This is a genomic window from Nocardia sp. CNY236 (assembly GCF_000482385.1).
Classification (GTDB): domain Bacteria; phylum Actinomycetota; class Actinomycetes; order Mycobacteriales; family Mycobacteriaceae; genus Nocardia.
In genome coordinates, this window is record NZ_AXVD01000021.1 from 57,672 (window position 1) to 115,342 (window position 57,671).

Below are 57,671 nucleotides of genomic sequence, written 5' to 3' on the forward strand. Positions count from 1 at the left end.
GCGATGGCCGAAAGCATGATCGATCCCGAGGACCTCGAGACCTGTCTGCGGGTCTTGGAGCAGGCCGGCACGCTGGACAAAGATCATCCCGACTCGGTCACCGTACAACGTGCGGTCGGGCACATGTTCAAGCAGCTCAAACGGCGGCGCCGATCGGCCGCCCGATCAGCAGTCGCAGCCGCCGACCGGGCAGTGGTGGCGGCCACCGCAACCGGTTCGCCGAAACGGATCGACGACGAGACCGCGGGCATCCCGATCAGTTCGACAGCGACCGGCGCGAGCGCGGGCACGTTGTTGCGTGCACGTCCCTGCTATATCTGCAAACAACGCTATACCCGAGTCGACGCCTTCTACCATCAGTTGTGCCCGGACTGCGCGGCGCGCAACCACGTCAAACGGGACGCTGGGACAGACCTGACCGGCCGCCGAGCGCTGCTCACCGGTGGCCGCGCCAAGATCGGCATGTACATCGCTGTGCGACTGCTCAGGGATGGCGCGCACACCACGATCACAACCCGTTTTCCCAATGACGCCATCCGGCGATTCACCGCGATGGACGACAGCGCCCAGTGGCTGCACCGGTTGCGCATCGTCGGCATCGACCTGCGCGATCCCGCTCGAGTAGTCGCGCTGGCCGACGACGTCGCAGCCCAGGGCCCTTTGGACATCCTGATCAACAATGCCGCCCAGACGGTGCGCCGCTCCCCGGACGCCTACAGTGCACTGGTCGAGGCCGAAGCCGGGCCGCTGCCCGCCGGCACCTTGCCTCGGGTCGTGCGCTTCGGCAAGACCACCCAGGCGCACCCCACTGCGCTGACCGCCTCGCTCTCCCCTGGGCTGTCGGCCGCCGAAGTCGCCGAACTGGCTCTCGTCGCCGGATCCGCGACGCCGGATCGTGTGTCGCGCGGCATGGCGATCGACGCCGGCGGTTTGATACCCGATCTCGCGCATACCAACAGCTGGGTCCAGACCGTGGCGGAGGTGGATCCCACCGAACTGCTCGAAGTGCAGTTGTGCAACTCGGTCGCGCCGTTCATCCTGATATCGCGGCTACGCCCGGCGCTGGCAGCTTCGGCCGCTCGCCGGACCTACATCGTGAACGTGTCCGCCATGGAAGGGCAGTTCGCTCGTGGCTACAAGGGTCCTGGCCATCCGCACACCAACATGGCCAAGGCGGCGCTGAACATGTTGACTCGCACCAGCGCCCGAGAAATGTTCGATCGCGATCACATCCTGATGACCGCAGTCGACACCGGATGGATCACCGACGAACGCCCCCATTACACCAAGGTCCGTCTCGCCGAGGAGGGCTTTCACGCGCCACTGGACCTGGTCGACGGGGCCGCGCGAGTATACGACCCGATCGTGCAAGGTGAGAGCGGTATCGATCTTTTCGGCTGCTTCCTCAAGGACTACCAGCCCGCCCCGTGGTAGGCGGCTGCCACACGTACGACGAGATATCACCCGGCGCCGCGCGCTACCCTGGTGACGTGCTCTACCGGCTGCTGGCCGACGCGGTCGCCGCCACGCATTTCGCCTTCGTGGGCTACGTCGTGGTCGGCGGGTTCGTGTCGTGGCGCCTGCCCCGCACGATCTGGCTGCACGTCCTGGCGGTCTGCTGGGGATCGGCCAGCATCGTGGTCGGGTTGGATTGCCCGCTCACACATCTGGAGAACTGGGCACACGATCGCGCGGGCGAGGCGCCGCTACCGTCGAGCGGGTTCATCGACCACTACATCACCGGTGTGCTCTACCCCGAGCACGCCCTCGGGCTGGCCCGTGCGCTGGCCGCCGCACTGGTGGTGATCTCGTGGATCGGCTGGGCCCGGCTGCGGCGGCGCGACCGGGTCTGCGGTGCCCAACTCGACGTACCGTCCTGACCGCACTCGAAGTCGCCAGCCACTGTCGAGTGCGACACCACACGGTATGCGGCAGTTCACATGTCATCACCATCATGTGTGACACAGTCGCGCAGACAGATCGGTCACACGACGCGACTTCTTCGGTGTAGCAAGTACGCTGAAGCGAGTGAACACGCATGCACGGCTCGTCCACGACTACGAGGCCGGTATCGGTGTCACCGCCTCGACTGTGGCGCCTGGGCCCGATCCTGGTGGCAATCTCGCTGCGACACTACCGGTTTGGTCGTTGGCTGCCGGGTCGGTTGCGGCGTTGTCGGCCGCGGCGAACCGGATGCGGGCGGTGCGGGGCCTGGACCCGGTGGCCCATCGTATCGACCCGAGGCGCATCACCGCGGCGTTCACCAGCGACCGCTTGATCCGCATCGACGGCCAGACGCCCAAGGCCTTCGCCGACCTGTCCGGATTCTTCCCCACGTTCGATGGATGGGTACGCACCCATGCCAACTATCCGCATCACCGCACCCGGCTGTTCGCCGCCCTCGGCATGCCGGAGTCTGCGCCCGTGGATCTCGCCGTAACGCAGATGGCCATGCTTCGCGCCGAGGATCTGGAAAGTCGCGCCGCCGCACACGGCGCTATCGCCGTGCGCGTCCGCACCGAGGCCGAATGGGCCGCCAGCCCGCAAGGACGCGCGGCCGCGGAAGGCCCCCCGGTGGCGATCACGCCGCGCTCCGATCGTTGTGAGCCCGGATTGCCCTGGGGTGCGGCGCCACTGCAACCACTGGCCGGCTACCGCGTGCTGGACCTGACGCGAGTGATCGCAGGACCTGTCGCGACGCGGACGCTGGCGCTGCTCGGCGCCGATGTGTTGCGGCTCGATCCGCCGCAGTTGCCCGAGATTTCGTGGCAGTATGCCGACACCTGTCAGGGCAAACGGTCCACGCTCGTGGATCTGCGTACCCATCGGATCGATGAATTGATCTCCACGGCCGATGTTCTGATCACTGGATACCGCCCAGGCGCGCTGGAACGGGCAGGCGTACACGGCGCGAGTCGTCCTGGCCTGGTTCACGGGCGAGTGTCTGCGTGGGGAGACACCGGTCCCTGGGGCGGGCGGCGCGGTTTCGACAGCATCGTGCAAGCCGCGTCGGGGATCGCGATCCTGGAAGGTGCACCCGCTGTCCCCGGGGCCTTGCCGGCACAAGCACTCGACCACGCGTCGGGGTATCTGCTGGCTGCCGGGGTGATCGATGCCCTCGTCGCACGCAGCGACGACGGCGTGGGGCGGGACGTGCGCGTCGCGCTGGCGCGTACCGCGTCGTGGCTGCTCGACGCGCCGCACCGTACCCCGCAGCACCCCGAGGCCACGATGCCGAGCTCGGCGGAGGTGGTCCGGCACGGACGAGTCGTCACCGCCGCGCCGGTCCTGGCGGAGTATCCGGACTACGCGTGGCCGGCGCCGGACTACGGCGCGGATCGACCTGCTTGGCCACTGTCCACACACTGACACACTCCCGCTGGCAACACCCGAGCGCAGTGGGCCTACTCCGGCTCGCTAGTCTCACGCTATGCGGCAGCGGATCATCATGGATATCGATACCGGTATCGACGATTCCTTCGCTCTGCTGTATGTACTCGCCAGCCCGGAAGCCGAACTCACGGGGATCGCCGCCACGGCGGGAAACGTGCCGGCAGCGCAAGTGGCGGCGAACAATCTCGGGTGGTTGGAAATCTGCCATGCACCGGAGATCGAGGTTGCGATCGGTGCGGCCGAGCCACTCGCGGTCCCGCTGCGTACCACCGAAGACACACACGGACCACGAGGCATCGGATACGCCGAACTGCCCACGACCACCCGCCGGCCTTCGCAGCGCTCGGCGGCGCAGATGTGGGTCGAGCGAGCGCGTGCGCACCCGGGCGAGATCATCGGTCTGTGTACCGGCCCATTGACCAACCTCGCGCTCGCTGTGCGGACCGAACCCGAACTGCCCCGCCTACTGCAGCGTTTGGTGATCATGGGTGGCGCATTCAACCACCCGGGCAATACGACGCCGACCAACGAGTGGAACATACACGTCGACCCGGAGGCCGCCAAAGAAGTCTTCGACGCGTTCAGCACGACACCTGCGCACCTCCGGCCGATCGTGTGCGCGCTGGACATCACCGAGACCGTCGAGATGCGGCCGGAGCATGTGGCGCGCCTGGCCGTGCGCGCACAGAGTTCTCCGGTGGAACTCGTCTCGTCGGCTATACCGCCCGAAACTCGCTCGACCACCAGCAACCCGATCGTGCGGTCGCTCACCGATGCCGTGCGGTTCTACTTCGACTTCCACCACAGCTGTAACCAGGGCTATCTCGCACACATGCACGATCCGTTCGCGGCCGCTGTGGCGCTGGATCCGTCGCTGGCTCGCACCCGCCCTGCCACAGTGGACGTGGAGTTGACCGGCGCGATCACCCGCGCGACCACAGTCGCCGACTGGACGGGCATGTGGGGTCGTGAACCCAACGCCGACATCGTCGTCGGCACCGACCCGGAGCTGGTCCTCGACCGGCTGGTGGCTCGAGTCGGCGATTTTGCGCGCGCAGCTCACCCGCCCGCGCTCGAGGAGGTCTTGTGAGCCGTATCGACGACACCGGCTACTTGTCGGCATTCCGCGCCCGGCTGGGGCTGCCTGGAATCATCGACGTGCATACGCATTTCATGCCCGAACGGGTACTGCGGAAAGTATGGGCCTACTTCGACGCGGCCGGGCCATTGGTCCGCCCTATGTCGATCACCTATCGCAACGATGAGCAGGTCCGCTTGGACACTGTGCGCGGCTTCGGCGTTCGTGCATTCACTGCACTCGCGTATCCGCACAAGCCGGACATGGCGGCGTGGCTCAACGAATGGACCGCCGATTTCGCTGCACGCACACCGGATTGCCTCCACACCGCGACGTTCTTCCCCGAGGGACGCGCCGCCGATGATGTCGCGACGGCCATCGAACGCGGCGCCCGTGTCTTCAAGGCGCATGTTCAGGTCGGCGACTACGACCCGGGTGACCCACTGCTGGACCCGGTCTGGGGCCTGCTCGAGGACGCGCAGATTCCTGTAGTGATCCACTGCGGTTCGGGTCCTGCACCCGGGACCTATACCGGACCGGAACCGATTGCCCGACTATTGCGGCGTTTCCCGCGACTGTCGCTGATCATCGCGCACATGGGTGTGCCCGAATACAGCGCATTCCTCGATCTGGCCGAAAAATCCGCCGAAGTGCGGCTCGATACCACGATGGTGTGGACCGACTTCACCGAGGCCTACGCCCCCTTCCCGGTGCACGAGCGCAGCAGGCTCCGAGCCCTCGCCGATCGCATCGTGTTCGGCAGCGACTTCCCCAATATTCCTTACCCGTACGAACATTCGATCCAGGTACTCGAGCACCTCGATCTCGGCGAGGATTGGCTGCGCCAGGTGTGCTATCGCAATGCGGCGACCCTGTTCGGTGTCGCTGATCCCGCAAGCTCGCTGGGTCGCAGCTCAACGACCGTCGAAGGCTCGTAGCAGTTCGTCGGCGGCGAGCGAGGCGGTCAGCGTTCCCTCGCGCACTCGCTGTTCCACGTGCGCGCGAACAGCCTTCACCTCGGGGTTGTTCGCGAGCCGCCGCAGCAATCGATCATGCACCATGGCCCACGTCCATTCGACCTGCTGCCGCCGACGCCGATCGGTGAACTCCCCGGCGTCGGTGAGCACGCGACGGTGCTCGAGCACGGTGTCCCAAAACCGTTCCAGGCCGATCCCATGCAAACCGCTCATGGTCAGCACCGGCGGACGCCACCGGGCGTCGGGCGGTGTGATCAGGCGCAAAGCGCCGGCGAGATCTCGGGCCGCGGCCTTGGCTTCGACCTCGTGCTCACCGTCGGCCTTGTTCACCGCCACCACATCGGCGAGTTCCAGCACGCCCTTCTTGATGCCCTGCAGCTGATCACCGGTGCGGGCCAAGGTGAGAAAGCAGAACACGTCGACCATGTTCGCCACCGTGACCTCGGACTGTCCCACGCCGACCGTCTCCACCAGAATGACGTCGTAGCCGGCTGCTTCGAGCAATACGATCGTCTCTCGTGTCGCCGTGGCGACGCCGCCGAGCGTGCCCGCAGTGGGTGACGGGCGAATGTAGGCGTTGCGCTCGATCGCAAGGCGCGCCATTCGGGTCTTGTCACCGAGGATGGAACCGCCGGTCCGAGTCGATGACGGATCGACGGCCAGCACCGCGACCCGGTGGCCTTTGCCGATCAAATACATACCGAGCGCATCGATGAAGGTCGACTTGCCTACGCCGGGAACACCGGTGATTCCGACCCGATTCGACGGTGGCTCGGCCGGGGAACCGCTCGGCTGCGCCGCCAACCGCAGCAACAACTGCTGCGCCAGCGCCCGATGGTCGACCCGGGTCGACTCCACCAGTGTGATCGCACGAGCCAGCGCAGCTCGATCATCGGCCCGGACCGCCGCGGCGAGCGCATCGACGTCGATGATTCGACGCGCCGACGCCTGCGCGGCGTCTCGCGCCGCCGAGTTCGCCCCGCTCATTCCGCTACGGTTCGTTCCACGGCGCCAGAACCGAGTTCGTGCCCGAGTTCGGCGCCGAGCTTGGTCAACAGGTCGATTGCGGCCTCGGCGATGACGGTTCCGGGCGGGAAGATCGCCGCCGCACCCGCACGGTAGAGCTCGTCGAAGTCGCCCGGCGGAACGACGCCACCCACGACCACCATGATGTCGGGACGCCCGACGTCGGCCAGCGCCTGACGCAGGGCCGGAACCAGCGTGAGATGACCGGCCGCCAGTGAGGACACGCCCACGACATGGACGTCGTTGTCGGCAGCTTGCCGCGCCACCTCTTCGGGTGTCTGGAACAACGGACCCACATCGACGTCGAAACCGAGGTCCGCGAACGCCGTGGCGATCACCTTTTGCCCTCGATCATGACCATCCTGCCCCATCTTCGCAACGAGGATACGTGGCCGGCGGCCTTCCAGCTCGGCGAATTCGTCGACCAGTGCACTCGCTTCGGTGATACTGGTGACTTTGCCTGCCTCGTCACGGTACACACCGGACAGAGTACGGATTTCGGCCTGATGGCGGCCGAACGCCCGCTCCAGGGCGTCGGAGATCTCACCGACGGTGGCCTTGGCCCGCGCGGCGTCGATGGCAAGCGCCAGCAGGTTGGTGGCCATGCCACCACCAGACGACTCGGCCGACGCGGTCAACGCGCGCAAGGCACGCTCCACGGCCGCGGCATCTCGACCGGCCCGCAGCCGACGCAGTTTCTCGATCTGCTCTGCGCGCACTCGAGAATTGTCCACCTTGAGGACCTCGACCTGTTGGTCCTCGTCGACTCGATACTTGTTGACACCGATCATCGGCTGCTGACCGGTGTCGATTCGCGCCTGAGCACGCGCAGCGGCCTCTTCGATGCGCAGCTTCGGAATGCCCTCGCCGATCGCCTGCGCCATACCGCCGTGTGCTTCGACTTCGGCAATGTGCGCGCGAGCGCGGTCGGCCAGCCGATGGGTCAGCCACTCGACGTAGTACGAACCGCCCCAGGGATCGATCGGGCGGGTGGTGCCCGACTCCTGCTGGATCAGCAGCTGCGTATTGCGGGCGATACGCGCGGAGAAATCGGTCGGCAACGCCAAGGCTTCGTCGAGGGCGTTGGTGTGCAACGACTGGGTGTGCCCCTGCGTAGCAGCCATGGCCTCGACGCAGGTACGCGCGACATTGTTGTAGACGTCCTGGGCGGTGAGCGACCACCCCGAGGTCTGCGAATGCGTCCGCAAGGACAATGATTTGGCACTGTTCGGGTTGAAGTTTGCGACCAACTCGCTCCACAGCAGACGCCCAGCACGCAGCTTGGCCACCTCCATGAAGAAGTTCATGCCGATTCCCCAGAAGAACGACAATCGGGGTGCGAAATCGTCCACCCCCATGCCGGCGTCGAGGCCGGCGCGGATGTATTCGACGCCGTCGGCGAGGGTGTAGGCCAACTCCAAGTCGGCTGTCGCGCCCGCCTCCTGAATGTGGTATCCGGAGATGGAGATCGAGTTGAACTTCGGCATCTTCGCACTGGTGTAGGCGAAGATATCCGAGATGATCCGCATCGACGGCTCAGGTGGGTAGATGTAGGTGTTACGGACCATGAACTCTTTCAGAATATCGTTCTGAATGGTTCCGGCCAGCTGTTCGGGCTTCACCCCCTGCTCTTCGGCGGCGACGACGTACAGGGCCAGGATGGGCAGTACCGCACCGTTCATCGTCATCGATACGCTGACCTGATCCAGTGGAATATGGTCGAACAACTGACGCATGTCCAAGATCGAGTCGATGGCTACACCGGCCATACCGACGTCGCCCCGCACGCGGGGGTGGTCGGAGTCATAGCCGCGGTGGGTCGCAAGATCGAATGCCACCGACAGGCCCTTCTGACCTGCCTGCAGATTGCGCCGGTAGAACGCGTTGGAGTCGGCGGCGGTGGAGAAGCCGGCGTATTGACGAATGGTCCAGGGCTGGTTGACATACATCGTCGGGTACGGCCCGCGCACGAACGGCGCGACACCTGGCACACTGTCGAGCGGATACCCCTCGGCCGCAATGGCATCTCGGTCGGCCTTGGTGAAAACCGGCGCAACGTCGATGCCTTCGGGCGTCGACCACACCAACTGCTCGGGGGCATACCCATTGGCAGTCGCGACCGCCCGGGTATACGTGGCGGCGTCGCCGGCAGCGGGCTCCGGAGTGGGACCCGCGAGCGGCACCTCGGCGAAACTGCCGATCACCTGGTTGCTCTGCCGCGTCGTCATCAGGCTCCCACCTTCTCCAGCAAGTCCGACAACATGGCGACCGCGTCGATGCGCGCAGCGAGGAACCCGTCGGGACGCTGCGGCTCGTCGAGGTCTGCGACGTCGTTCGCGGCGCCGACCAACAGCACCGTCGACACGCCGGCGGCGCGCAGCTGCTGCACGGCCGCGCCGGCTTCATCCTGGTAACGCGCCTGCGCCCCGCACAACACGGCGATGGGCGCGCCGGCGTCCGTGGCTGCCTCGGCAATCGCGCTCACCTCCAGCGGACCGGGATCGACCGATTCGATCCCCCCCGAGGCCAGAAGATTCGCCGCAAACGTCACCCGAGTATTGTGTTCGGCGACTGGACCCAGCGGCACCAGCAGCGCCCGTGGCCGCGCGCCGTGTTCGCCGAGATAGGCATCGGAGCGATTTCGCAGCTGCTCGAAAGCCGCGCCGTAGCGCGATCCGCGACTCGCCTGCCACGCGGCCGCCGACAGCGGCTGCTCGGCCAAGTTCGGGAATTCGGTCACCCCGGTCACAGCGGTCTTGCGGTGTGCGATGTCGGCCTGCCGCGCAGTGTGGGTGGCGGCGATGCGCTCGGCGAGCAATCCGGACTCGAGCGCCGCGAGGTAGCCGCCAGCCGCTTCGATTTCCTGCAGGAACTCCCAGGCCTTCGCCGCCAGCGCTGCGGTGAGCTGCTCGACGTGCCACGAGCCGGCGCCAGGATCCCGCACGTGGCCCACGTGCGACTCCTCGAGCAGCAGCAGTTGGACGTTGCGGGCAATCCGTTCCGAAAACGACGTCGAGACGCCGAGCTCGCCGGCGGGCAATGCGGTGTCGAACGGCAATACCGTCACCGTGTCGGCGCCGCCGACACCGGCGCCGAACGCGGCGAGCGTCGTCCGCAGCATGTTCACCCACGGATCGCGTTGGCTCATCATGGCGGCCGAGGTGACCGCGTGTTGCGGTGCACCACCGGATTCCGGAACGCCGCACACCTGCGCGACGCGCGCCCAGAGTTGCCTGGCAGCGCGAAACTTCGCGACGGTGGCGAACTGGTCGTCGGTAGCGGCGAATCGGAATTCCAATTGCTCGAACGCATCGGTGATGGTCAGGTTCTCGGTCAACGAACGGAGATAGGCCAACCCGGCCGCCACGGTCGCGCCCAACTCTTGCGCATCGGCGGCGCCCGCATTGTGGAACACGGTCCCGTCCACGGTGATCGAGCGGACCGTCTCGGACCGGCGCGCCGACCGCTCGGCGAGCGTGACCGTCTCGGCCAGACCGACGTCGGCCAGACCCGTGAATCGGCTGGTCAACGGCGCGGCACCGAGACCTATCCGAATGTCGGCGCGAGTAGGAACCGAGTAGCCGTCGAGCACATCGAACACTTGCGAGGCCGCATCGACCACGACCGTGCCCGCCTCCAGAGTCAGCGGAGCCAGCTCGAACAGCAGGCCGGTGAGCGCCGCCGGCAGATCCACGACCGATACGCCATCGGCTCCAACCGTGAGCCGGATAGCGCTGGCGCCATTCTCCAGACCATCCAGTATCTGCTGGTTGGCCACAGCAGCCTCGTGTTCAGCGATCGAGGCGCCCACGAGCCACCCTCGATGGACGTCCCGGGTGGCGTCACGCCCGCGGACGAAGGGAAATGTCCCGGGCAGCGGCTGCTCGGGCAGTTCGTCCCGCCGGGTGTAGAGCGCAGCGATCGTCAATCCGTCGTAGGTTGTCTGCTCGAGCAGTCGTTCCGGCTGTGCCGGAGGGTCGGCGGCGTCGATCCGGTGCGCCTTGGCCAGCACCCCCACAATGCCCTTACGCCATGCGGCGAGGTCGGGCACCGGATCCGTCCCGGGATCTGAAGCAATCGGCATAGCCTGCTGTACCTCTTCCTCGACCCGGGCACACCGCCTTTGTGCACCCGACAGCCCACGCGTTCACCCAGCTCGGCAATTGCCTCGGTCGGTGGGTATTCGTCCCGCTTGCACCGATGGTATCCGGCGAATTCCAGGCTGCCTGCCCCTCCCCGCCGCTACCGACGAGTAACCTGTCGCGGTGACCACGCTGATCCGCACCCTGCGAATCGTCGCGCTGCTCGCCGGCGCGGCCGCACTGGTGGGCGCCGCACTACTGCTTCCGCTGCCCGGCCCACAGCTGATCCAACAGTGGGCAACGACGGTCGGCTCGCTGTTGCCACTGCTGTTCTTCCTGGTCCACGCGCTGGCAACGGTTGCACCCGTACCCCGCACCGTGTTCACGGTCAGCGCGGGTCTACTGTTCGGGCCGTCGCTGGGCATCATGCTCGCAGTGAGCGCAACAACCGTGAGCGCGGCATTGGCGATCCTACTGGTCCGCGTGCTCGACCGCGACCGAGTCGCCGCTCGGCTCACCCATCCCATGGTGCAGGCCATCGATGCGCGCCTCGCACGCAGAGGTTGGTTGGCGGTCGGCTCGCTACGGCTGATCGCGCCGGTACCGTTCTCGGTGATCAACTACTGCGCCGGATTGTCCTCGATCCGGTTCTGGCCGTATCTGATCTCCACCCTGCTCGGCGTCCTTCCCGGCACGATCGGCACAGTCGTTCTCGGCGATGCCCTCACCGGGGCGACGCATCCTGCGATGCTGGTCCTGTCGGGTGTGTGTCTCGTGGTGGGCCTCATCGGATTGGTCGTCGATGCTCGCTGGCGGACGGCACCGTTTGCGCTCACTCGCCCCCAGCCGTTGACGTGTGCCGATGGACAGCACGGGATCGGGCATCCGCTGAGTCCCGCCGGGTGAGACCCTCGACACCCAGGTTGCCGAGGCAGACCACTCCGGTTGTGAGACATCCGACATGAGGCTCAACCGGCGCTGCCCCTCAGTCGCGCGCAGCGACGATTCGGTGCCGCCGCTTCCACTGGAGGTAGACCGCTGGGATCGCCCCCACTGCCAGGGTCATCAGAGCGGTCGCCAGGGATCGATGCTGCCACGACGATTCGGGTATCCACGCCCACGTGGCCCAGTGGCACGCAATGACCACTGTCAGCGGGAGGATGGTCGCGACGACGACGGTGACCAGCTCCACGACCCGGCTCTGCGTGGCAGCCAGCTCGGTGATCACGGATTGCTGCAGGTAGCAGATCGTGCCGTGCTCGAGAACGGCACGCTGTCGCACCTCTTCGATCTCGGCGACGAGTGTCCCGATCAGGTCGTGGAGTTCGCCTCGCGCGCCCAGCGCCGCCTGTAGGTGGCGCGCCCCGCGCGCCAGGTGGAGTTGGGTCTGTTGGGTGCGTGCGGCTATGTGTTCCAGGGCGTTCATCCGGGATACCACGGAGTGCAGGTCGGCGACGGCGATCCGGCCGCCCGGCCGATCGCGGGTACGGCTTCGCGTCTCGATCGTGTGGCGTATCGCGTCCAACTCTGTGCTGGCGTGGTGAACCACTCGGCTCGACGCCTCGTTCAGCGCCCAGAACAGTGCATACATCACGCCATGGGCCGAGCGAGCGAGTGTGGTGTTGCCACTCATCTTCTCGATCGCGCGGTCGAATGGAAGGAAGTGCTCCGACGGTTGCAGTGTCACCAAAAATTCGCTGCTCAAGGCGAAAACGATCGTTTCGCGTTCCACGGTCTCGGCGCGCTCGTAGATGGCTGCCACCGGGAGATACCGGAAGCCGTCGCTGTCGTCGACCTGGCCGCGCGCGGCGGCGAAATCGATTCCGAGCCGTTCTCGCAGCACGGCAGCGGTATCGACGTCGTCCCTGGCAACGGGAATCCAATATTGCTGCAGCACTTCGGTGTCGAAATGATCGACCGGGGCGGTGTCGAGGAAGGTGGTCATCGACTACTGCTCGGAGGAAGAACCGCGCGAGATCGACGAAAATGCCGCCGATCGCCACCTACCTGCCGGTCCGTGCACCGACCGGTGACCGACGTCGCATCGACTCGCCGAAATCGGCTCGATACAAGGCATGTGGACTGGCCCGACCTCTGTGGCCATAGCAGTGGCTCCAATACTTGCTGTTCGTTCGGACTGAGGACCTCGCCCCACCGCACACGAGCGCGGGGAACGAGCCGGTCACGACACGACCAGTACGAGTCGAGTCGCGGGCGCAAAGCGACGCACTCGAGGTGACCCGAGATCACCCGGCGACATCGATCGATGGCGGACGTGAAGATCCGTGCCCGGTCCGGGGCCCGGCCGAATACACCGAACCTCTGATCATCGGCGAACCTCAACGACGTACCGACACACACCGTTGCGTGCGAACGGCTCGGCCGGTGATACCGATACTGTCATCCGGCATCTGCCGCTCACCTCGCTTCGCTGGTCGGCCGGCGCACATATTGCGCCATCCACCATTGGTAACTCGCCGATCGGAGCGGGTCAATCGCTTGCCCAAGTGTTCGACGGCACGCCATCCAGTGGCAACCTCACGATACACAAGAATCGGATTATGCTGTATAGCAATGTTTTTCGAAAGTATCGAGCCTGCTACAGCCCCGCTCGAACCTTGTCCCTCGAAGCAGAGGTGCGCACTCCCGTTGCCAGCTACCCTCGCCTATTGTCCGTCGCCATTCGAGGAACCGGCCGTGCTGTATACCGCCGGAGGGCTATACGGCGATGGGAAAGCAGCCGGTGTCAGAACAGGAAGTAACGCTGGGCCATAGGAAGTTCCGTGGCAGGTTGTTCGCGCCAGATCTCGCCGTCGATGCGGACGGTGAAGGTATCCGGTTCGACTTCGATGCGTGGCATCGCGTCGTTGTGCGGCATATCGGCCTTTCCGATGCGCCGAACATTGCGGACCGGTATCAGGTCGCGGTGCACCCGCAACCGGTCGGCGAGCCCCGCTTCGATCGCGTGCTCGGAGACGAAGTGCACAGAAGTCGCGGCAGCGCTCGTGGGGGCGGCGCCGAACATCGGGCGTGGTAGCACTGGCTGTGGGGTCGGAATGGAGGCGTTGGCGTCACCCATCGCGGCCCACGCGATCGCACCGCCTTTGAGTACGGCATGCGGACGGACGCCGAAGAAGGCGGGCTCCCACAACACCAGGTCGGCGAGCTTGCCGACCTCGACCGAACCGATCTCGCGGTCGAGCCCGTGCGCAATGGCCGGGCAGATCGTGTATTTCGAGACGTAGCGGCGGACTCGGGCATTGTCGGCGGCACCGTCGCCCTGCAGCGCGCCGCGACGACGTTTCATGACGTGCGCGGTCTGCCATGTGCGCAAGACGACCTCCCCGATACGCCCCATCGCCTGAGAATCACTGCCGATCATCGAGATCGCGCCGAGATCGTGGAGAAGATCTTCCGCGGCGATGGTGGACGGACGAATGCGACTCTCGGCGAACGCGAGGTCTTCTGGGATGGAGGGGCTCAGATGGTGACACACCATGAGCATGTCCAGATGCTCGTCCAGGGTGTTGATCGTGTGCGGACGGGTCGGGTTGGTCGAACTGGGCAGCACATTGGGGTGCGCAGCGACGGTGATGATGTCGGGTGCGTGTCCGCCTCCGGCTCCTTCGGTGTGGTAGGCGTGGATGCTACGCCCCGCGATCGCCGCGAGAGTGTCCTCGACGAAGCCGGCCTCGTTCAAGGTGTCCGAATGCAGCGCCACCTGCACGCCCGCGGCGTCGGCGACCGTGAGGCAGGCATCGATCGCCGCCGGAGTCGAACCCCAGTCCTCGTGCAATTTGAAACCCGAGGCACCGCTGCGCAATTGCTCCCACATGGCCTCGGCGCTGACGGTATTGCCTTTGCCGAGCAAGACGATGTTCAGCGGCCAACCATCGGTGGCTTCCAACATCCGCGCCAGATGCCACGCACCGGGCGTCACCGTAGTCGCTTTGCTGCCCTCGGCCGGACCGGTTCCACCGCCGATCAATGTCGTGATACCGGAACCGAGCGCCTCGTCCATCAGCTGCGGACAGATGAAGTGGACGTGGCAATCGATCGCACCCGCGGTGAGGATTCGGCCGTTGCCCGCGATGATCTCGGTGGATGGTCCGATGACCAGATTCGCGTCCACCCCGGACATGGTGTCCGGGTTGCCCGCCTTCCCGATCGCGCTGATCCGCCCGTCGCGGATTCCGACATCCGCCTTGATGATTCCCCAGTGATCGATGATCACCACGCCGGTGATCACGGTATCGGGAGCGCCTTCGGCCCGCGTTGCGCGGGACTGGCCCATGGACTCGCGCAGCACTTTACCGCCACCGAATACGGCCTCGTCACCGGCGCGCCCCGGGCCACCACTGCGGTCCTCGGTGATCTCGATCAGCAGATCGGTGTCGGCGAGCCGGATGCGATCACCTGTGGTCGGTCCGAACAGTTCCGCGTAGCGAGTACGACTCAGGTCGGTCATGCTGCATCCTTTCCGACACGAGCGGACCTCTGCATGATCACGCTGCGCTGCCGCTCGTGTACCCGACCGCTCACGCCGGTCGGTCCAGTCGGCCGGGAGGAGGGGAGCTGATGCCGTGCACTTCTCGACGGCCCCCCAGAGGTACCAGTGAAACTCGCTGACCGAGACCGGGTTCGAACCGCACCGCGGTACCTGCCGGAATATCCAAGCGGCGTCCGTGCGCAGCCGCACGGTCGAATTCCAGCGCGGCGTTCGCCTGGGGGAAATGCACGTGGCTGCCGACTTGCACCGGCCGGTCACCGGTGTTCAGCACATCCAACTCGATCCGGTCGGCCCCGACGTTCAGTTCGATCCGGCCCTCGGCACAGAGAAATTCGCCCGGAATCACACAACGCTCCTAGCCGATCGGGTGGTGTACGGTGACCAATTTCGTACCATCCGGGAATGTTGCCTCGACCTGGATGTCGTGGAGCATTTCCGGCACACCGTCCATGACGTCGGCACGGGTGAGAATCGTTCGCCCCGAAGACATCAGCTCTGCGACAGTGCGCCCGTCGCGCGCCCCCTCGAGTACATGGTCGGTGATCATCGCGACCGCCTCCGGGTGATTCAGCTTCAATCCGCGCGCTTGCCGTCGTCGAGCAAGTTCGGCGGCGTAGCTGAGCAGCAGGCGCTCCTGCTCGTGCGGCGACAGTCGCATCCGGGCTCCTCACCGGGTCGCAGTGGCGGGGTGATGGATATTGTGGCACGCCTGTTCACTCGGGCGTCGCGCGAGCGCCCTCAGCCACGGTGGGGCAGGTTCTGTATTCGTACTTGTCCCCGAGCGACAACCCGCTGCTGCTCATCGGTGATGATTACCTGCCACAACTGCTGCAGCCGGCCCCGGTGCACGGGAGTCGCCACACCGAGCAACGTGCCGTCGCGGACAGCGCGCAGGAAGTCGGTGTTGTTGTTCACGCCGACCACCGTGCCCCGATCACCGAGCCAGACACCGGCCCCGACGCTGGCGAGCGATTCGATGACCGTGCAGTACACACCTCCGTTCTGGATACCAGCCGGCTGGTAGAGGTGGGGTTTGACTATCCACTCGCCGCACACCCGGTCAGCGGTGACCTCGGTATAGCGCAAACCGATCACATCGGTGAACACGCCTTCGCTGAAGGCGTTCATCTGCTCCGGCGTAATGTCCGCCGGCGAACCGATCTGCGGCGTTTCCTGCTGTGTCATGCAGCCACTGTCGCACAGGTCACAGAGGCCGCCATCATGGGCCGGTGGACGAGGGAAGAGCGGCGGGCTCCAGCGATGAACGGAGCCCGCCGCGGCAGGGGATCGGGGTCGCCGCAGCCCTCGGGACACACTCGATCCGAACGCCGGTACCATAGTAGGCCAGGCTTACCTAAGTAAGCAACCGATTCCGATCGACCTGAAAACTAGGTTAGGCTTACCACGCTTGTCCGTACTCGTGAACAGGAGTCGTCTGTCGCCGTGACCACCCTCGCCACCGTGCGGCGGCGTCGCCTGTCCGGACTCTTCACCGTGGCCGTCCTGCTGTCGCTCACCGTGGTAGCCGGTGTCGCGATCGGCGCCCGTTCCCTCGCTCCGGGAACCGTATTCGACGCCCTGCACCATGCGGTGACCTGCTCCGGGGGACCGTTCACCTGCGCAGCACGCTCGACCGAGGAACAGATCGTGCGCGGTCTGCGCCTCCCACGCACCGCCCTCGCGCTGGCGTGCGGTTCCGCGCTGGGCATTGCCGGGGCGCTCATTCAGGGCTACACCCGAAACTCCCTCGCCGACGCCGGAATACTCGGACTCAACGCCGGCGCGGCGTTCGTCGCTGCGCTGAGCGTGTACCTGTTCTCCTTCGGCACCCCGGTACAGTACATCTGGTTCGCACTGGCCGGAGCGCTCGTGGCCGGAGTCGCGGTGTTCGGTGCTTCGACCATCCGCGGCGGCAGGGCAAGTCCGCTGAGCCTGGTGCTCGCAGGCGTAGCGGTGACCGCATTCCTGCAAGCGCTGACCAACGCCGTGGTGCTGTCGGACTCCACGGCATCGAATACCTACCGGTTCTGGGTTGTCGGAACGGTCGCAGGTCGCGACGGCGCAGTGTTCTGGCAGGTACTGCCGTTCCTCACGGCGGGCGTCGTGCTGGCGCTGCTGGCCGCGCCGCGGCTGAACCTGCTCGACCTCGGCGACGAGGTCGCCCGTGGGCTCGGCGTGCACGTCGGGCGAAGCCGAGCACTCGGACTGGCCGCTGTGGTGCTGCTCGCCGGCGCCGCAACGACGGCGGTGGGGCCGATCGCCTTCCTCGGACTCGTCGTTCCACACCTCGCTCGAGTGATGACCGGGCCGGACTACCGTTGGCTGATTCCGTACTCCGGCCTGCTGGGCGGGTTGCTGTTGTTGGTCGCCGACATCGTGTGCCGTGTAGTGGTCCGTCCTGGCGAGTTGGAAGTCGGGGTGATGCTCGCCGTGCTCGGCGCGCCGTACTTCATCGCAGTAGTTCGGCGCCGGAAGCTGGTGAGTCCGTGACGTCGACACCACCGAAGGACGCCGTGCCCACCCGACCGGCGCTGCGCATCGGACCGCTGTCGACGGTGTGGCGACCACGGTTGGCACTGACCGTCGCCGTGCTCACGACGCTGGCCTTCGCGTTGCTGTGCCTCGATATCGCGGTCGGCGAGTCGGGCCTACCGCTCGGGCACGTGCTGGACGTGCTGACCGGCGGTGGCACCAGAGCCCAGCGCTTCATCGTGCTGGAGTCTCGGCTACCTCGCGCCCTCACCGCCCTTGTGGTCGGAGTCGCGCTCGGTATCGCCGGCGCGCTGACCCAATCCATCCTGCACAATCCCCTGGCCGCGCCGGATCTGCTGGGCATAACCTCCGGTGCGAGTCTGGGCGCGGTGGCCGCGGTGGTCACCACCGGTGGCGCGAGCGCCTCGGCGGCCGCATCGATCGGCACACCGCTGGCCGCGCTCGCGGGCGGACTGCTCACTGCGGTAGTGATCTATGGGCTCTCGTGGAGTCGTGCCACCCCCGGCGGGCACGGCACCACCGGACTGCGATTGGTGCTGATCGGCGTGGGCCTCAACGCACTGCTGATGTCGGGCGTCAGTTGGCTGCTCACCCGCGCCAGCCTGGCCGACGCGCACCGGGCACAGCTGTGGCTGAGCGGATCACTCGATGCCGCAGACGCCGCGCACCTGGCGCCGGCCGCGATCGCCACCGGCTTCGTCGCCCTGGTCGCCACCGGCTCCATGCGTACAGTCGCCGCGCTACGACTCGGCCTGGAGACCACGCGCGCACTCGGAGTGCGGATTCAGACCCAGCAGGCACTACTACTCGGCGCGGCCGTGGTCGCCGCATCGGTCGCAACCGCTGCAGCGGGGCCGATCGGCTTCGTCGCTCTCGCCGCACCGCAGGTCGCCCGGCGCCTGTTGCGCACCCCCGGCGAACCTCTTGTCGGCGCCGCGCTGATCGGAGCCGTCATGGTGATCGGCGCGGATGTGGTGTCACGCACGCTGTTCCCGGTCGAGCTCCCCGTCGGCATAGTGACCGCCATGTTCGGCGGCCCTTTCCTGCTGTATCTGCTCGTGCGCGTGAACAGAAAGGCGACGCTGTCATGACCCACACCGATACCCGACTGACCGCCGATCGCGTCACTCTCGGCTATGGCAAACACACGATCGTCGACCGACTGAGTGTGACCATCCAGGCCGGCGTGATCACCACGGTCATCGGACCGAACGGCTGCGGAAAATCCACTCTGCTGCGCTCCCTGGGCCGCCTACTGCATCCACGCGCCGGCCGAATCCTGTTGGATGGTAAAGCGATCTCGACCCTGCGAACCAAAGACGTGGCCCGGATCATCGGTATGCTCCCCCAGTCGCCGCTCGCCCCAGAAGGACTCACCGTCGGCGACCTCGTCGCACGCGGTCGCCACCCGCACCAGTCATGGTTGCGGCAGTGGTCTGCCGCGGACGAATCCGAAGTGGCGGCTGCGCTCGAGCAGACCGGAGTCGCCGATCTGGCCGATCGCCCACTGGACGAATTGTCCGGCGGGCAGCGCCAGCGCGCGTGGATCTCCATGGCCTTGGCCCAGGGCACCGACATCCTGCTACTCGACGAGCCCACCACCTACCTCGATCTGGCGCATTCGATCGAGGTCCTCGATCTGGTCGACCGATTGCATGCCGATCTGGGACGCACGGTGGTCCTGGTGCTGCACGACCTGAACCTCGCCATCCGATACAGCGACCAACTCGTCGTCATGCACCGGGGTCGCGTCGTCGCCACGGGCACCCCGACCGAGGTGGTGTCGGTGGAGTTGTTGCGGGAGGTTTTCGATCTCGATGCGACGGTGCTCGAAGACCCGATCTCCGGCAGACCGATGATCGTGCCGATCGGTGCCAGACACGTGCGGGGCGCAGCAGGCGGACCGACAGCCCCCGGTCCCATCGCGTGACACGCGGCACACGCCACGCACATCGTTACGACACCGTGTAGTACGCATCGAAAATTTTGCGTAAGATTATGGGATGACAGGTCTTGGTGAACTCGAGAAAGCGGTCATGGGCCAATTGTGGTCGGCTGACGAACCACAAACGGTCCGGCAAGTGCACGAGGCCCTCGCCGCACGCCGTGAGCTCGCGTACACCACGGTGATGACCGTGCTGCAGCGCCTTGCGAAAAAGAACCTCGTGGTCCAGCGACGCGACGACCGAGCACACCGCTACGCGCCGGTGCACACTCGGGACGAACTCGTGGCGAGTTTGATGGTGGACGCCCTACAGCAAGCAGAGGAGGCGGGGAGTCGAGCCGCCGCGCTGGTGCACTTCGTCGAGCAAGTCGGAAAGAACGAGACCGACGCACTTCGGGAGGCACTCGCTAAGCTCGAAGCAACCGAGGACTCGGCTCCACCACAGTAGCCCCTCGGCCACCCTGGCCCCACGATGCAGTGAGCTGAGTCGATGAACGCAACCGCGCCGGTCTTCGCCGGACTCGCATTGCTTCTCGCGGGGCCTGTCCCGGCCGCGCTCAGCCGGGCGACCTGGACTCTCCGGACTCCCCGCGCAGCGTTGGTGCTCTGGCAGGCCATCGCGCTGGCCGCGGTGCTCAGCGCGTTCGGGTCCGGGCTGGCAATCGCAGCCGAACTCTTGGTACCCGGCCCGGACGGACGGCCGACGACATCCCCGACGCGCGAAATCGACGCGCTCGGCCTCCCCCTGTGGTCGGCCTACGTACTGGTGTTCGGACTCACGCTCCTGGTCGGCGCCCGCCTGAGCTACGCGATCATCCGGGTCGCGGTACACACCCGCAGGCGGCGCGCGCGCCACCGTATGCTCGTGGACCTACTCGACCAGAGTGGCCCCTATCGACCTGCCGCCGACATCCGAGTGTTGGCCGCCCCCGAACCGATCGCCTACTGCCTGCCCGGATTGCGCCAACGCGTCGTCCTCAGCGAAGGCACCTTCGCCAATCTCGCCGAGGCCGAGGTCACCGCGATCGTCACCCACGAGCGCTCCCATCTGCGGGCACGGCATGATCTGGTCCTGGAGGCGTTCACCGCGGTGCACGAAGCATTTCCCCGGATAGTGCGCAGCAGAGCAGCACTGGGTTCGGTGAAGCTGCTCGTCGAATTGCTCGCCGACGATTCCGCGGTCAAAGTGACCGGGCCGAAACCTCTGGCGCGTGCCCTGGTCGCGTGCGCGAAGTCCACTGCCCCGCAGGGAGCCCTCGCCGCGGGCGGCCCCACCACACTCATTCGCATCCAACGACTGAGCAACCAGATCGGCGACGTACGGATCGCTACGGCCGCCTACCTCGGATCGGTTGCCATTCTGGTGGTACCGACACACGCTGTGGCCGTGCCCTGGCTCGTGGAAATCAGTCGGCTGTTCCAGAGTTGACCCGGCAACACGTATCCTGGGCGCTGGTCCGTCCCATGATCGACCGTGTCGGCTGCACGCGCCCGGCGAACCGCGCCACAGCCACACAGCGACCGCGTCGAGACCACACAGCGGTACACAACCGCATTCACTCTCACCGAGCAACGCATTCCCCATCGAACGCGTTGTGCAACGAAAGGCACTCCCACCCCGTGATCCCCTCGACTACCGCCGCCACGACACCTGGCGTGATCTCCTTCGCCGGGCTGGGCCTACCCGCCGTGCTCGTCCAGGCGCTGCGACGCGAGGGCATCGAGACCCCTTTTCCGATCCAAGCCGCCACGGTGGCCGACGCCCTGGCCGGCAAAGACGTGCTCGGTCGGGCATCGACCGGGTCCGGCAAGACCTTGGCCTTCGGCCTGCCGATGCTCACCCGCCTGGCGGGGAAACCGGCCCGGCCGGGCCGTCCACGGGGCCTCGTCGTGGTTCCGACACGGGAACTGGCCGCACAGGTCGAGCGAGCGCTCGACGGCCCGGCGCTCGCGCTCGGGCTACGCATCGCCGCGGTGGTCGGCGGCTTGCCGATCAAGCGCCACGCGGCCCGACTCGGCCACGGCGTCGACCTGCTCATCGCCACGCCGGGGCGGCTCGCCGATCTGCTCCAGCACGGATACGCCGACCTGTCCGATGTGGCCATCACCACGTTGGACGAGGCCGACCACCTGGCCGACCTGGGTTTTCTACCGCAGGTCAGCAGGCTGCTCGACCGCACGCCCCGAGACGGCCAACGCCTGCTGTTCTCGGCCACCTTGGACAGCGAGATCGACACGCTGGTTCATCGGTATCTCCGCGAGCCGGTGTTGCATGCCACCACGCCGGCCGTGGCGTCGGTCACGACCATGGCGCACCATGTGTTGTATGTGCCGGACAAACCCACCAAGCGTGCGGTCGTCGCGGAGATCGCCGCCAGGGACGGCCGAACCATCATGTTCGTTCGCACCAAGCACGGCGCCGACCGGCTCGCCAAGCAACTGCGCACTGCGGGCGTGACCGCCGGCGCACTCCATGGCGGCAAGGCGCAGAACAATCGTGCCCGCACTCTCGCGGCCTTCGGCGATGGCTCCGTGCCGGTGCTGGTCACCACCGACGTTGCAGCACGCGGCATACACATCGACGACGTGTCCCTGGTCGTCCATGTCGATCCGCCTGCCGAACCGAAGGCCTACCTACATCGCGCTGGTCGTACTGCGCGCGCTGGAGCGGACGGCGTGGTGGTCACCCTGGCGTTGACCGACCAACGCCACGATGTCCAGGCGATGATGCGCAAAGCCGGTATCGAGGTCGATGGCGTCGAGGTCGGCCCGGGTGAGCAGAGGCTGATCGAGATCACCGGAGCACGGCAGCCGTCCGGTCGCCCCGTTCCGATAGCCGACCCGACCTCGCCGACCCCGACACCCGAGGTACGAAGCGCCGCACGCCGAGCGTCGACCCGCAGACACAGCCCGGCCGACGGGCCCGACGCCGGCCGGGGGAAGAAGTCGCGCCGCCGACCGAACCCGACATCGGGTCGGGCCGGTGCATCCAGCAAAACCCGCTGACCACCCCGGACGACCTCGGTCGGGCTATCATCGCTCGAGTGCGCTTTCTCCCTGGTCACCAGCCGCCCTATGACCTCACCTACGACGACGTCTTTCTCGTTCCGAACCGGACGGACATCGCCTCGCGCTTCGACGTCGACCTGTCGACCGACGACGAATCGGGCACCACCATCCCGATCGTCGTGGCCAATATGACCGCTGTCGCCGGTCGCAGAATGGCAGAGACCGTGGCCCGCCGCGGCGGGTTGGTCGTACTCCCCCAGGACCTGCCGATCACCGCCGCGGCCGACACCATCGCGTTCGTCAAGAGCCGATCGCTCACGATCGACACACCCGTCACCCTCGGACCCGATCGCTCGGTCTCCGAAGCCGTCGCACTCATGCACAAACGCGCCCACGGCGCCGTCGTCGTGATCGACGATGGCCGGCCGGTGGGTGTGGTCACCGAAACCGCTTGCGCCGACGTCGACCGTTTTGCCCGGCTGCGCGAGATCGCCCTCACCGATTTCGTACACGCACCGGCGAATACCAGCCCCCGTGACCTGTTCGACCTGCTGCACGCCGAACACGCAGACTTCGCAGTGCTGACCGGCGAGGACGGTTCCTTGGCCGGAGCGCTCACCAGCACCGGCGCCCTTCGTGCAGGCATCTACCAGCCCGCGGTCGACGCGTCCGGTGAGCTGCGCATAGCAGCGGCGATCGGAATCAACGGCGACGTGGCCGCCAAAGCCAAGTCCCTGGTCGACGCGGGCGCCGACCTCCTCGTGGTCGACACCGCCCACGGTCATCAGACCAAGATGCTCGAAACTCTGACTCTCCTCGGTGACCTCGGGCTCGGCGTGCCGCTGGTGGCAGGCAACGTGGTCTCTGCCGAGGGCACCAAAGAGCTCGCCGCGGCAGGTGCGGACATCGTCAAAGTCGGTGTGGGCCCGGGGGCGATGTGCACCACCCGGATGATGACCGGTGTCGGCCGGCCGCAGTTCTCCGCGGTCGCCGAATGCGCGCAGGCTGCACGAGAAGTCGGCGCGTGTGTGTGGGCCGACGGCGGCGTACGCCATCCCCGCGATGTAGCACTCGCTCTGGCCGCAGGAGCGTCCAACGTGATGATCGGGTCCTGGTTCGCCGGCACCTACGAGTCTCCGGGCGACCTTCGTGTCGACCGGGACGGCAATATGTACAAAGAGAGCTTCGGCATGGCGTCCAAACGCGCCGTCGCTGCCCGCACCGCCTCCGACAGTGAATTCGACCGCGCACGAAAAGCACTGTTCGAAGAAGGCATCTCCAGTTCTCGAATGCGACTGGACCCCGAACGCCCCGGCGTCGAGGATCTCATCGACCACATCTGCTCCGGTGTCCGCAGCGCCTGCACCTACGCTGGCGCTCGCAACCTGAGCGAGTTCTACGACAAGGCGGTGATCGGTGTGCAGTCGGCGGCCGGTTTCGCCGAGGGACGCCCGCTGCCGAGCGGGTGGTGAAGGTCGACACAACGTTCGACAGCGCACCGGCGCCCGCGTGCGACCACGCGGGCCGGTAGCATGGTGATTGCCGGACACCGGCGCAACCCTACTTTTCGCGAAAGGAACCAGTTGTCACCCGCGTCCGAGGGCGCCGCACAGGAGGGCTCCTCTACCGAGCCGGGTGACAAACCCGGCGTCCCCTTCCGCACGGCAGCTCTATTCTGCACAGACCGTTTCCCGGCATCAGTCAGGTGGTGTTGACGATGTCCGTCGCGCTCACTGTGCTCAGTCTGATCGGGTTCATCGCGCTCACCGCCGGCACCGCTCTGTTCGTTGCCGCCGAATTCTCCCTCACCGCGCTGGAACGCAGCTCCGTCGAGGCGCACGCCCGCACCGGTGACGTGCGCGCGCGCATGGTGCGCAAGGCGCACCGAACCTTGTCGTTCCAACTGTCCGGCGCCCAGCTCGGCATCACCATCACCACCCTGTGCACCGGCTATATCGCCGAACCGGTCCTGGCCAGGCTGCTGCACCCGCTACTCGGCGCGATCGGGCTGAACGACGCCGTCGCCGGGGGCCTCGCGCTCACCGTGGCATTGATCGCAGCCACCTCGCTCTCGATGATCTACGGCGAGTTGGTACCCAAGAACATTGCCATCGCCGAGCCGCTGGCCACCGCTCGTGCGACGGCCGGCCCGATGATCGCCTTCTCGATGGTGTTCAAGTGGATGATCCGCTTCCTCAATGGCACAGCCAATGGCGTCGTCCGCGGCCTGGGCGTGGAACCGGCGGAGGAGTTGCGCTCCGCGCGTTCGCCCCAGGAGCTCGGATCCTTGGTGCGCACCTCGGCCCTGCGCGGCGCGCTCGACCAGCGCACCGCGCAGGTGATGGACCGCTCGCTACAGTTCGGTGCGCGCAGCGCCGAAGAACTGATGACACCGCGGGTGAAGATCGAATCCTTGGACAAGGACGACACCATCGCCGATCTCCTCGCCGCGGCCGGTCACACCGGCTACTCCCGGTTCCCGGTGATCGACGGCGATCTCGACAACACTCTCGGCGTCGTACACGTCAAACAGGCCTTCACGCACCATCCGAGCGCGCGCGGGACCGTTCCGGTGGCGCTGCTGGCCCGCCCCGTTCCGATCGTGCCCGACAGCCTCGACGGTGACGCAGTGCTCGAACGCATCCGCGCCGACGGCATGCAGGTTGCATTGGTGGTGGACGAATACGGCGGCACCGCAGGAATGGTCACCATGGAGGACATCATCGAGGAGATCCTCGGCGATGTCCGCGACGAACACGACGAGGAAGAGCGTGATGTGCGGCGTGTCTCCGACGGCTGGGACTGCTCGGGCCTGCTACGGGTCGATGAAGTGTCCCGCGCGACCGGATACGACGCCCCGGGCGGCGAATACGAGACGCTGGGTGGTCTGGTATTGACCAGGTTGGGTCGCATCCCGGTGGCAGGTGATGAAGTCGCACTGCCGACTCCACGCTCGCAATGGGCTACGACCGAGGGCGAAAGCGACGGCGACGGTAGCTGGATTGCCCGTGTCGACCGGATGGATGGCAGACGCATCGACCGTGTGCGCCTGATCCCGGTCGCCGCCGGCGCCGTCGCAACGGAGGAACACAGCAATGGGTGACGTGTTCGGTGTGGTACTCACCATCCTGTTGCTCGGCGGCAACGCCTTCTTCGTCGCTGCGGAATTCGCCCTCATCTCCGCCCGACGCGACCGACTGGAGGCGTTGGCCGAGCAGGGAAAACGGAACGCGAACACCGTGATTCGGGCTGGTGAGAATCTATCGATGATGCTCGCGGCCGCCCAGTTGGGCATTACGATCTGCTCGATTCTGCTCGGGCGCGTGGGCGAGCCGGCCGTTGCACACCTGCTCGAACGTCCATTCGAGGTACTCGGTTTGCCGGACCAGCTGCTGCACCCAGTGGCCTTCGCCGTTGCGCTGGCCATCGTCGTGGTCCTCCATATCCTGTTCGGTGAGATGATCCCGAAGAACATCGCATTGGCCGGACCGGAACGCAGTGCCCTGCTGCTGGTTCCGGTCCACCTGATCTGGCTGCGGCTGGCGCGCCCACCGATCGCGCTGTACAACTGGGCGGCCAACCTGTCACTGCGTCTGTTGCGGATCGAACCCAAGGACGAGCTCGAGGCCACAGTGTCCTCGGTCGAACTGGCCGAGATGATCGGGGAGTCGCGCTCGGAGGGCCTGCTCGACGAAGAGGAGCACCGGCGCCTCACCCAAGCACTCGGTACCAGTGACCGGGTGGTCGGCGACGTGATGGTGCGGTTGGCGGCGACACGCTCGGTTCCGCTGCACGGCAACGGGACCACACTCGGCGATATCGAATCCGCTGTGGCCGAGACCGGGTTCTCCCGCTACCCGGTGCAGGCGAACGACGGTTCGCTGGTCGGTTACCTACACGTCAAGGACGTCCTCGACAAGGTAGCCGACGACACCGCCGGACCCACGACCACGATCCCGCGTACCGACATCCGACCACTGCCCACGGTGGGCATGGGCACCACCCTCTACGAGGCCTTGGCACGTCTGCGCCGCACCAGCAGCCACCTCGGCCGAGTGGTCGATGAGCGGGGGAACACCACCGGTATCGTGGCTCTCGAGGATCTGGTGGAAGAATTCGTGGGCACCGTCCGGGACGGAACGCACCGGGTGATCGAATGATGGACCACCGGGCGACCACCCCAGCCTGCTGTCGTCACGAGGTGACCACGTGACCGTCCGAATACTGACCGGTCCGCGCTGGCGGTCGGCCGCTGCCGCACACCACGCCCGACTCGACCAGGTGGCCGGCGCCTACTTCGCACGACGAGCCCGGGGCCTACCGCACCCGGTGATCGACTTCCTGTTCACCTATTACGGTCACAAGCCTGCCCGATTACGGCGTTGGCACCCGGGCTATGGGATCGGGCTAGCGGACGCCGCCGAATACGAGGGGGTGCGCGGATATCGCCGCGTCGGTGCAAACGACATCGCGCGCGAGTACGTGGGCGCGGCGAGCGAGTCGAGGCCCGGGGCCGTCTTCGCGGTCGACTCCGCCTTTCTGGCCAAGCGCCACGACACTCTCGTCTTCATCGCGGATCTATTGCGCGCTACCGTGTCCCGACCTGCGCATTTGTCCTGCTTCGGTTTACACGAGTGGGCGATGGTGTATCGCACCGAGGCCATCCGCCACCAGCAGGTGCCCTTGCGACTGGGGCGTGCGGCCACCGATGCTGTGGTCGAATCGATGTCGCTGCGCTGTACACATTTCGATGCCTACCGCTTCTTCACCCCGGCAGCCGTCGGCCGCAACAGTGAACCACTGACTCGCGCCGACCAGATCCAGCGGGAACAACCCGGCTGCCTCCATGCGAACATGGACTTGTACAAGTGGGGGGTCAAGCTGGTTCCGCTGATTTCCTCGGAACTGCTGATGGATTGCTTCGAGTTGGCTTGCGCCGCCCGCGAACTCGATATGCGTGCCAGCCCGTATGATCTGTCCGAATACGGCTACCTGCCGATCCCGATCGAAACACCGGCAGGACGGGCAGATTACGTCCGGCAACAGTCGACACTCTCCGGCCGCGGGAACATCCTTCGACTGCGTCTGCTGGAGAACATAGAAGCGCTGCGGGCACAGACTCGGGAAGCGGCACAGACTCGGGAAGCCTCACGATCGTAGCGCCGGCTCCGCCGCCGTGCTGGCAGCGGTACGCGACCCGGCGTGATTCGGTGTCTGTGACGAACCGTTGGTTCCGGCCGAAGACAGCGCCACTTCCGGTGTATCACGATCGTCGCTGCAGGCACGCGTCATGGAGCAGGCGCACGGGAGAACCGGGTGTGTGAACTGGGAATTCGCCGAAACCAACCCCGGAGTCGGTGAGCCCCATTACCATTCGACATGTGCCATGGACTGTCCCAGTCACTGCGCACCTGCACTCCGATGACGAAGTTGGGGGGGACGCAACGATGCTCCCAATGACTCGATTCTGCCGCGCAAAACTAGTGACCACGTTCACCATCGGCATCCTGACGGCGATGCTATTGCCCTCGAGCGTATCGGCCGCACCCCAGCCCGACCTCCAGAACAACGTCCGAGAGTTCCTCGATGTCGGGCGCAGCTCGGTCCCCCGGGCGGACTGCGGCCCGGGCTCGGCTCCGGAAAGCGGATTGCAGGGCGACGTCCCCGCTGCCGACCGCGACAGCGGGCGTAGCACACAGGGCTACCGCTGCAACATGTCCTTCGTCGGCGGATTCCCTGGTCGTGGCGGTGGCATCACATCCACAAGTTTCGAGCACTGCGCCTACCTCGGTTCCGTTCTTCCCGGTAGCCTGATGAACGAGCAGCGCGGCGTTCAAGTGATCGACGTGTCCGATCCGGCCAACCCACGCCCGACGGTCACCCTGGCCGAACCTGCGATGCTCGCCGGCACCTGGGAAAGCCTGAAGGTGAACCCCAGGCGAAAGCTCTTGGTAGGCACCGGTGTCCCGACGTTGGTAGGCGCGGGATATCTATCGGTGTACGACATTTCCGATTGTGCCTACCCGCGGCTGCTCAACCCGGGTCCAGGGACGAATCTGCTCATGCCGTTGCCGATCACAACCCACGAGGGAGGCTTCTCTCCTGACGGAAACACCTACTGGGCGTCGGGACTCGTCCCGGGCTTCCTCAGCGCGGTGGACCTCACCGATCCGACGAACCCGCGCGTGATCTGGCAGGGAATGACCGGCATCGAGGCGCACGGGTTCGGCATCAGCCCCGACGGCAATCGAATGTACCTCTCTGCACTGGGCGGATTCACCGTGCTCGACATCAGCGCAGTGCAGCGACGCGACCCGAATCCTCTGGTACCCCAGATGGGCCGGGTGTTCTGGACCGACGGCTGGGCGACGCAACACAGCGTTCCGGTCACCTATGCCGGCAAGCCCTACCTCTACACCGTCGACGAGGGCGGTTCCGGTGGTGTCAAACTCATCGATCTCTCCGACGAAACCGCCCCGCGGGTGGCCAACAAGATCAAGCTGGAGATCAATCTACCGCAACACATCGACAGCAATGTCGGCTCGTCCATGGGTGGTGCGGCCTTCGCGTACGAATCGCACTACTGCGCCGCCGACCGAGAGTACAACCCCACCGCGCTGGCTTGTGGCTGGATCTCCTCGGGAATACGGGTCTTCGACATCCGTGATCCCTATGCCATTCGTGAAATTGCCTATTACAACCCCCCAGCACGCACCGGCCAGAACCCGAACCTATGGAATTCACCCCACGCGCTGGCTTCCAACATCGGAATTCCGTTGATGAGTACACCGTCGGTCCTGCGATCGGTGTTGGAAGGGCAGTTCGACCCGCTCGACGCCACCACCTCGCGTACCGGAAATCTCGTAGGCGGCGACCTGTCCACCGACTGGTGCTTCTCACCGCCCGAGTGGCGCGGCTCGCAACTCTACGTCTCGTGCTCGGACAACGGATTCATGGTGCTGCAATTGGACAACAACGTGTACTCGCCACCGTCGGATCAGCGGTCGGTGGTCGGGTCGTAGCGATGTCGCCGCGAATGCTCACCGCAGCCACAGCTTCAGTGATCCTCATGCTGCTCGTGCTCGGCGCCGCACTACGACCGCTGGTTCTTCCGGAAAGCGGTTCGACACCACCGATTCTCACCACTACGGAAATCGGCTTCGTGCAGGATATGACCGTGCACCATCAACAAGCACTGATCATGGTGCAGCGACTCGACAGCGCCGTCGATCCGACGATCCGCCGGCTGGCCGAACAGATCGACCACACTCAGCATGTGGAGATCGGCACGATGCTCGGGTGGCTGCGTCTCGCCGACGCGGCCCCGGTCTCCACGCATCCAATGGCGTGGATGCATACCACCGAACCCGTGGCTCATGGACATCGGAAGGCGGTCTCGGCGAACCCGGGGACGGCCGATGCCGCAGCAAGCATGCCGGGTATGGCGAGCACCGCGGAACTCGACGCATTGGCCGCAGCACGCGGGCTGGAGGCCGAAATCCTGTTCCTACAGTTGATGATGCGCCATCACGAGGGCGGCATCGTCATGGCGCAGGCCATCGACGAGCTCGTGGAATCCGGCCCGGTCAAGCAGATCGCCCGCTCCATGATCCATGCGCAGAGTCAGGAGGTGGGGCTGATGGGCATACTGCTGATGCAACGCGGCGCGGAGCCGATGCAGTGATCGGTCGCCGAGGTCGACGCTCACCGATGCCCCGCAACGTACGAATCCCCCGGTCTCGGACCGGGGGATTCGTACTACACACAGATCAGACGGTGGCCCTAGCCTTCGCCTCCCGGCGTCGCCGATGCAGAATCGGCTCGGTATAGCCGTTGGGCTGCTCGGTACCTTCCAGGATCAGTTCCTTGGCCGCCTGGAAAGCGATACTCCCCTCGAAATCCGGCGCCATGGCGCGATAGCTGGAGTCGCCGGCATTCTGCCGGTCCACCACGGGGGCCATCCGTTCCAGACTCGCCACCACCTCGTCACGTGTGACGACGCCATGGCGCAGCCAGTTCGCCATCAGCTGACTCGAAATGCGCAGGGTCGCACGGTCTTCCATCAGTGCGACATCCTTGATGTCGGGCACCTTGGAACAGCCGACGCCTTGGTCGATCCACCGCACCACGTAGCCGAGGATCGACTGCGAGTTGTTGTCCAGCTCCTGCTGCTTGTGCTCGTCGGTCCAGTTCGGTTCCACCGCCAACGGAACCTGCAGTATCTGGTCCACTGTGGCGCGTCGACCGCCCTTGGCGATCTCCCGCTGCCGCTGGAAGACGTCGACCAGGTGGTAATGGGTTGCGTGCAGCGTCGCGGCGGTCGGCGAAGGAACCCACGCGGTGTTCGCCGCGGCGCGCGGGTGACCGATCTTCTGCGCGAGCATGTCGGCCATCAGGTCCGGCATGGCCCACATGCCCTTGCCGATCTGCGCCTTGCCGGGTAGTCCCGCGGCCAGGCCGGTGTCGACATTCCAGTCCTCGTAGGACAGGATCCACTGTTGCGACTTCATATCCGCCTTGCGCACCATCGGCCCGGCCTCCATCGAGGTGTGGATCTCGTCGCCGGTGCGATCGAGGAAGCCGGTGTTGATGAACACGACACGCTCCGCAGCGGCCTGGATGCACGCTGCGAGGTTCACTGTGGTCCTGCGTTCTTCGTCCATGATGCCGACCTTGAGCGTGTTGCGGTCCAGCCCGAGCACATCCTCGATTCGGCCGAACAACTCGGTGGTGAACGCGACTTCGTCCGGGCCGTGCATCTTCGGTTTCACGATGTAGACCGATCCGGTGCGGCTGTTGGCCAAGGCCGCATCACCGAGAAGGCTGTGCTTGGCGATCAGCGAGGTGATCAGCCCATCCATGATACCTTCTGGCACCTCGTTACCCGCGGGGTCGAGAATTGCATCGGAGGTCATCAGATGACCGACATTGCGCACGAACAACAGCGACCGTCCGTGCAGCGCCAGTTCACCGCCCTTCACCGCGGTATAGACCCGATCGGGGTTCATGGTGCGAGTGAAGGTCTGCTCACCTTTGGTGACCTTCTCGGCGAGGTCACCCCGCATCAGGCCGAGCCAGTTGTGGTAACACAACACCTTGTCCTCGGCATCCACGGCGGCCACGGAGTCCTCGAAATCCATGATCGTCGTGACGGCCGACTCCAGCACGACATCCTCGACGCCCGCGGTATCGGTGGCGCCGACGGCCGAATCCGCATCGATCCGAATCTCGATGTGCAGGCCATTGTGCTTCAGCAACACAGCGCTCGGCGCCTGCGGCTCGCCGCGGTATCCGACCAACTGCGTCGCGTCGGCCAGCCCGATACTGGTGCCGTCCTCCAGGCCGACCTCCAGCTCACCGTCGACGATCTTGTAGTACCTCGATCCAATATGTGAACCGGTGATCAAGGTGACCGCGTCGTCGAGGAAGTTGCGCGCCCACTCGATGACCTTGTCGCCACGCACCCTGTTGTAGCCGCCGGCGCGCGTCGCGCCGTTGTCCTCACCGATGACATCGGTGCCATACAACGCGTCGTACAGCGATCCCCACCGTGCATTGGCCGCATTGATCGCGAACCGCGCGTTCATCACCGGCACCACGAGTTGCGGGCCCGCGGTGGCGGCGATTTCGTCATCCACGTTCTGAGTGGAGATCTGGAAGTCGGTGGGCTCGGGACGGAGGTAACCGATCTCGGTCAGAAAATTCTTGTACGCGGCCCTGTCGTAGTCCGCTCCAGGGTGATCGGCGTGCCACGCGTCGATTCTGCGCTGGATTTCATCACGTTCGGCCAGCAAAGCGCGGTTGCGCGGGGCGAGATCGGTGATGACCTGCTCGGCGCCAGCCCAGAATGTGGCGGAATCCACGCCGGAACCGGGGAGCGCCTCGTTCTCGATGAACTCGTGGAGAACGGTGGCCACCTGCAGCCCGCCGACCTGAGTCCGCTGTGTCATCTACTGCCTCACTTCCGAGAAAGCCGAGTGGGAAAACACCGCCATGTTACCCGCGGGTAGTGGCGTCGCGGGGTATGGGTCGTCGTGCACACCGTCCGCCCTCTTCCGCCGCAGTAACCGGGCCGGCACGCCGGCACTGGACGAACGCTTCCTCGGCAGGACTACCACGATCGGCCGGACGGCCCCTTGATCATAGCGCGCACACCATCTAATGTACCGTCCAGAACATTTCATCTGGATCGGGAGTTCGGTACCACGCCCATGACCACCCCGGCGCGCAGACGAGGCCGCCCGCCCTCCGCCGAATCGAGCGCGCGCGACACGAAGGAACGCATCGTGCGGGCGGCCATCGAACTGTTCGCCGAGCAGGGCTTCCACGCCACCAGCGTGGCCGAGATCGGTGCGCGCGCCGATGTGCAACGGGGAGCGCTGTATTACCACATCGGCTCCAAAGAGGAGCTGCTCTGGCAGATCCTGCGCGACTACACCCAGGTGATGCTCGTCGACGCCGAACGGATCGCCAACGGTCACGAGGATCCGATCACCATGTTGGACGAACTGATCCACAGTCATATCCGACTGATCGTTCGCCACCGGCGGGAAGTGGCTGTTCAGCTTCGTGATCTCGGTGCGTTGACCGGCACACGCGCCGCAGAACTCCAAGATCTGCGCGACCGCATCCAGCACTGCTGGCAGCGGGTCATCGATGCCGGCTACACCGAGAAGAAGCTCCACACGAACGACCACGTGGTGGCCAACAGTGTGCTCGGCATGCTCAACATGGTGGCGCTCTGGTACCGACCGCACGGTGATCACTCGCCCGACGAGATCGCCGGGATCGTGGCCACCACGCTGCTCGACGGCGTGGCTACCGACTCCGCCCGCAACACGAAAGGCTGACCATGGCGTGGGATTTCGAAACCGAACCGGAATACCGAGACAAACTGGAATGGGCGGCCGAGTTCGTCCGCACCCAAGTGGAACCACTCGACCTGCTCTATCCCAACCCGTACGACCGCACCGACCGTGAGGCAATGTCGCTCATGGGTCCACTCAAGGATGCGGTCAAACAGCAGGGTCTGTGGGCCTGTCATCTCGGGCCGGAATTGGGTGGTCCGGGCTACGGGCAGTTGAAGCTGGCGTTGCTCAACGAGGTGCTGGGTACGTCGGTATGGGCGCCGTCGGTCTTCGGTTGCCAGGCACCGGATTCCGGAAATGCGGAGATTCTCGCCCACTACGGCACCCCCGAGCAGAAGAAGACCTACCTCGACCCGCTCTTGGCCGGTGAGGTCGGCTCCTGCTACGTGATGACCGAGCCGACAGGGGGATCGGATCCGACTCTCTTCCGCACCCGCGCGGTACGCGACGGCGATCACTGGGTGATCAACGGCGAGAAGTGGTTCAATTCGAACGCACAGTTCGCCAGCTTCCACATCGTGATGGTGGTGACCAACCCGGATGTCAGCCCATATCGCGGCATGTCCATGTTCATCGTGCCGGCCGACGCTCCCGGACTGGAAATCGTCAAGAACTTTCACGTGCCCGGATTCAGCGAACACGAGGGCCACCTGCGCTTCACCGACGTGCGCGTCCCCGCAGACCACCTGTTGGGGACCGAAGGAGAAGGCTTCGCGGTCGCCCAGACTCGGCTCGGTGGCGGCCGTGTGCATCACGCAATGCGCACAGTCGCCTTGGTGCGCAAAGCGTTCGACATGATGGCCGAACGAGCGGTGTCACGTCCGATGCGCGGCGGCCCGCTGGCGGGGCTACAGATGACCCAGGAGCGGATCGCGGACAGCTGGATCGAGATGGAACAGTTCCGATTACTCGTACTGCGCACGGCATGGCGTATCGACAAAGAGCAAGACTATCGGAAGGTGCGCAAGGACATCGCTGCCATCAAGGTCGCGATGCCCACGGTGATGCACAATGTCGCCCAACGCGCACTGCACCTGCACGGCGCGATCGGGGTCAGCCGAGACCTACCATTCATGGACATGCTCGGCTACGCCGAGGTCATGGCCATCGCCGATGGGCCGACCGAGGTACACAAGATCACCCTCGCGAAGGAATTGCTGCGCGACTATTCGCCGGCCGACCCGGTATATCCGAGCGGCTACCGACCCGCCCTGCGCAACAAGGCGCGTGAGCTCGTGGCCCAGCGCCTCGAACACGTCGTCGGGAACCTCTGAACAGCCGAACACATTTCACAGCGGGTCCGGTCCACCCACCCGGCGACCCACCGAGCCGTCGTCGTCGACGGAAAATTCACCCGACAGCGGCGAAACTCTGTGCCACCATGGTTTCCCGGGCCACCATGATTCCGGGTCACCCTGGACTTCGGATCGATGAGAAAGATCCGAGCCAGACCACCACATCGCGAGAGCTCACCGAGCAATGGGAGGAGGAGCGGCAGTGATTCAGGATTCGATACGACGAATGCACGCAGAACCGACACGATCGACGAGCACGGGCGACGCATTCGGAATGTCGATGAATGCTCGAAGCAACGAACCGGACGACTGCCGCCGCCAGGAACTCGGCTGAGCGCCGATTCCACCCAACGCCAACCCGGAGAAATGCGCGATGACTCGCCCTGCGAATGCCGCTGTGCCGACGACCCTGATCGGTCTGCTGCCACTCTCGGACTCCCGGGGGTGGCAGCATGCCTCGTGTCGCGCCGACCCCGACCACGAGGCCTGGTTTCCTCACCCGTCTCAGGACTTCGACCATGCCAGGACAATCTGCGCGCAGTGCCCGATCTTCGATGCGTGCGGTGATTTCGCGTCCCGCACAGGACAATCCGGCGTCTGGGGCGGGCGCGAATTCGACCGGGGGCGCGTGGTTCGCCGATGAGGCATGCACCGACGAGACGTCCACCACAGATCTCGGGCTCGCGATCGTGGTCTGCCGCGACTCGTCGGGCCGCGCAGCGCGCGGGAACCTCGCCGACCGAGCTCGACACGGGTGACCATACACTGAAACCGTGGGTAGTCATCGCAGCGGAACCCGGTCCCGGGGGGTCAGCAAAGGTCCGGTTATCGCAGTGGTGGCCATCACATTGCTGGTCGCGACCGTCATTGGCTGGTTGCAGCTGCGCGATCGCGCGGCCGATCAAGTGGGCGCGGCAGCCGCCGAGTGTGTGGCAGGTGTCTCGACGCTGCACGTGACCGCGGACCCGGGCATCGCAGCCCCGGTACAAGCCGTTGCCGAACGCTACAACGCAACCCGTCCGCAGGTCCGTGACCATTGCGCACGGGTCGTGGTGACGGCGCAACCGTCCGCAGCGATCGTCTCGGCGTTCGGCAGCGGCGACCCGTGGGATGACGCGCTGGGTCCGCAGCCGGCGCTGTGGATCGCCGATTCGACCCGCTCGATCGAGTCCATGCGAGTCCCGGGCCTGATCGAAGGGACACCCGTCTCGGTGGCCGCAAGCCCGATCGTGCTCGCCGTACCTGCAGAGTTGGGTCGTGCGATGGAGCAGGCCGAGACGTCCTGGGCCGATCTGCCACGCCTCCAAAACGATGGTCTCGCAGAACTCGGCTTGTCCGGCTGGGGCGGTCTACGCCTGGCCCTTCCGGATGGTGACTCCACGCTGGCGGTCGCGGCAGCTGTCGGCGGGGTCGTGTCCGGTGTCGATCCGATCAGCGTGCAGGCGGCGCAGTCCGGTCAGGTGGTATCGGCCATTTCCACGCTGGCCGCTCACGCGCCGGAGGCGTCCGACACAGCGGCCACGCTGTCATCGGTCGCGCCACGGGAGGCGTCGGTGCACGCGGTCGCCACCAGCGAACAGCAATTGGCCGATCACTCGGGGCTGGTCGGATATCGTCCGCCGGGCTCGTCGCCGATAGCGGACCATCCGGCCGCGGTGATGTCCGGGACTTGGGTGGACGATACGCAGAATCTTCTCGCCGGACTGTTCACCGACTACCTGCGGCAACCGCAATGGGTGCAGACTTTCCGAGAGGCCGGTTTCAGTGACTCCCCGCAGGCCGAGGTCGCCGTCCCGTCACGAGCTGCGCTGGACGCGCTGCGCGCTACCATGGCGAACCCGGTTCTGGGGTTGCGCTCCACCGTGTTGGTCGATGCATCCGCATCGATGAGGACCGCAGAGGGCGCGACCACTCGACTGTCGAACGTTCTGACCGCGTTGACGTCCACAATGACGGTGATGCCGCCAGAATTCGGCCTCGGCGTGTGGACTTTCGGCGAGAACCTCGACAGCGCCGCCCCCTTTCGGATGGCGGCTCCGACCGCCTTGCTCACCGCCGACCAGCGAACGACTCTCGGTAGCGAACTCGGTGCCATACGTCCTGGAACCAACCACGTCGACCAGGCATATCTGTCACTGATCGCCGCCTACGACACCGCCGTCGCCGACTACGCCCCCGGCCGCACCAATTCGATACTGGTGATCACCGATGGACCCGACGACGGTTCGGCGGTGACCGACGATCAGTTGGTCGCCCGCATCGCCGCGGCGACCGACGAATCGCGTCCGGTCCGTATCGATGTGATCGTGGTCGGCGGCACGGGCAGCCAGACCCTCCAGACCCTGACCGAGCAGACCGGCGGCAGCTACGACCACCTCGCCACGTCCGACGACATCGACTTCGGCTCCGCTGTCGTCCGTGCACTCACCACTCCATAACATCGGCGCCGCGCTCGCTCGCGACGCCTGCAAGAGCGAAGCGCGCCACACCACCTACTGTGCGAACTCTGCCACCGGCGGACACGAGCACATCAGGTTTCGGTCACCGTATGCGCCGTCGATGCGGCGTACCGGCGGCCACACCTTCGCCCGGGCATGCCCGAGACCGCGTGGAAAGACCGCAACCTCGCGGCTATAAGGGTGGTCCCACGCCCCGACCAGGGACGCCGCAGTGTGTGGCGCCCCGCGCAAGGGATTGTCGGTCACCGGCCACACGCCGGCGGCAACCTGATCGATCTCTGCGCGAATGGCGATCATCGCCTCGATGAAATCATCGAGTTCGGCACGGTTTTCACTCTCGGTCGGCTCCACCATCAGGGTGCCCGCAACCGGGAAGCTCATCGTCGGAGCGTGGAATCCATAGTCCATCAAACGTTTTGCCACATCATCGACAGTGACGCCGGTTTGCCTGGTGATCTCGCGCAGATCCAAGATGCACTCGTGTGCCACCATGCCGTGCTCACCGGTATAGAGAACCGGGAAGTACCCTTCGAGACGACGCGCGATGTAGTTCGCCGAGGCGATCGCGGTCAGTGTCGCGCGACGTAATCCGTCGGCGCCCATCATGCGAATGTAGGCCCAGGTGATCGGCAGGATCGAAGCCGAACCGTAGTTCGCTGCCGATACCGCGTGCGACGACGCTTCCAGCGGGTCACCCGGCAGGTACGGCGCCAAATGAGCGCGGACCGCGACCGGACCGACACCCGGTCCGCCGCCGCCGTGTGGGATACAGAATGTCTTGTGGAGGTTCAAGTGGCTGACGTCGCCGCCGAACCGACCCGGGCGAGCCAGGCCGACCAGGGCATTGAGGTTCGCACCGTCGACATAGACCTGCCCGCCCGCATCGTGCACCAGCGAACACAACTCGGCGATCTCGTGTTCGTACACGCCGTGGGTCGAGGGGTAGGTGATCATGATGCAGGCCAATCGAGCCGCGTGGTCGGCAATCTTGGCACGAAGATCGTCCAGGTCCACGTCTCCGTTGTCCCGGCACTTCACCACCTCGACGCGTAGCCCGGCCATGACCGCCGACGCCGCGTTCGTACCGTGCGCACTGGATGGAATCAGACAGGTGTCGCGTTCGGAATCGCCACGGTCCAGATGATATCGCCGAATTGCCAATAATCCGGCGTACTCGCCTTGGCTGCCCGCGTTGGGCTGAAGGCTCACCGCGGCATACCCGGTGATGTCCGACAGCCAACGCTCCAGATCCGCAATCACCTGCAGCAGACCCGGCGCGTCCTGCGCGGGCGCATACGGGTGCACTCGGGCGAAACCAGGCCAGGTGATGGCCTCCATCTCCGCGGCAGCGTTGAGCTTCATCGTGCACGAGCCGAGTGGAATCATGCTGCGGTCCAATGCAATGTCCTTGTCGGACAGCGAACGCAGATAGCGCACCATGGCCGTCTCGGTGTGGTACTGCGTGAACGCCGGGTGGGCGAGGAACTCCGAGGTACGAGTCTCGATGGCGGCGATCGGTGCGGGCTGCGCCGACTCGGACACCGGCTGCGCCGACTCGGACACCGCCGCGGTGCCGAAGGATTCGAGTACGGCCGCGACGTGCGCCTGCGTCGTCGCCTCGTCACACGCGATACCGACATGGTCGGCATCGACCAATCGTAGGTTGATACCGCGCGATTTCGCCTTCGCCACGACGGCGTCCGCACTACCGGGCACATGCACGAGGACCGTGTCGAAGAACTGGTCGTGCACCACGGCCCCGTCCAACCCGGTGGCGATGGAAACAGCGTGCCCGTGCACCCTACGGGCAATGGCGCGCAAACCATCGGCGCCGTGGTAGGCGGCGTACATCGCGGCCACGATCGCCAGTAGCACCTGTGCGGTACAGATATTGGAGGTTGCCTTCTCTCGGCGAATGTGTTGCTCGCGCGTCTGGAGGGCGAGTCGGTAGGCGATATCGCCGTCCGCGTCCATCGAAACACCGACGAGACGACCGGGCAGCTGACGCGCGTGTGCGCGCCGCACCGCGAGGTACCCGGCATGGGGACCGCCGAAACCGAGCGGGACACCGAAACGCTGAGTGGCGCCGAAACAGACATCGGCGCCCTGTTCGCCTGGCGGCGTAATGAGCGTCAGAGCCAATAGATCCGCACCAACCGCGACCAACGCGCCACGCTCGTGCGCCGCCTGGACGACACCGGTCCAGTCCGAAACCCGGCCCGACGCCCCCGGTGTTTGCGCCAACACGCCGAAGAACTCTCCGCTGGGCAGCTCACCACCGGACAGGTCTGCCGGCACGATCTCGATGCCCGCCGATTCCGCCCTGGTCTGCAACACCGACCTGGTCTGCGGGAACACATCCGTGTCGACGACCAGGCGAAAGGACTCCGCTTTGCTGGCCCGGCGCAGCAACGTCATCGCCTCGGCGGCCGCGGTTGCTTCATCGAGCATCGAGGCGTTGGCGATGTCCATGCCGGTCAGCTCCGACACCATGGTTTGAAAGTTGAGCAGCGCCTCGAGCCTGCCTTGGCTGATCTCGGGCTGGTAGGGCGTATAGGCGGTGTACCACGCCGGGTTCTCCAACAGGTTGCGTACCAGCACCGGCGGAGTCAGTGTGTCGTAGTAGCCCAGCCCGATCATCGAGGTGGCCACGGTGTTGGCCTTCGCGAGCTCGGCCAGTTCGGCGAGCACCTCGTGCTCGGTAGCCGCAGCGGGAAGTCCTTCCAGACCCCCACCATCCATGATTCCCGCTGGCAGCGCCCTGGATGCCAGATCTTCGAGCGCTTGCACACCAAGGGTGACCAGCATCTGGTCCAGGTCGTCTCGGCCGGGGCCGATATGGCGGTCGGCGAATGAGCGAGTCACAGTGTCTCCCAGGGTCGGGGAGTCGACCGCGCGGCCGACAGTTCCAGCCCTCCCCCTCTGTCGTGGCGCCTGAGAGATTCGGGTACCACGACCGGTGGCCGAGACCCTTTCCCCGTGGGCGGGCGGCCACAAGCCACCGCTTTCCAGAGACGCCGAACACCGAACGGTCCTGTTTGCCTGAGAGATTGACGGGGAGGTGCTGCTCCTTCGGCGCCCGGACCCATTCGAGGCCGAGACTCTCCCGCACGGCGGCGACGCACCGCTAGTCTATGTCGACGCCGATCGATGAGTGTGCAGGGGGCTGTCGGCTCGCCGTGTCGTTCTCGTCACACCCAGCAGGTCGAACGCTGTCAAATCGGCAGACCATCACGCAGCCTCGTCGCTGCGAGCATCACCGACGCCGCTTGCAGGCGGACCATATGCTCCAACGGTAGCGCGACGCCGGGCGCGTTCTGCTCGATGTCGGCGCACCACTGGTCGAACAGCGCCGCGAAACGCGCGCGCTCGGACCGCACCGCCGGCGCGGCTGCTCGACGGCATTCGTCTTCGAGCAGCTGCAAAAGCATGCCCCCCAACCTGAGGCGAAGCATTGCCACCCAGTGATAGCGCTCGAGGAAGATCTCCGCCCGAGTCGCGACCCGCGTGCGGTCCAGCACCGCTCGCCTGGTCTGCGCCAGCCCGGGCAGCGCCGCGACGAGTGCCCGCACCGACCTCTCGAACGGGCTGTGCCCGCTCAACCCGTCACCGAGGCGGTGCAGCACATTGGCAGCGACACCCGCCAGTGCGCGCACCTCGGCTGCCGTGGCGTCGAGCAGGTCACCCAGCATCGTGTCGCCGGCCGAGTCGTCCACGACGCGAGGATCGATCCACAGCGGCACTTCACAGACCAGGACTGCGCTACCGTAGCGCGCCGCATAGTCGTGGCACCCGCCCCCGCCCAAGGCCCCGACCGCGTCGACCCCTCGACTGGCCAACACATCGGCCATCGGCGCGAACAGCGGCAACTCGAAGACCCCCGGCGCCAAGACGCGCGCGCTGGGCACGTCGGGTTTGCCGGTGTAGAGCGGAACGTTCTCGGCCGCGAGCCGATCGGTCAACGCGAACCAATAGTCGGGATCGCCACCAGTGGTGTAGAAGAACCCACCACCGAACTCTGCATTGTGCAGCGATGCGATCAGCGCGGGGCGAGTCCGGTCGATCAGCGTCATCATGGCCAACGTTTCCGGCAACGGAACCCCGACGCGCCGCTCGCGCCATACCGTTGGAAAGCACCACTCTGGCTGTTCGGTCGCAGGTGGTCGGTACAGCCGGCGCGCGACACCCGTCCTGGTGTGCGGGCCGGCGAACCACCGCTCGTTCAACCGAGTTCCATCCGGGTCGACACACAGGAGGAAATGCCAGGTGGCTCCCGCAGTGGCTGCGTCATCGACCACCATCCGTCCGAGCAGATGACGGATCGTCGCCATACCTACCGGTTCGTTGGGATGTGGATTTCCGAACACCAGAATGTGCTGCCCACCCGATCCGATCCGCACCTCGCGAATCGGGTCTCCGGCGCGCGATCTCCCCAGTTCGGTGACCGCCAGCCGGTGCGGGTGTTCGGCGGTCAGTGTGTCGGCGAACTCGTTCAACTCGTCAACCGTCGGAAACGCCCCGACCCGAGCAACCTGCCCGACCAGCCCAGAGACTTCGTCCTGCGGCACGGCCACCACCTTCCACCGGCACCGCCTGCCCGCAACGCCGCTACCCTCCGACTGCACGCCGGCCGGACGCGTATCGCAACGGCGTCCGAATCCCGCGGAGAGAACCGACCGCTAGCCCGTCTTTCGATTCATGCGCGCCTTGCGGCGGAACGACAGCTCGTCTTCCGGACGTTCGGTGACCGCTGAGGCACGCTCGGCAGGGAAATTCGCGATGGCACCGGTCAGTTCCCGCATGGCGCCGCTCACGGCGATGCCGAAGACGCCCTGCCCACCCTGCAGCAGGTCGACGACCTCCTCGGCGGAGGTGCACTCATAGACCGAGGTGCCGTCGGAGAACAGCGTGATCCCTGCAAGATCCTGCACGCCACGGTTGCGCAGATGATCCACGGCGATGCGAATGTTCTGCAGTGAAATGCCTGCGTCGAGCAGGCGCTTGACGATCTTGAGGACCAGGATGTCCTTGAACGAATACAGCCGCTGACTTCCCGAGCCGGCGGCCCCCCTGATCGATGGCGCCACCAATCCCGTGCGCGCCCAATAGTCGAGTTGCCGATAGGTGATTCCCGCCACCTGACATGCACTTGGGACGCGATAACCCACTAGGTCGTCAGGTACCGAATCGTCCGGGAACAGGCCTGGCTGTACGACATCCTGCGATTGCTCTGCCACTGACCACTCCCTTGCTCGCCGACGCATTCCCGCCTCATCGATGACCCGGCTCCATTGCCGACCGAACCAGCATGGATCCGGCCGAAATGGACGCGGCCCAACCGCCGAGATTACTCTCTCCGATTGTCCAGGGAGCGGCCTCGTCGAACCAAACGCGACGCGCGGGAAAAGTCTCGACCTCTTCTTCAGCTATCCGTCGCTTTGAAATCGTCCGGCGACACCGATTCGAGAAACTCCTTGAACTTCTCCACCTCGTCTTCTCGTTCGTCCGGCATCACGAGTCCGGCTTCCTCGAGTACGGATTCTTCGGCGTGAATCGGGCATCCGACCCGCAAAGCAATCGCAACCGAGTCGGACGGTCGCGCGGAAATCCTCATATCATTATCGAAGACCAGATCCGCATAGAAGGTACCCTCCTGCAGATCGACGATCCGGACCTCTTCGAGAGTGTGTCCGAGTTCGGTGATCAAAATCTTGATCAGATCGTGTGTCAACGGCCGAATCGGCGTCACTCCCTCTTGTTCCAGCACGATCGCGGTCGCCTCTGCTTGCCCGATCCAGATCGGAAGATACCGGTCGCCTGCCACCTCACGGAGTAACAGCACGGGCTGGTTCTGTGGCTGCTCGACCCGGATGCCGATCACGCGCATTTCGCTCATCCCACTGCCTCCCATACTCGCCGCCCGCCCGGCATGACTGCTGCAGAGCCCGCCGTACCACGAGTCTAGGCGAACCCACATCCGTACAGCGATCCGTCTCCACTGTCGGCATCGGTCTGCCGAACCCGGCGAATCCACCGGCCCGACACCGGGACGATCAGCCCTCCAGCGAACTCCGGACCGAAGATTTCACCAGGCAGGTGTGCAGCGTCAACGACAGCGCGGCCAGTTCGCGCACGGTCTCCTCCGCCCGCGCCCGCGCCCCAGCGTCTCGGCTCTTCGCGATGGGCGCGGCGATCTGCGCCACCAACGCGGCCTCGCGGTCCGCGGCAAGTTTGAACGCTCGCAAATGGCGTGCCTCCAAACCGAATTCAGCCAGTGCACGTGCGGTTCGGGCCAAGGTGACCGCGTCGTCGCCGAAGTAACCCGCGGCGCTCGGCGCCAGCAGGTTTGCCCGCAGGAGATTGTCGAGGAACTCCTCGTCGATCTCTGCGCGGGCCAGCAGATCCGCTCGGGTGAGCCGAATTTCATGATCGAACCGCAGGTCGTCCGGCGATACCTCGTTCGGAACGACACCCAGTCGCCGTGGCGCCGCGACGGAGAGCGAATCGCGGTCCGAACCCGCTGCGGGCAGACCGGAATCGACCCGCGCACGAGCCTCCCGCACACCGAGCGTCGCCGCGCCGCTGTCGATCGCCTCCAACTGCTCCTTGATCACCTTCAAAGGCAGGTACTGGTCGCGCTGCGCGGTCAGGACGAATCGCAGCCGCTCGATATCTGCGATCGAGAACCTGCGATAGCCCGACGGCGTGCGCTCCGGACGAATCAGGCCCTCTGCTTCCAAGAATCGGATCTTGGAGATCGTGACATCGGGAAAATCGGGACGCAGCAGGTCCAGCACGGAGCCGATCGACATGCCGCCGCGCGCCCACTGCGCCGCACCGGTCACAACTCCAGGCCCTCGATACCCCAGGGCACCGCACGAGCTGTGCGAAGACCCGGCCTCGATGTCGTCATAGACTGCCCGCGCCCGCCGACGAGTCGGTCACCTGCGCGCGCGGCCCGGTGAGAAATACCAGGCGGAACTTACCGATCTGAACCTCGTCACCGTTCTGCAACTCCGAGGAGTCCACCGGCTCCCGGTTGACATACGTGCCGTTCAGGCTGCCGACATCGACGACCTGAAACGAGTCGTCGTCCTGACGAAACTCCGCGTGCCGACGGCTGACGGTGACGTCGTCGAGAAAAATGTCGCTGTCGGGGTGGCGCCCCGCCGATGTCGTCGGCTGATCCAGCAGGAATCGCGAACCCGCGTTCGGGCCACGCTTGACGACCAACAGGGCCGCGCCCACCGGCAGACCCTCCACACCCTGGACCGGCTGCTCGCCGGTCTGTTCTCCGGCGCGCGACGTGTCGACCTCGTTCAGGAAATCCGCGCGGAAGACCGACGTCGTCTCGGCCGCGGTCTCCCCGTAACCCGGGTCTTTGTTCTCGCTCACCGTTTCTCTCCTCCTCGAACTGATTATCCATGCAAGCAGGTAATACCTCTGGCGCCACGACCTGCCGTCGAGCCCATGGATTCCCAGCGCAACCGCCAGGTGCATCCGTTGGCATTGACCGTACCCTGCCGGGCCGCACCCGTGCAGGTAGAACTGGGAAGGCTGCTTCAGCCCCCGATAACTCCTTGGTAACCTGCGGCATCCAGTAGTTCATCGAGTGTCACGTCGAGACTGGCGGCCTCGTTCACCTCCAACTCGAACAGCCATCCCTCACCGTAGGGGTCGGTGTTCAAAGTTTCCGGCTCCGAGGTCAATCTCTCGTTCACCGCAACAACTTTCGCGCTCAGCGGCGCGTAGATGTCCGACACGCTCTTGGTCGACTCCACCTCTGCGATACTGTCGGCCGCGGCCACATCGGCGTGCTTCTCGGGCAGCTGCACGAACACAACGTCACCGAGTTGAGACTGGGCGTAGTCGGTGATACCCACCCGCACCCGAGTGGGAGCGATCCGGCGTATCCATTCGTGTTCCACGGTGTAGCGCAGGTCCTCGGGGGTCTGAGTCACAAGCCGTCCTTTCGTTCGAACGTCGCACGCAAACTCTATCGGCTGAGCGGTATGGCGCTTCACCGCCGGTAGCGCTCTTGCCACAGCGACGGCTTTTCCGGTATAGAGCACGCCGGTCCACAGATAGACCGCCGTACCCCAGATGAGCAACGCCCCGCCGAAGGCCCGCGCGAAACCGTCGGCCGCCCAATCCATCTGTCCCGCCAGCAGCCACGGAAACGCGGACATGAGCGCGAAGGTGGCCGCTTTGCCCAAATAGATCACCTCGGGCGGGGGCAGGTCACGGCGCTTGTACACCGACAGGGTCACAGTCAGCACGACGTCCCGAGCGATCAGGAGCACCGCCACCCACCACGGGACCAGGTCACGGATCACGAAGGCCACCAGGGTCGTCACCAGATACAGCCGGTCGACGAATGGATCCAGCAACGCACCGAGCCGTGACGATTGATCCAACAGCCGGGCCAACTTGCCGTCCAGGAAGTCGGTAACGGCGCTGGCGACCAACAAGGCCAAAGCCCAGCCATCGGCCCGCTCGACCAACAGCAACCACAAAAACAGCGGAACACTGAAAAGACGCGCGACGCTCAGCACATTCGGCACGGTCACGATACGGTCGGCGAGCACACCCGCCACCGCGCCCTCGGCGGTGCGGCGCGGCGGCTGCGCGGCGCCCGATTCGGTTGTCACGACCCGTGCATACCCCATCCACCTCGCCAGCGCCATCTCCAAGCCCCGTTTCGTGCCCCAGCGCATTGTCGGCAGCGCACCGATTGCGGGATCGTACTTGTCGCGTACCCGGCCGGAACCCATGCCGAGCCGGAATCCGCGGTGATCACCCCCACTCCGCGGGTTCTCGCCACTAGCCAGATGACACAATGAGTGACAATTCCTCTCATCGTGTGGCAGTGCATCTGGTGGTGTATCCCCACACATCGGTCGCGCCGCATACCTCACGTTCCCGAACGGACGCCTCGCCTCGGACCGCCACACGAACCGGGCCCACCACTCCGGCATGGACCACCCACGGTGTGATGGCCGGCCTCCGACCAGACCGCTGGCGCGCCCGGTGAATCGAGGCCGATGTCACACCACTGCCCACGCCACGACAACTAACGTGTTCCGCTGTGTCGGACAGTGGTATAGATTTGCGTTCCTTCGTGCCCGCGCAGGAGATTCGCGCTCGAGGACGAGCCCTGCGTCAGCGTGCTCCGATCCCCGCCAGGGATCGTACGGCAACCGGCGTGGGCCGGCCGGCGGTGCTCGACTACCTCGCGACCAGCACCGCAAATCGCTTGCCGCATCTGGTACCGCTGCGCACAGGGCGGATGATCGGTTCGCCGTTCGCGTTCTATCGCGGAGCCGCCGGCTTGATGGCGGCAGATCTGGCGGGCAGCCCGGACAGCGGGCTCACCGCCCAGCTGTGCGGCGATGCCCATGCGGCGAACTTCGGTCTCTATGGCACGCCGCGCGGCAAAATCATCATGGACATCAACGATTTCGACGAAACCATCCCTGGGCCGTGGGAATGGGACCTGGAACGCCTCGCTGCCAGCCTGGTACTGGCCGGGCGTGAAGCCGGCACGAGCGAGCACGACTGTCGCACCGCAGCGCGCGACGCCGTGCGTTCGTACCGACTGACCATGGACACCCTTGCAGCAATGCCGTTCATGGAGGCCTGGAGAGCGCTTCCGGACGAGTCCGTCATCGGCGAGACGCAGGCCCACGGACTGCTCGAATCCTTCAAGAAAGCCGCGGCGAAGGCACGAAAGAACACCAGTGCCAAAGTGGTGGCCAAATGGACAGAACACCTCGAAGATCACGAAACCGGGATCCGCAAGCACCGCTTCGTGGACGACCCACCGATTCTCACAGCGGTGGACGAGCACACGGCCCGTCGCGTGATCATCGGACTGGAACGCTATGCCACGACACTGGGCGAGTCCCGGCGCACTCTCCTGACTCGATTCGCAGTTTCCGACATAGCGTTCCGCATTGCCGGCACCGGGAGCATCGGACTGCACAGTTACCTGGCACTACTACACGGCAACCACGGTGAGGCGCTGGTTCTGCAAGTCAAGCAAGCCCAGCCCGCCGCGCTGGCGCCATACCTTCCCACGTCCGGCGCCTACCACGAAGGCGAACGCATCGTGCGCGGCGCCAGACTGGTGCAATCCGAATCCGACGTCTTGTTGGGCTGGACCTCACTGCAACCGTCCGCAGACGGCATCGAATTACCGTTCATTGTTCGGCAATTCCGCAATTTCAAGGGCAGTATCGACCCCGCCGAACTGCCGGCGAGCACCCTCGACGACTACGGAAGGCTGGCCGGGGCGCTTTTGGCGAGAGGCCATTCACGCTCGCTGGACCCGCGCTTGGTGTCCGGATATCTCGACGGCGACGAGCGTTTCGACGATGCGGTGGCCAGTTTTGCGGTGCGCTACGCCGATCGCACCGAGGCCGATCACGCCGAACTGGCGGCAGCGGCCCGGGCCGGCCGTATCGCGGCCGAGTACTCGTAACACTGCCGAGACGCATCACACCGCCGTGGCACGGTGACCGGCGTAGGCCCGGCAGCGGCACACCACCTCGTATCCTGTCCATGTCGAGAGTCGACATGAAGGGCGGTCGCCAATGCTCGTGCGAGTTCAGAACGCCACCGGCGCCAATGCCGAGCGCGCGCTGATCGATTGGCTGCGCACGTGGAAGGGCCCGGGAAGCCCACACGGTGTCGCGTCGATCAACTGCGGCTTGTTCCACAAGGATCGACTTCATCAGTTCGATGCGGTGCTCTGGACACCGACCAGCTGTGTGGTCGTCGAGGCCGATGCGCTCGTCGGGCACCAGAACGGTGTTTTCGAGGTACCCCTGAACGGCGAGTGGACCATCGACGGCGAGCCGATCACCACCGAGAGCCACGACCGCCGCACGGCACTGGAGAAATCTCGAGAACATACCTTTGCGCTACAGGATTGGCTGGCTACCCGCGGGCTCGGGCAGCGTGTCGTGCACGGCGTCGCGCTGTTCGTCCCGTCACCCGACGCGCAACTGCAGCTCCAGCAGAGCTGGACCGATCCGAGTTTCGACGTGATCATCGGCCACGACGCCACCGCACTCCGGCACTACGTGGACACCCTCGCCGCGGAGGAGAAGTTCCTCTGGACGGCCAACGACATCGCCATCGCCTTCCGCGGTTTGGGCATCCTGCCCTATCTACCTGCTCCGCAAGATTTGCTGAACGAGGGGTTCTTGGGTCCGATCGACATCACGCTCTGGCATGGGGGTCCCAACCAGGCACAGGCCGAAGCCTACGCCGACGAACTCGCGCAGACCGCGCAAAAAGCCCGGTCCTCGGTCTTTGCGATGCACGCGCCCTGGTACAGCCCGTGGAAACTGTATCCTCGCGAACCGGGCAACCTGGATCTCGGCCGCGCCGCGCTCCGCACGATCCTGACGATCGGCATGGTGGTCGCAGTCGCCTGGGTCTTGTGGTTCGTCCTCGCCGTGGTCTCGACCTTCGGGTCCGGCTGATCTCACGGGTGCCGTCGAGCCGACACCACATCCAGCGCTATCGTCGAACCGTGCTCGCAGTTCGAGCGATCGGCCCACGGATATCGCCGACGACGACCATCCGGATCGGTGTCACTGCTGCGACGGCCCTCGGCGCGGCCGCACTGCCGGCCACCCTCCCCACGGACGGCGGACCGTCGGCACTGGATCGCGCGCTCGCCGATCCTGTCCGTGGGATGCTCGACACTCGACCGGGCCTCGCCGCGGCGCTCGTCGTACCCAGCAACGCATATATCCTGCTGCCGCTGCTGTTTCTGGCGTGCGGATGGTTCGCATACCGCGGCGACCGACGCAGTGCGATCACGATGCTCGTCGTGCCGGAGTTGGCCGTCGCGACCAACACCTGGCTGTTGAAGCCATTGTGGGGCCGACAGTTCCACGACTATCTCGCCTATCCCAGTGGGCATACGGTCCATATGGTCGCCATCGCGGCCACTTTCGTGCTTCTCGCCGAGACGACACGCGCGCGGTGCGTCGTGTGCGCGGCAGCAAGCGCAGCCCTGCTGGTCGCAGCCACAGGCATGATCGGGCTCGACTACCACCACCCGACGGACATCCTCGGCGGCGTGGCCGCGGCTCTCACTCTGGTCATCGTGTCGTGTTGGGCGGCGCAGTTGGTGTGGACTTGGCAGGACCGGCGCTTACAGGGTCGTCGTTCGTCGGGTCCGGACCGATACCACGCCCCGGACCGGACGGATCCACCACGATCACGAGGCGTCACCCGCTCCGGGCGAGTCCCAGCTTCTCGGCCAACCGCACCACGTAGGCCTGCACGTCCTCCGCTGCGCGATCGGGCAATCCGAACACCGCCTCGGTGACTCCGAGTTCGGCCCAGCGGGCCAACCGACGGGCGTCAGGGCGACCAGCGAGCGCAAATATCTCGGGTGTACCCGCCCGACCGTTGTCACGCCAGATTCGACGCAGCGCGGTGATCTTCTCCTCGAGGTCTTCCTCTCCTGGAGTGGTGATCCATCCCTCGGCGTGCTTCGCCAGCCACCCGAAGTTCTTCTCCGTACCCGCTGCGCCGAGTGACACCGGAATCCGCTTCTGCTGCGGCTTCGGCCACGACCAACTCGCGCCGAACGACACGAACTCACCGTCGAAACTGGCTTCCTCGTCGCTCCAGAGGGCGCGCATGGCATCCACGTGTTCGCGCAGTACGGTTCGGCGCCGACTCGGAGGTACACCGTGGTGGGCCAACTCGTCGGTGTTCCATCCGAATCCGACACCGAGTCGCACTCGACCACCGGACAGATGATCCAGCGACGCGATGGTCTTGGCCAATGCGATCGGGTGATGTTCGGCGGGAAGCGCCACCGCGGTGGACAAGCCGATGTGACTCGTCGCCACTGCCGCAGTGCTCAGCGCCACCCACGGATCGAGAGTGCGGGTATACCGATCGTCGGGCAGACCGCCATCACGGGTCCGTGGGTGCGCCGCTGCACGGATCACTGGAATGTGCGTGTGCTCGGGGACGTGGAAGGTGGCGAATCCAGCCCGCTCGGCGGCTGCCGCCGCATCCGCCGGAGTTATGCCCCGATCACTGGTGAACAACACGATCCCGTACCGCATCGTCGCGCTCCCGTCACTGAAACTGGAACAAGTTCTACCATGTGCTCCTGGTCGGACCCAAAGATTCGGCCCGAGGAGGGCGCGCCACGGGCGCCGTGGCTGCGATCAGGCTCGAGCGTCGCGATCGGACATCGACCGGCGGGACGGTGCACGCGGCGGGTCCGGGAAGACAGTCGACGCGGTGAGCAGCGCGATGAATTCCTCGGCATGGGCGAGTTGGTGACGCAGCCGCTCGGCGCTGTCGTGCGTCCTGCTCCGGTAGCCGAGCAAGAACTCTTTCGCGCGGTCACGCTGCTGATCGCTCGCAGTATCGCTGTCGAGGAGGTCGAAAGCATCGAGCAGCTGCTTCGTCTCCGCCAAGCTGAAGCCCAACGGCTTCAGCCGGCGAACCAGCAGTAGCCTCGACACATCGGTTTCGGTGTAGAGCCTGAACCCGCCTGCCGACCGCGCGGAAGGCACGACCAGACCGACATCGTCGTAGTGGCGGATCGTCTTGACCGACAGTTCACTCCGCTCGGCAACCTGTCCGATCTGCAGGTATCTCCCATGGGCGCCGATCGTCATATCAGTGCGCGGCGGCCACATGGCCGGACAACCGCTCTCGGCGAGCCTCCGAGGCCGGGTTGAGCCCGATGATCTCCACGTTCTTGCCCTTGGCGGCGTATTTCGTGGTGATCGCATCGAAGGTTGCGACCGTGGAGACATCCCAGATGTGAGCCTCGGACATGTCGATCACGATATTGTGGGGATCGCCCCGGTAGTCGAACTGATACACCAGGTCGTTGCTGGAGGCGAAGAACAATTCACCACGCACTTTGTACACCCGAGTGTCGATGTCTCCGTCGTGGTCGGTGTCGGATTCGAGTACCGCGACGACCTCGGTGAAGTGAGCGACCCGGTGCGCGAACGCGACCATCGCGATCAACACTCCGACGATCACCCCGTAGGCGAGATTGTGGCTGACCACGGTGACCGCGACCGTCACCACCATCACGGTGGTCTCGGCAATCGGCATACGCCGTATCGTCGCGGGAGCGACGGAATGCCAGTCCATGGTACTCACCGACACCATGATCATGACCGCGACCAGCGCCGCCATCGGGATCTCGGCGACCAGATCTCCCAGACCGACGACCAGGAACAATAGGAAGACTCCGGCGAGGAATGTGGACAGGCGGGTACGGGCGCCCGACACTTTCACATTGATCATGGTCTGGCCGATCATCGCGCAGCCGCCCATCCCACCGAAGAATCCGGTGACGATATTGGCGATTCCCTGCCCCCACCCCTCCCGGGTCTTGTCGGAGTGACTGTCGGTGAGGTCGTCCACGAGCTTGGCCGTCATCAGCGATTCGAGTAGGCCGACCAGGGCCATCGCCAGCGCGTATGGTGCCACGATCCGAACGGTGTCCATGGTCAGGGGCACGCTCGGGAGAAACGGACTCGGCAGACTGGACGGCAGCTCACCCTCGTCACCCACATTCGGCAGATCCAGCGCGAACGCCATGGTGACCCCGGTCAGTGCCACGATCGCGACCAGCGGAGCCGGGACCGCCGCGGTGAGCTTCGGCAGCAACACCATGACCGCCAGCCCGACCGCGACCATCGGGTAGACCAGCCAAGGCACACCGAGCAGATGAGGGACCTGCGCCAGGAAGATCAGAACCGCCAAGGCATTGACGAAGCCGATCATGACGCTACGCGGGATGAAGCGCATCAGCTTGGCCACCCCCACAACGCTCAGCAGGATCTGCAACAGACCCGCGAGCAGCACCGCCGCGATCAGATAGTCCATTCCATGCGTCTTCACCAACGGTGCGACCACCAGTGCAATCGCGCCGGTCGCGGCGGAGATCATCGCGCGCCGACCACCGGTCACGGCGATGGTGACCGCCATGGTGAACGATGCGAACAACCCCACCCGCGGGTCGACTCCGGCGATGATCGAAAACGAGATCGCTTCCGGTATCAGCGCCAGGGCCACTACCAGCCCCGCCAGCACCTCGACCCGCAACCGGCGCGGATTGCGTAAGGCCGCCCACACCGAATCCTCGGCATCGTCCGTCCCCCGAGTCGTCGGGACCATCGGTACTCCGTTCACTGAATCCGCGCGCACGCGCACGTGACCGACAGACGGTGGCCCGCCGGCACAAGGTCGAAGAGGAGCCGAGCAGGGCCTCGATTCGAGTTCGAGAAGGGCAGCAGTCAGCCGGCCACACTGCCGGGCTTCGACGGCCAGCAACCGCTCAGCGACAGAAACTCTACCCTCACGGGAGGGTAGAGTGACAACTCCGGCTGGCGCGCAGTGGCCGACGTCTTGCCCCATCGTGTTCGCGCTCGAAACAACCACCGCCACGCGATCGGGTCTGCCGATAGCCGGAAGTTTGTGTAACACATACCAGTTGACCTGCACCGATGGTGACCGGACGCACATTTCGAGCAGACACGATTCGCTTGCCGACAGCGTCGGCGGTCGATTACCGTTCGGTAGGAGATCACAACCACGATGTTCCTTCCGGCCCGGCGGGTTGCCGCACGGGCCGGGAGCTTTTCCGCATTCACTGCCGCATGCCGGATGACTTGTGCGACAACACGGTTTCGAGTGAACAGCAGGAGAATGGCGATGGCTATCTACATCGTGACGGGTGGAACCGGGTTCTTGGGCAGGCGAGTCGTCCAGGATCTCCTCGATTACGACCCCGAGGCGATCATCCATGTGCTGATACGCGAATCATCACAGGCGAAACTCGCCGAGCTCGTGGCGAGCTGGCGTGGCGGCACCCAGGTCCACTCAATGATCGGCGACCTCACCGCCGACGGGCTCGGCCTGACCGGCAGCGCTCCGCGGGCCGACCACGTCGTCCATGTGGGCGCGGTCTACGACATGACCGTCGACGAAGACACCGCGTACGCGGCGAACGTCACAGGAACCCGCTCCGTCCTGGCTTTGGCCGCCGACCTGGGGGCGGTGCTGCACCATGTCTCCTCGGTCGTCGTAGCCGGCGACCACAAAGGCAAGTTCTTCGAAGAGGATTTCGATCTCGGACAGCGGCTGACCTCGCCCTATCACCGCACCACGTTCGCGGCTGAGAAGCTCGTGCGGCAATCGCGCGGTGTGCGCTGGCGTGTGTACCGACCCGCGATCATCGTCGGCGACTCCCGCACCGGTGAAATGGACAAGATCGACGGCCCGTATTTCTTCTTCGCCGCGATCGCCAAGCTCGCTGCGCTGCCGTCCAACCTCCCGGTACCGCTCCCCGATCTCGGCGCAACCAATATCGTTCCAGTCGACTATGTTTCTGCTGCGATGGTCGAATTGATCTGCCGCCCAGGGCTGAACGGACGCACCTTCCACCTGGTCAACCCACAGCCACAGCCGTTCGGCGACGTCTACCGGGCACTCGCCGCGGCCGCAGGCGCTCCACTCGGAGCAGGCACGCTACCGGGCAGCAGGCTGGCGCTGAACGGGCTTGCCCAGTTGCCCGGCGTACCCGCGATCCGTGACGCCGTGGTGGAGCAGTTGGGTATTCCCGCCGAGGTCGCCCAACACATCTCGTTCTCCGCCGAGTTCATCAGCGACACCACCCGCGCGCTCCTGCGCGGCACGCACTCCACTGTGCCGCGGTTCGACAGCTACGCCGCGCGCCTGTGGCACTACTGGCGTGACCATCTCGATCCGCGGCGTCGCTGCGGCTCCGGCAGCGACGATCCGCTCGCTGGCCGCATCGTTCTGATCACCGGCGCCTCGTCCGGAATCGGATTGGCTACCGCGCATGCGGCCGCCAACCGTGGCGCCACGGTGCTCATGGTAGCTCGCGGACACGATGATCTGACTGCCGCGATGGCGGCCATTCGCGCGGAAGGGCATACGGCACACGCCTATCCCTGTGACGTAACCGACTCCTCGGCGGTCGAAGAGCTCGTGCGCCGCGTCCTGGATGATCACGGACACGTGGACTATTTGGTGAACAACGCAGGCCGTTCGATCCGCCGCTCCGTGCTCAACTCCACCGATCGAATGCACGATTTCGAGCGCACGATGGCGGTGAACTACTTCGGAGCCGTGCGGCTGATCCTCGGCCTACTACCGTCGATGCGGGCGCGCCGGTTCGGGCACGTGATCAATATTTCCTCGATCGCGGTGCAGACCAAGGTACCGCGCTTCTCTGCGTACGTCGCCAGTAAATCGGCACTGGACAACTTCAGCGACATTGCCGCAGTGGAAAACCGTGATGTCGGAATAACCTTCACCTCGGTACGGATGCCACTGGTACGTACGCCGATGATCGCATCGACCGACCTATATCGCTCACTTCCGGTCCCTGCCCCCGAACACGCCGCCGCCCTGGTGCTTCGTGCCATGGAGGACCGTCCGCACCGGATCGATACGCCGGTCGGCACCTTGGCCCAAGCGGTCGAGGCGCTCATGCCGTCGGTCAAACGTCAGATCATGCACCAGGGATTTCGGCTGTTCGGAGAATCTCGCGCCGCACACAGGAACCGCACTGCTGCGCAATCGGGGGTCACGACTGCCACCGCTGCACCGGACCACAGTGCATTGTCGGTGTTGGCACCGGTGATCATCCCGCTCATGGCCATGCCCGGTCCCGCAGCACGCATCGCGCGCGTCGTTCCCGGCCTCCAGTGGTAGTTGTCCGCGTCTACATTCGGTGCGCGGCGAACTGCGCAGCAGGCAGTATGGCCCATCCATAGTCGGAGTGCGCGGCGGGAACAATTCCCGCACCGCAGACCGGATCGCCGCCGGCACAGTAATTTCCGGTGCGCCACTGATACGGTCCCGGAACGTTCCAACCCACCAACCGAATGGGATCACCGAACAGCAACACCACGGCTACTCGGGACTCCAACTCCGGTGGCATCGAGTGGATACCACCCAACGCGGTGACAATGCCGGTGCCGAGCACCCCGTGCGTGACCACCGCGCCTTGCGAAAAGCCGACCAGGATGTAGCGCTGCTGTGGGCACCTCGCTGCTTGCCCGAGCAGATGGTTGGTCATGTCCTGGGTACCGCGGCTGATCGACAGCGGATCGAACAGGTCCGCAGGGTAGTTCACGCGGTACGCTTGCGAGCTCACCGGAAGTGTCCGCCGCAGTGCGTCGTAGAGCGGGTCGCCCACAACCGAACCGAGGTGGCCGGGCTCCTGCGTGCCTCGCGCCACGACCACCTCGACTGCAGCACACTCCGTTGCCCAGGCCTGAAGTCCCGTTGCCGCCCCGAAGCCCACAACCAGCAGTAGCACGGCGCATGCCCGGACCACCCGCCGCCACTTCTCCACGTGCGGTACCCACGGGCCGGTCATCGTGCTCACCCACTCACGCCATTGTGAGACAGCCGACTCGACGCTGGTCTGCGCCGATTACTCGGCTATATCCGCGAAAGTAGGTACAGCCACGAAAGCCGTCAAGCAAGTCGTCTGGACCGATACGTTCTCAGTACCGAACCGTGTTGCACCTGCTACGGAACGAGAACCGCTGCACCGGTGAATCGCCCATACGCCAGGTCCGTCAATGCCCGGTCCGCAGCATCCAAGGCGTACCGGTGCGTGGTCAGATGGATCGGGTGTTCGGCAGTGAAGGCAAGGAATTCGCGGGCGTCCACGCGGGTATTGGCCGTCACCGATCGAATTTCCCTTTCTTGGAACAAGTGCCGCTGATAGTGCAGTGTCGGAATATCGCTGATATGGATACTGGCGATAGCCAGAGTCCCGCCACGATCGAGCGCTGCGAGGGCCGGTGGGACCAGATTGCCGACCGGCACGAACATGATCGCCGAGTCCAACCGGACGGGAGGCGGATCGTCCACCCCCTGCACCGACGCAGCCCCTAGGGCAATCGCGAGTTCGCGAGCAGCAGGATCACGTGTCATCACGTGCACCTCGATCCCGCGCACCATGGCGACTTGAGCGGTGATGTGGGCGCTGGCGCCGAATCCGTAGATTCCGAGTCGCCCCCCGGTCGGCACTCCGGCTCGCAACAGTGCCCGGTATCCAATGATGCCAGCGCACAACAACGGCGCGGTATCGACATCGGAATAGCCGGCCGGCAGCGGCAGCGCGTACGCCGCTGGCACGCACGCGTATTCGGCGTATCCGCCGTCGGCGTCCCACCCTGTGTAGACCGAATGCGAACAGAGGTTCTCGGCTCCGCGGGTGCAGAACTTGCACGCGCCGCAGGTGTGCCGCAGCCACGCAATACCGACCCGATCTCCGACAACGAACCCCGCCCCCTCCGATGCCGGCCCGAGCGCCACCACCTCGCCGACGACCTCGTGCCCTGGCACCACGCCCGCACGGTGCACCCGAAGGTCCCCCTCCGCAACGTGTAGATCGGTGCGACACACGCCGCTGGCCAAAACACGGACCAGCAGTTCTCCGACTGCCGGCTGCGGGATCGGTTCACGCTCGGCAACGAGTGCCTTATCGGTGATCCGGCCGGGTGTGTGCACCCGCCAGCTACGCATCGTCGTCGTATCGCCACTGACCTTGCTCATGTCGGATCTCCTCGCACCGATTAGCTCGATACAGACCGGACCCCAGACCGAGTCGGGCATACAAGACTCACTGTACTCGGCGAATCCGGAGCCAACCCGGCCGATTTCTGATACATTTCTGTATCGAATACGTTCCTGTATTCGATCGGCGGATCCGAGACGATCCGAGGAGGTACCCATGATGTCCGACACCGTGTCGACCAGGGTCACCCGCCGCCGCGCCGAGACCAGGAACCGCTTGCTGGCCGCCGCCTACGCAGCGTTCACAGAGGAGGGATTCGGCCGGGCCACCGTGGAACGAGTGTGTGAGCGCGCCGGATTCAGCCGCGGCGCGTTCTACTCGAACTTCAGTTCGCTCGATGAGCTGTTCCTGGCCATGTGGGAGCAGCGCTCGACTGCAATGCTCGCGCAAGCCAGAGCCGTCCTCGACGAATTCGACGCGCACGGCACCGAGGATCTGCGCACTACGGTCGAACGACTCGTGCAGGCCATCCCGATCGACGACGGCTGGTATCGGATCACTGCCGAGTTCACCGCACACGCATTGCGCACCCCGGTCTTGCGCCGGGTCATGGTCGCACGCGAAGAGGCTATCGTCGCGGCGCTCACTCCCACCATCGTCGCCGCTCTCGAGCGCGCTGGCCGCAGCGTGCCCGAGCCGCTTGCGCTGGGCCAAGCGCTGATCGCTGTTCACGACGGCACCAGCGTGCAAGTCCTGATGGAACCGGACAACCCCGTTGTCCGCGCCCGGCGCACCGAACTCTTCCACCATGTTGTACAGGCCTACAGCACTGCAATCGAAGGATGACCATGCCCAACAACAGATCGACAGGGCCCGACGACACCGGCGGGAACTCGCCAGAGGCCGATGTTCTCGTGATCGGCACTGGTCTGGCCGGCTTGGTCACCGCATACGAATTGG

Annotated in this window: 49 protein-coding genes, 1 pseudogene and 1 riboswitch (1 of these 51 only partly in view); of the genes and pseudogenes, 28 read left to right on the plus strand and 22 right to left on the minus strand. The window is 65.5% G+C overall.

The annotated features are described in order from the left end of the window. Nucleotides 1–3 precede the first annotated feature (3 nt). From K940_RS0113750 to K940_RS28280, 5 genes are all read left to right on the plus strand, one after another. Complete coding sequence (locus tag K940_RS0113750) at nucleotides 4–1,434, plus strand: SDR family NAD(P)-dependent oxidoreductase (protein WP_028478023.1); 1,431 nt, start codon at nucleotides 4–6, stop codon at nucleotides 1,432–1,434. A gap of 56 nt (nucleotides 1,435–1,490) precedes the next feature. Next, nucleotides 1,491–1,880, plus strand: coding sequence for a DUF2784 domain-containing protein (locus K940_RS0113755; protein WP_028478024.1), 390 nt, complete (start codon nucleotides 1,491–1,493; stop codon nucleotides 1,878–1,880). Nucleotides 1,881–2,028: 148 nt separating this feature from the next. Then, on the plus strand, nucleotides 2,029–3,369 hold the full coding sequence (locus tag K940_RS0113760; protein ID WP_028478025.1) for a CoA transferase: 1,341 nt from the start codon (nucleotides 2,029–2,031) through the stop codon (nucleotides 3,367–3,369). Nucleotides 3,370–3,430: 61 nt separating this feature from the next. Beyond that, entirely contained in the window at nucleotides 3,431–4,483 is a 1,053-nt protein-coding gene (locus K940_RS0113765) for a nucleoside hydrolase (RefSeq protein ID WP_028478026.1), read from the plus strand. Next, nucleotides 4,480–5,409, plus strand: coding sequence for an amidohydrolase family protein (locus K940_RS28280; protein ID WP_051407172.1), 930 nt, complete (start codon nucleotides 4,480–4,482; stop codon nucleotides 5,407–5,409). The genes K940_RS0113765 and K940_RS28280 overlap by 4 nt, the downstream gene beginning before the upstream one ends. Here the strand turns inward: K940_RS28280 and meaB are convergent. Genes meaB through K940_RS0113785 form a run of 3 tightly spaced genes read right to left on the minus strand, consistent with a single transcriptional unit; the run spans nucleotide 5,386 to nucleotide 10,558 of the window. Next, the gene (meaB, locus tag K940_RS0113775) at nucleotides 5,386–6,435 is read right to left on the minus strand and encodes a methylmalonyl Co-A mutase-associated GTPase MeaB (protein ID WP_051407173.1); all 1,050 of its coding nucleotides are present in this window, start codon (nucleotides 6,433–6,435) and stop codon (nucleotides 5,386–5,388) included. The genes K940_RS28280 and meaB overlap by 24 nt on opposite strands. Next, nucleotides 6,432–8,702, minus strand: coding sequence for a methylmalonyl-CoA mutase (scpA, locus tag K940_RS0113780; RefSeq protein ID WP_028478028.1), 2,271 nt, complete (start codon nucleotides 8,700–8,702; stop codon nucleotides 6,432–6,434). Before scpA ends, meaB begins: the two co-directional genes overlap by 4 nt. Next, nucleotides 8,702–10,558 carry a methylmalonyl-CoA mutase family protein gene (locus tag K940_RS0113785; protein WP_028478029.1) on the minus strand — a complete coding sequence of 619 codons (1,857 nt, stop codon included), beginning with the start codon at nucleotides 10,556–10,558 and terminating at the stop codon, nucleotides 8,702–8,704. The genes scpA and K940_RS0113785 overlap by 1 nt, the downstream gene beginning before the upstream one ends. Nucleotides 10,559–10,739: 181 nt before the next feature. Here K940_RS0113785 and K940_RS28285 point away from each other — a divergent pair, with 181 nt between their 5' ends. Beyond that, entirely contained in the window at nucleotides 10,740–11,462 is a 723-nt protein-coding gene (locus K940_RS28285; protein WP_081706351.1) for a TVP38/TMEM64 family protein, read from the plus strand. A gap of 79 nt (nucleotides 11,463–11,541) precedes the next feature. Here the strand turns inward: K940_RS28285 and K940_RS0113795 are convergent, their stop codons facing one another. The 5 genes from K940_RS0113795 to K940_RS0113825 form a co-directional block, all read right to left on the minus strand. Continuing rightward, nucleotides 11,542–12,501, minus strand: coding sequence for a CorA family divalent cation transporter (locus K940_RS0113795; protein ID WP_028478030.1), 960 nt, complete (start codon nucleotides 12,499–12,501; stop codon nucleotides 11,542–11,544). 801 nt (nucleotides 12,502–13,302) lie between these two features. Then, entirely contained in the window at nucleotides 13,303–15,024 is a 1,722-nt protein-coding gene (locus tag K940_RS0113810) for an urease subunit alpha (RefSeq protein ID WP_028478032.1), read from the minus strand. Nucleotides 15,025–15,094: 70 nt separating this feature from the next. Then, entirely contained in the window at nucleotides 15,095–15,412 is a 318-nt protein-coding gene (locus K940_RS0113815; RefSeq protein WP_028478033.1) for an urease subunit beta, read from the minus strand. A 9-nt stretch (nucleotides 15,413–15,421) separates the two neighbouring features. Continuing rightward, nucleotides 15,422–15,724, minus strand: a complete 303-nt coding sequence (locus K940_RS0113820; RefSeq protein WP_028478034.1) for an urease subunit gamma — start codon at nucleotides 15,722–15,724, stop codon at nucleotides 15,422–15,424. 80 nt (nucleotides 15,725–15,804) lie between these two features. Then, on the minus strand, nucleotides 15,805–16,251 hold the full coding sequence (locus tag K940_RS0113825; protein WP_028478035.1) for a PaaI family thioesterase: 447 nt from the start codon (nucleotides 16,249–16,251) through the stop codon (nucleotides 15,805–15,807). Between the two features lie 258 nt (nucleotides 16,252–16,509). Between K940_RS0113825 and K940_RS0113830 the strand changes: the two genes are divergently transcribed. From K940_RS0113830 to K940_RS0113885, 12 genes are all read left to right on the plus strand, one after another. Continuing rightward, complete coding sequence (locus tag K940_RS0113830) at nucleotides 16,510–17,556, plus strand: iron ABC transporter permease (protein ID WP_028478036.1); 1,047 nt, start codon at nucleotides 16,510–16,512, stop codon at nucleotides 17,554–17,556. Further along, nucleotides 17,553–18,650: an iron chelate uptake ABC transporter family permease subunit gene (locus K940_RS0113835; RefSeq protein WP_028478037.1), complete on the plus strand. Its 1,098-nt coding sequence runs from the start codon at nucleotides 17,553–17,555 to the stop codon at nucleotides 18,648–18,650. The genes K940_RS0113830 and K940_RS0113835 overlap by 4 nt, the downstream gene beginning before the upstream one ends. Continuing rightward, nucleotides 18,647–19,489: an ABC transporter ATP-binding protein gene (locus K940_RS0113840; protein ID WP_028478038.1), complete on the plus strand. Its 843-nt coding sequence runs from the start codon at nucleotides 18,647–18,649 to the stop codon at nucleotides 19,487–19,489. Before K940_RS0113835 ends, K940_RS0113840 begins: the two co-directional genes overlap by 4 nt. 73 nt (nucleotides 19,490–19,562) lie before the next feature. Continuing rightward, the gene (locus K940_RS0113845; protein WP_028478039.1) at nucleotides 19,563–19,952 is read left to right on the plus strand and encodes a BlaI/MecI/CopY family transcriptional regulator; all 390 of its coding nucleotides are present in this window, start codon (nucleotides 19,563–19,565) and stop codon (nucleotides 19,950–19,952) included. 42 nt (nucleotides 19,953–19,994) lie between these two features. Continuing rightward, on the plus strand, nucleotides 19,995–20,933 hold the full coding sequence (locus K940_RS0113850; RefSeq protein ID WP_028478040.1) for a M56 family metallopeptidase: 939 nt from the start codon (nucleotides 19,995–19,997) through the stop codon (nucleotides 20,931–20,933). Nucleotides 20,934–21,124: 191 nt separating this feature from the next. After that, on the plus strand, nucleotides 21,125–22,510 hold the full coding sequence (locus tag K940_RS28290; RefSeq protein ID WP_051407174.1) for a DEAD/DEAH box helicase: 1,386 nt from the start codon (nucleotides 21,125–21,127) through the stop codon (nucleotides 22,508–22,510). A gap of 38 nt (nucleotides 22,511–22,548) precedes the next feature. Beyond that, the gene (locus tag K940_RS0113860; protein ID WP_028478041.1) at nucleotides 22,549–23,985 is read left to right on the plus strand and encodes a GuaB1 family IMP dehydrogenase-related protein; all 1,437 of its coding nucleotides are present in this window, start codon (nucleotides 22,549–22,551) and stop codon (nucleotides 23,983–23,985) included. A gap of 245 nt (nucleotides 23,986–24,230) precedes the next feature. Next, a complete protein-coding gene (locus K940_RS0113865; protein ID WP_036528599.1) occupies nucleotides 24,231–25,616 on the plus strand; it encodes a hemolysin family protein in 1,386 nt (461 codons plus the stop codon). Continuing rightward, the gene (locus K940_RS0113870) at nucleotides 25,609–26,673 is read left to right on the plus strand and encodes a hemolysin family protein (protein WP_028478043.1); all 1,065 of its coding nucleotides are present in this window, start codon (nucleotides 25,609–25,611) and stop codon (nucleotides 26,671–26,673) included. Before K940_RS0113865 ends, K940_RS0113870 begins: the two co-directional genes overlap by 8 nt. 49 nt (nucleotides 26,674–26,722) lie before the next feature. Beyond that, entirely contained in the window at nucleotides 26,723–27,673 is a 951-nt protein-coding gene (locus tag K940_RS28295) for a 3-methyladenine DNA glycosylase (protein WP_231390367.1), read from the plus strand. 356 nt (nucleotides 27,674–28,029) lie between these two features. Further along, entirely contained in the window at nucleotides 28,030–29,535 is a 1,506-nt protein-coding gene (locus K940_RS0113880) for an LVIVD repeat-containing protein (protein WP_051407185.1), read from the plus strand. A 2-nt stretch (nucleotides 29,536–29,537) separates the two neighbouring features. Next, entirely contained in the window at nucleotides 29,538–30,197 is a 660-nt protein-coding gene (locus K940_RS0113885; protein WP_028478045.1) for a DUF305 domain-containing protein, read from the plus strand. An 85-nt stretch (nucleotides 30,198–30,282) separates the two neighbouring features. Here the strand turns inward: K940_RS0113885 and K940_RS0113890 are convergent, their stop codons facing one another. Beyond that, nucleotides 30,283–32,463, minus strand: coding sequence for a malate synthase G (locus K940_RS0113890; RefSeq protein ID WP_028478046.1), 2,181 nt, complete (start codon nucleotides 32,461–32,463; stop codon nucleotides 30,283–30,285). A 261-nt stretch (nucleotides 32,464–32,724) separates the two neighbouring features. Between K940_RS0113890 and K940_RS0113895 the strand changes: the two genes are divergently transcribed. From K940_RS0113895 to K940_RS0113915, 4 genes are all read left to right on the plus strand, one after another. Beyond that, nucleotides 32,725–33,363 (plus strand): TetR/AcrR family transcriptional regulator, encoded by a 639-nt coding sequence (locus tag K940_RS0113895; protein ID WP_028478047.1) that lies wholly within the window; start codon nucleotides 32,725–32,727, stop codon nucleotides 33,361–33,363. Between the two features lie 2 nt (nucleotides 33,364–33,365). Then, nucleotides 33,366–34,655, plus strand: coding sequence for an acyl-CoA dehydrogenase family protein (locus tag K940_RS0113900; protein ID WP_028478048.1), 1,290 nt, complete (start codon nucleotides 33,366–33,368; stop codon nucleotides 34,653–34,655). Between the two features lie 394 nt (nucleotides 34,656–35,049). Beyond that, entirely contained in the window at nucleotides 35,050–35,319 is a 270-nt protein-coding gene (locus K940_RS31625; RefSeq protein WP_081706353.1) for a WhiB family transcriptional regulator, read from the plus strand. A 130-nt stretch (nucleotides 35,320–35,449) separates the two neighbouring features. Further along, nucleotides 35,450–37,114: a substrate-binding domain-containing protein gene (locus K940_RS0113915; RefSeq protein WP_196812197.1), complete on the plus strand. Its 1,665-nt coding sequence runs from the start codon at nucleotides 35,450–35,452 to the stop codon at nucleotides 37,112–37,114. A gap of 54 nt (nucleotides 37,115–37,168) precedes the next feature. On the opposite strand, the gene gcvP is transcribed toward K940_RS0113915, so the two are convergent. From gcvP to K940_RS28305, 8 genes and pseudogenes are all read right to left on the minus strand, one after another. Beyond that, nucleotides 37,169–40,000, minus strand: a complete 2,832-nt coding sequence (gene gcvP / locus K940_RS0113920; RefSeq protein WP_369797506.1) for an aminomethyl-transferring glycine dehydrogenase — start codon at nucleotides 39,998–40,000, stop codon at nucleotides 37,169–37,171. Between the two features lie 154 nt (nucleotides 40,001–40,154). Next, a riboswitch (glycine riboswitch) is annotated at nucleotides 40,155–40,254 on the minus strand. Between the two features lie 96 nt (nucleotides 40,255–40,350). After that, nucleotides 40,351–41,703, minus strand: coding sequence for a M14 family zinc carboxypeptidase (locus K940_RS28300; RefSeq protein ID WP_196812198.1), 1,353 nt, complete (start codon nucleotides 41,701–41,703; stop codon nucleotides 40,351–40,353). A gap of 111 nt (nucleotides 41,704–41,814) precedes the next feature. Then, on the minus strand, nucleotides 41,815–42,372 hold the full coding sequence (locus K940_RS0113935) for a MerR family transcriptional regulator (protein WP_304412481.1): 558 nt from the start codon (nucleotides 42,370–42,372) through the stop codon (nucleotides 41,815–41,817). Nucleotides 42,373–42,557: 185 nt separating this feature from the next. Next, complete coding sequence (locus tag K940_RS0113940) at nucleotides 42,558–43,031, minus strand: bifunctional nuclease family protein (protein ID WP_028478053.1); 474 nt, start codon at nucleotides 43,029–43,031, stop codon at nucleotides 42,558–42,560. Nucleotides 43,032–43,188: 157 nt separating this feature from the next. Next, a complete protein-coding gene (locus K940_RS0113945) occupies nucleotides 43,189–43,947 on the minus strand; it encodes a MerR family transcriptional regulator (protein ID WP_155980868.1) in 759 nt (252 codons plus the stop codon). 97 nt (nucleotides 43,948–44,044) lie between these two features. Beyond that, nucleotides 44,045–44,530 (minus strand): FHA domain-containing protein, encoded by a 486-nt coding sequence (locus tag K940_RS0113950; protein ID WP_028478055.1) that lies wholly within the window; start codon nucleotides 44,528–44,530, stop codon nucleotides 44,045–44,047. A gap of 167 nt (nucleotides 44,531–44,697) precedes the next feature. After that, complete coding sequence (gene gcvH / locus K940_RS31630; protein WP_231390372.1) at nucleotides 44,698–45,180, minus strand: glycine cleavage system protein GcvH; 483 nt, start codon at nucleotides 45,178–45,180, stop codon at nucleotides 44,698–44,700. Further along, nucleotides 45,157–45,786, minus strand: a pseudogene (locus tag K940_RS28305) (CDP-alcohol phosphatidyltransferase family protein); the annotation flags it as partial. The pseudogene K940_RS28305 and the gene gcvH, both read right to left, overlap by 24 nt. A gap of 437 nt (nucleotides 45,787–46,223) precedes the next feature. Here K940_RS28305 and K940_RS0113960 point away from each other — a divergent pair. The 3 genes from K940_RS0113960 to K940_RS0113970 all read left to right on the plus strand — a co-directional run bounded on the left by K940_RS0113960 (nucleotide 46,224) and on the right by K940_RS0113970 (nucleotide 49,484). After that, nucleotides 46,224–47,618, plus strand: a complete 1,395-nt coding sequence (locus K940_RS0113960) for a DUF2252 domain-containing protein (RefSeq protein ID WP_028478056.1) — start codon at nucleotides 46,224–46,226, stop codon at nucleotides 47,616–47,618. 112 nt (nucleotides 47,619–47,730) lie between these two features. Further along, nucleotides 47,731–48,627 (plus strand): nuclease-related domain-containing protein, encoded by an 897-nt coding sequence (locus tag K940_RS0113965; protein ID WP_028478057.1) that lies wholly within the window; start codon nucleotides 47,731–47,733, stop codon nucleotides 48,625–48,627. A 50-nt stretch (nucleotides 48,628–48,677) separates the two neighbouring features. Next, nucleotides 48,678–49,484, plus strand: coding sequence for a phosphatase PAP2 family protein (locus tag K940_RS0113970; RefSeq protein ID WP_231390368.1), 807 nt, complete (start codon nucleotides 48,678–48,680; stop codon nucleotides 49,482–49,484). On the opposite strand, the gene K940_RS0113975 is transcribed toward K940_RS0113970, so the two are convergent. From K940_RS0113975 to K940_RS0113985, 3 genes are all read right to left on the minus strand, one after another. After that, nucleotides 49,384–50,238 (minus strand): TIGR03619 family F420-dependent LLM class oxidoreductase, encoded by an 855-nt coding sequence (locus tag K940_RS0113975; RefSeq protein WP_028478059.1) that lies wholly within the window; start codon nucleotides 50,236–50,238, stop codon nucleotides 49,384–49,386. The genes K940_RS0113970 and K940_RS0113975 overlap by 101 nt on opposite strands. 105 nt (nucleotides 50,239–50,343) lie before the next feature. After that, a complete protein-coding gene (locus tag K940_RS28310; protein ID WP_051407186.1) occupies nucleotides 50,344–50,802 on the minus strand; it encodes a MerR family transcriptional regulator in 459 nt (152 codons plus the stop codon). Nucleotide 50,803: 1 nt separating this feature from the next. Continuing rightward, entirely contained in the window at nucleotides 50,804–52,324 is a 1,521-nt protein-coding gene (locus tag K940_RS0113985) for a SulP family inorganic anion transporter (protein WP_028478060.1), read from the minus strand. A gap of 537 nt (nucleotides 52,325–52,861) precedes the next feature. Between K940_RS0113985 and K940_RS0113990 the strand changes: the two genes are divergently transcribed. Then, nucleotides 52,862–54,889, plus strand: a complete 2,028-nt coding sequence (locus K940_RS0113990) for an SDR family oxidoreductase (RefSeq protein ID WP_028478061.1) — start codon at nucleotides 52,862–52,864, stop codon at nucleotides 54,887–54,889. A 10-nt stretch (nucleotides 54,890–54,899) separates the two neighbouring features. Here the strand turns inward: K940_RS0113990 and K940_RS0113995 are convergent, their stop codons facing one another. Both K940_RS0113995 and K940_RS0114000 read right to left on the minus strand, forming a co-directional pair. Continuing rightward, complete coding sequence (locus tag K940_RS0113995) at nucleotides 54,900–55,559, minus strand: cutinase family protein (protein WP_051407178.1); 660 nt, start codon at nucleotides 55,557–55,559, stop codon at nucleotides 54,900–54,902. Nucleotides 55,560–55,714: 155 nt separating this feature from the next. Next, on the minus strand, nucleotides 55,715–56,719 hold the full coding sequence (locus tag K940_RS0114000; RefSeq protein WP_028478063.1) for a zinc-binding alcohol dehydrogenase family protein: 1,005 nt from the start codon (nucleotides 56,717–56,719) through the stop codon (nucleotides 55,715–55,717). 208 nt (nucleotides 56,720–56,927) lie between these two features. On the opposite strand from K940_RS0114000, the gene K940_RS0114005 reads away from it, so the two are divergent. Beyond that, nucleotides 56,928–57,557 carry a TetR/AcrR family transcriptional regulator gene (locus K940_RS0114005; RefSeq protein WP_028478064.1) on the plus strand — a complete coding sequence of 210 codons (630 nt, stop codon included), beginning with the start codon at nucleotides 56,928–56,930 and terminating at the stop codon, nucleotides 57,555–57,557. A gap of 2 nt (nucleotides 57,558–57,559) precedes the next feature. Then, nucleotides 57,560–57,671: the 5' end (the start) of an FAD-binding dehydrogenase gene (locus K940_RS0114010; protein ID WP_051407187.1), read on the plus strand. It continues 1,595 nt past the right edge of the window; 112 of the gene's 1,707 nt are visible here — the first part of the coding sequence; its start codon is at nucleotides 57,560–57,562; the stop codon falls past the right edge of the window.

What these genes read in the sequence shown, in the direction of transcription:
- K940_RS0113900 (WP_028478048.1), top strand. Translation starts at nt 33,366, where the DNA reads ATGGCGTGGGATTTCGAAACCGAACCGGAATACCGAGACAAACTGGAA.
- K940_RS0113880 (WP_051407185.1), top strand. Translation starts at nt 28,030, where the DNA reads ATGCTATTGCCCTCGAGCGTATCGGCCGCACCCCAGCCCGACCTCCAG.
- K940_RS0113865 (WP_036528599.1), top strand. Translation starts at nt 24,231, where the DNA reads ATGTCCGTCGCGCTCACTGTGCTCAGTCTGATCGGGTTCATCGCGCTC.
- K940_RS0113965 (WP_028478057.1), top strand. Translation starts at nt 47,731, where the DNA reads ATGCTCGTGCGAGTTCAGAACGCCACCGGCGCCAATGCCGAGCGCGCG.
- K940_RS0113990 (WP_028478061.1), top strand. Translation starts at nt 52,862, where the DNA reads ATGGCTATCTACATCGTGACGGGTGGAACCGGGTTCTTGGGCAGGCGA.
- K940_RS0113845 (WP_028478039.1), top strand. Translation starts at nt 19,563, where the DNA reads ATGACAGGTCTTGGTGAACTCGAGAAAGCGGTCATGGGCCAATTGTGG.
- K940_RS0113820 (WP_028478034.1), bottom strand. Translation starts at nt 15,724, where the DNA reads ATGCGACTGTCGCCGCACGAGCAGGAGCGCCTGCTGCTCAGCTACGCC.
- meaB (WP_051407173.1), bottom strand. Translation starts at nt 6,435, where the DNA reads ATGAGCGGGGCGAACTCGGCGGCGCGAGACGCCGCGCAGGCGTCGGCG.
- K940_RS0113810 (WP_028478032.1), bottom strand. Translation starts at nt 15,024, where the DNA reads ATGACCGACCTGAGTCGTACTCGCTACGCGGAACTGTTCGGACCGACC.
- K940_RS0113885 (WP_028478045.1), top strand. Translation starts at nt 29,538, where the DNA reads ATGTCGCCGCGAATGCTCACCGCAGCCACAGCTTCAGTGATCCTCATG.
- K940_RS0113890 (WP_028478046.1), bottom strand. Translation starts at nt 32,463, where the DNA reads ATGACACAGCGGACTCAGGTCGGCGGGCTGCAGGTGGCCACCGTTCTC.
- K940_RS0113870 (WP_028478043.1), top strand. Translation starts at nt 25,609, where the DNA reads ATGGGTGACGTGTTCGGTGTGGTACTCACCATCCTGTTGCTCGGCGGC.
- K940_RS0113795 (WP_028478030.1), bottom strand. Translation starts at nt 12,501, where the DNA reads ATGACCACCTTCCTCGACACCGCCCCGGTCGATCATTTCGACACCGAA.
- K940_RS0113825 (WP_028478035.1), bottom strand. Translation starts at nt 16,251, where the DNA reads ATGACACAGCAGGAAACGCCGCAGATCGGTTCGCCGGCGGACATTACG.
- K940_RS0113985 (WP_028478060.1), bottom strand. Translation starts at nt 52,324, where the DNA reads ATGGTCCCGACGACTCGGGGGACGGACGATGCCGAGGATTCGGTGTGG.
- K940_RS31625 (WP_081706353.1), top strand. Translation starts at nt 35,050, where the DNA reads ATGACTCGCCCTGCGAATGCCGCTGTGCCGACGACCCTGATCGGTCTG.
- K940_RS0113995 (WP_051407178.1), bottom strand. Translation starts at nt 55,559, where the DNA reads ATGACCGGCCCGTGGGTACCGCACGTGGAGAAGTGGCGGCGGGTGGTC.
- K940_RS0113750 (WP_028478023.1), top strand. Translation starts at nt 4, where the DNA reads ATGGCCGAAAGCATGATCGATCCCGAGGACCTCGAGACCTGTCTGCGG.
- K940_RS0113785 (WP_028478029.1), bottom strand. Translation starts at nt 10,558, where the DNA reads ATGCCGATTGCTTCAGATCCCGGGACGGATCCGGTGCCCGACCTCGCC.
- K940_RS0114000 (WP_028478063.1), bottom strand. Translation starts at nt 56,719, where the DNA reads ATGCGTAGCTGGCGGGTGCACACACCCGGCCGGATCACCGATAAGGCA.
- K940_RS0113840 (WP_028478038.1), top strand. Translation starts at nt 18,647, where the DNA reads ATGACCCACACCGATACCCGACTGACCGCCGATCGCGTCACTCTCGGC.
- K940_RS0113765 (WP_028478026.1), top strand. Translation starts at nt 3,431, where the DNA reads ATGCGGCAGCGGATCATCATGGATATCGATACCGGTATCGACGATTCC.
- K940_RS28310 (WP_051407186.1), bottom strand. Translation starts at nt 50,802, where the DNA reads ATGACGATCGGCGCCCATGGGAGATACCTGCAGATCGGACAGGTTGCC.
- K940_RS0113945 (WP_155980868.1), bottom strand. Translation starts at nt 43,947, where the DNA reads ATGTCGATCGGCTCCGTGCTGGACCTGCTGCGTCCCGATTTTCCCGAT.
- K940_RS0113940 (WP_028478053.1), bottom strand. Translation starts at nt 43,031, where the DNA reads ATGAGCGAAATGCGCGTGATCGGCATCCGGGTCGAGCAGCCACAGAAC.
- K940_RS0114005 (WP_028478064.1), top strand. Translation starts at nt 56,928, where the DNA reads ATGATGTCCGACACCGTGTCGACCAGGGTCACCCGCCGCCGCGCCGAG.
- K940_RS0113975 (WP_028478059.1), bottom strand. Translation starts at nt 50,238, where the DNA reads ATGCGGTACGGGATCGTGTTGTTCACCAGTGATCGGGGCATAACTCCG.
- K940_RS0113895 (WP_028478047.1), top strand. Translation starts at nt 32,725, where the DNA reads ATGACCACCCCGGCGCGCAGACGAGGCCGCCCGCCCTCCGCCGAATCG.
- K940_RS0113850 (WP_028478040.1), top strand. Translation starts at nt 19,995, where the DNA reads ATGAACGCAACCGCGCCGGTCTTCGCCGGACTCGCATTGCTTCTCGCG.
- scpA (WP_028478028.1), bottom strand. Translation starts at nt 8,702, where the DNA reads ATGACGACGCGGCAGAGCAACCAGGTGATCGGCAGTTTCGCCGAGGTG.